We start from the raw sequence: 56,613 nt of genomic DNA on the forward strand, positions 1-56,613 counted from the left end.
AATCCGTGGCCGCAGAGATCCGAGCACTCCCTCCGGGCGGGGTCGTTCCCGAAGACTATGAATTCGACCACATGGACCGAAAGGGGACATCGGCAAAGGTGCGGCTCTCCGAGCTGTTTCGGCCCGGCACCGATGTCCTGATGCTCTACCATTATATGTTCCCTCGCCATCGCAGCGATAAGCGGCCGAAACCTAGCAGCGGGCCGATGGCAGAGCTGCCGATCGAAGACGGTCCGTGCCCGTCATGTACTGCCCTACTCGACAACTGGGAGGGAGCGGTGCCGCACGTAGAGGGTATGGGCGTAAACATCGCGGCTGTTGCAAAGGCGCCTATCGAGCAGGTTGCAGCCTTTGCGGCTCATCGGGGCTGGCGCAGGCTGAAGCTCCTTTCTGCCGCGAACAATAGCTTCAAACGCGACTACCACGGCGAGGACGCGGAGGGCCAGCAATTGCCGATCCTTACCGTGTTTCACAAAGGCGCGGACGGGCTGATCAGGCTGAGCTGGGCCTCTGAACTGTTGTTCTTGCCGGCCGAGCCGGGGCAGGATCCACGGCATTTGGGCACTGTCGAGCCGATGTGGACCCTCTTGGACCTCACTCCCGGAGGGCGGCCGAATACCGACGAACAGTTCGAATACCAAGGCTGACAACCCGCTTTGCCGAGGTGCTAGTCTCGTGACCTCGCCAAGAGGGCTATCGATCGCAATTGCCGTGGCTCGCGCCTGCCGAATGATGCTTTCTGCGCGAGAAATCAGCGAACTCTCTGAAGAAGCGCACAGTTGAGTGCCGCGACGCAATTGGGCGGCGAAGGCGATCCGCGGCGGAAGGGCGAGGGAGATCACCCACGAAGAGTGGCCACCCCCTCTGCCCGGCTTCACGACACGCGCGGGCGCGCTACGTCGTTCACTCCCTCCGGGTCCGGCGCCTGGCCATAGCTCATACGCCGCATCTGGGCGATCACCCGCTCCATTTCGTCGTCCGGCAGTACGGGCGGCTCCCCGAGCGTCAGGGCCTGAACATAAATCCGCGATAGCGTCTCCACCTCGATTGCAAGCCACAATGCCTGTTCCAGCGTTTTGCCGAGCGATATCTGACCGTGCTGCCCGAGCAGGCAGGCCAAACGGTCCTTGAGGGCAATAAGCGCGTTGTCGGAGAGCGCCTGCGTTCCGAAGGTCGCATATTCGGCGCAGCGGATCGTGGTGCCTCCGGCAATCCCCGTCATGTAGTGAAAGCTCGGAATGGTCTTGTGATGGCAGGCGAGCGTCGTCGCGTAGATCGAGTGGCAATGCAGGACCACGTCGATATCGGTGCGCGCGCGCAGAATGTCGCGGTGAAAGCGCCACTCCGATGACGGGCGGTGGCCCACATAGGTGCCGTCGAAGCCCATTTCCACCAGGTCGTCCGGCTGCATCGTGTCATAAGGCATGGAGGACGGCGTGATGAGGAAGCCGTCATCGGTGCGGACGGAAAGATTGCCGGCCGTGCCCTGGTTGATGCCGCTCGAATTCATCCGCCGGCAGATGTCCACCATTTCCCGCCGGAGTGCCAGCTTGTCCGTCTCAGCCATGAAGATTTCCTTTCGTGTTCCGGAATTTATCTCTGTTGCCCGGCATTGCGCGGGCGATCGCGCGCCAATCGGCGGCATAGCGGGAAAGTTCGGGATTGAGCCGCGCAAGATCGACGGGCTCGCTGAGGGCAAGCGGCGCCGGCCCCTTACGCGTCTCGTGACCGGCAAGCAGCGCCGCACCGGCGGCAACACCATAGGCGTCGAGATTGAAGCGCACCTGGCGCTCGGGAAGCAATGCCGCAACCACACCCGCATAAAGAGGATCGCGCAGGAAGCTGCCGTCGAGCACGATGAGGCGATCCGTGGAAAGCGCCTCGATGCATTCCACCGTCAGCAGTGCACAATAGAGGAGCGCCAGGGCCTTGCGCTCCATTGCCGTCTCGGCCACAGGTCCAAGGATGCGCCCGCTTCCGGCGCTGCCGGGGAAAAGACCATCGTCGTCGCCGAAGGAGGGCACCGCGATGGTCCGCTGCGCAACCAGACGCCCGAGGACCTCAATGGGGGCGTCGTCCGTCGGCGGATTGGAACCGGCGATTTGGGAGAATTCCCGCCCGCCCATTGTCAGAATCCCGCCGAGGTGGTTTCCGAAAACGTCGCTGTTAAGCGTCATGCCCCGGTGCTCGTCGAGGCGCTCGACCGGTGTCGTTCGGGAAAAGCCGACGATCCAGGTACCCGTCGAGATCACCGTGAAATCTCGAAGTCCCGCGGCGTGATAGCGATAATGATTGAGGCTGCTGTCGTGGCCGCCCGTCAGCACGCGCATTTCTGCCGGGAGTCCGAACCTGCGGACGAGTTCGGGCCGGATCGGCCCGAGCGTCTGCCAGGCTTTGGCAAAGGGCGGCATCAGCCGCTCCCAGCCGCGGGCCTCGACGATCGGTGAGAAGCGCCTTTCGGCGACGTTCCAGAGATGCGACTGTGCCCCGAGAAAGCTCGCTTCAGACGCGGCGACGCCGGAAAGCCGCCAGGCCCAATATTGCGGCAGGCCGAGATACCAGCGCGCTTTCCCGAAAGCCTCCGGTTCGCACTCCTCCATCCAATAGAGCTGGCGGGCCTGATGGGTCGCGCCATGCATGGTCGCGCTGCCGCGGTCGAGAAACGTACCGGCAAGCGGGATATAGCCGTCGCGGATATCCGGCGGCAACGGCTGCTCGTAATCGACCATAGGAAGCGCCGCACCATCGCCGGCCCCGGGGTCGGGACCGGTCAGAACGCCGCCCGAGCCGTGCCCGGCCGCGACGACGGCGGCAAGTTCATGGCGCCGCGACAGAGCCGCCAGCGTCGCGAAAACCCATTCGCCCAGCTTCGTGAGGTCGTGGTGGCGCCAGGGAGGCCCGGGGAGGACGGGATTGGGGACGCTGATCGTCTCCGCCACTGTCCCGTCGGCCCCGACCGCGCTCAGCTTGACGTTGGTCTTGCCGATGTCGAGAACGGCGACCGGAGCCGCACCGCTGTCTCGATCGTTCATCGCATCCACCGTCTCTTCTCCCCGACCGTGCTCGCGCCAACCTCGTTCAGATCAAGCCGTATTGCGTGGCCTTGTTGCGCAGGAACGGCAGACCGTTGCCCATCACTTCCTCCTCGTCCTTTGCGACCGGACGCCAGACGGCAAGGCCATAAGCCACTTCCGGCGGCATATTGATGAAGCTTTCCATGGCAAGACCACCCTTGAAGCCGATCGCCGCAAGCGTCGAGAAAATCTCGTCCCAGCCGCAGGTGCCGTAGCCCGGCGTGCCGCGGTCGCTTTCGGAAAGATGGATGTATTTAAGGTACTCGCGGGCATCGAGGATGCCTTTGCCGACGCCCTTTTCCTCGATGTTCATGTGATAGGTATCGAGGTGCACGAAGACGTTGTCGGCTCCGACCCGCTCGATCATCTTGACCGCCTGCCAGCCGGTATTGATCAGGTGGTTCTCGTAGCGATTGACGGCCTCGACGCCAAGCTCGATGCCGCGCGACTTGGCGTGCTTGGCCGCGGCCTGCAGCACGCGGGCGATGTTGTCATACTCCTGGACGGTCGGCGGCACGCCGGTGCGCTCGCCGATGCCGCCATAGATGACGCCCGACAGCGCCTCGCCGCCGAGATCGGCAGTCTTGTCGATTGCGATCTTCAGATGGTCGATCGCCGCCTCGGGCCGCACCGAGGCCCACGCCGGCTCCGGCAGGCCGAGCGAGCAGACCGCGCGCAGCCGGTTCTTCTCGAGCAGGGCGCGGGTGTGCTCCGTGTCGACGGCAGGCGGATTGAGCATCGGGATCTCGATGAAATCGACCTTGTATTTGACCGCGGCGGCTACCGCCCGTTCGGCGCCGGGACGGTCCCAGTTCATTGTCCACATGCTCGTATGTACGCCAAAACCCTGCATCGTCATGATCCTCTTCTGATAATTGAAATCCTGATTTTCGAAACGACCCAACGCAGAATCATCACGCCGACGAGAAGGATGCCCCAGACGGCGGTCGCGAGATGCTGGTTGGCTCCGATGAGATTGAGCCCGGACGAAAGAAGCTGCAGCACCACCAGCGCGACAAAGACGGGGATCACCCGGCCGAAGCCCCCGAACGGATTGACGCCGCCGAGGAAGCACGCGAGCACCGTGATCAGCAGATAGGACTCGCCATGACCGATGCGCACCGAATTGAAGCGCGCCAACATGATGATGCCGGCGATCGCGCACATGACCCCGGAAAGCGTGTAGACAAGCACGATCGCCTTGCGCGTGTTGATGCCTGAATAGCGCGTCGCCTCGAGATTTGAGCCGATCATATAGGTGTTGAAGCCGAGCTTTGTGCGACCGAGAAGCAGATGCCAGGCGAGCACGCAGACGACGAAAACGATCAGCGGGACGGGAATGCCGGCGACGGAGCCGTGGCCGATCACGCCGACGAAGGGCGGGAATCCGGAGATGTCGCCCCCGCGCGTCAGGAACTCGCCAAGGCCGCGCAGGAAGATCATCATCGACAGGGAGACGAGGATCGGATGGGCGCGTGTGAACGCGATCACCAGGCCCATGATGACTCCGCTTGCCGCACCGACCATCACGGCAAGGAGGGAGCCGACGAGGAAGATGCCGAAGCCCGCGTCGGCCCCTCCGTTCGCCTTGAGGACCCAGGCAAGGGTCAGTCCGGCCAGATTGGCGGTGAAGGTAATTGCGAGATTGAGGCCGCCGGTCAGGATCGGCAGCAGCATGGCAAGCGTCAGCAGCCCGAGTTCCGGCAGCTGGAAGGCGACGGAGCCGAAGGTCGCGGCGCTCAGGAATTGCGGCGAGGCGATTCCGAAGACGAGGACGACCGCGACGAAGGCGAGCCCCGGACCGGCCATTTCCGGCCCTATGGCGGCCTTGATCCTTTCGAAGACTGTGGTCATCGGCCCGTTCCCTTCTGACCTACAAAAGGCAGCAGGCGCTCTATCCGCGTGTTGGAAAGCGTGATGGCGATCAGAATGATCGCGCCGATAATCATCTTGAAGGCGAAGGGCGATACGCCCATCAGGTTCAGTCCGTTCTGAGTGATCGAGATCAGAAGCACGCCGAGCACGCAGCCGAGCACGGTGCCCTTGCCGCCGCCGAGGCGCGCGCCGCCGAGCACGACCGCGGCGAGCACGTCGAGTTCGCGGCCATAAAGCGCGTTCGGCACGACTTCCTGAGCGTAATGCGCCTGGATGAGACCGCCTATGCCGGCCATGAGGCCAAGCCAGCCAAAGGCAATGAATTGCATGGCACCGATATTGATGCCGAAGCGGCGGGCACCTTCCGGATTGTCGCCGAAGGCGTAAAGCTGGCGGCCCGTCGTCGTCCGCGTGATCAGCGTCCATGTCGCAACGACGCAGACGACCATGACGAGAACCGGAAGCGTGATCTCGATCCAGGTACCGTCGGGCATTTCACGCTCGAAGAGGATCACGCGGTCCGTCAGCCAGTCAGGCAGGTCGTAGATCGACACGCCGCGGGTGAAGAACATCAGCAATCCGAAATAGATGTTGAAGGTAGAGATCGTGGCGACGATCGAAATGATCCGGAAGCGGTGGATCAGAAAGGCGTTGAAGCAGCCGAGCAGCACGCCCAGCGAACCGGCGATGAGAAGCCCGGAGATCCAGCCGCCACCACCGATCAAGCCGAGCGCGATCGCCGTGCCGTATTGGACGACGGAAGCGGCCACGGCGAAGGAAATGTCGATGCCGCCGGCGATCAGCACCACCAGAAGGCCGACGGCGAAGATGATGTTGACGGCGCTGATGTTCAGGAGATCGAAGGCGTTGCCGAGCGAGAAGAAATTCGCCGTTGCGAAGGAGAGCACGGCACTGATGACGATGATCACCGCCAGCAGCGAAAATTCCGTCGCGTGAGTGCGGATCAAGCTACGCATAGACGGCCGCCTCGATCTCTTCCAGCGGCGACTGGCGCGGATCATAGGTTCCGACGATGCGGCCCTGGGCCATGTGCAGGACACGGTCGGCGTTGAAGTAGACTTCCGGCACCTCGTCCGAGATCAGGATAATCGCAAGCCCGCTCTCGGCGAGCTTGGCGACGATGTCGAAGATCCCGGCCCGTGCCCCGACGTCGACGCCGACGGTGGGCGAATCGAGGATCAGCAGTTTGGGATCGGTGGCGAGCCATTTGGCGATCGCCACGCGCTGCTGGTTGCCGCCGGAAAGCGTCGATATCGCGTCGGCCTGATGGCCGATCTTGACGCCGAGATCGGCGATCCAGCGGGAGACGAGACTTCGTTTGCGATCTTCGGAAAGAAGCCCCCCGGAGAGAATCTTGTGCAGCGAGGCGATAACCAGATTGTCGGCGATCGCCTGCGGCTGGATGAGCCCGAGTGACAAACGGTCCTCCGACAGATAGGCGACGCCGGCCCTGATCGCCTCGCGGTTCGAGCCGAAGCGGACCTCCTGGCCATCGATACTGATCGTCCCGGATGCGGGCTTGAGCATGCCGAAGAGGGTGAGCGCCAGCTCGGTCCTCCCTGCCCCGAGCAGACCGGTTATGCCGACCGTTTCGCCGCGGCGAACGGTCAGCGAAATGTCTTCGAAGTCGCCCGGCCTGGTGAGGCCGCGAACCTCGAGAACGGCCGGCTGGTCCTCCTTCGGGCGCGCGCGAACGTGCTGATCGAAAGTCTTGCCGGTCATGAGTTCGGTGATTTTCGACTGCGTCATCCCGGCTGCGGGATAGACCCCGACCAGCGCGCCGTCGCGCAAGACCGTGATCCGGCTCGAAATCTCCAAAACCTCGGCAAGCCGGTGGCTGACGAAGACGACCGCGACGCCGGAGGCGGACAGGCTGCGGACGATTTCGAGCAGATGGTCCGTTTCCGATTGCGTCAGCGATGCCGTCGGCTCGTCCATGAAGACCAGTTTCGCCTCCCCGACCAGCGCCCGGGCAATCGCCACGATCTGACGCTGGGCGATCGCATATTCCTTGAGCGGCAGGTCCACGTCGAGGGTGATGCCCAGCCGGGCCAGCGCATCGACCGCGATCCTGCGCATGCGCGCGTAATCCACCAGCCGCGGCCGCCCGCCGAGCACCTCGTGGAAGGCGATGTTTTCCGCGACGCTCATTTCCGGGAAAAGCGCAAGGTCCTGCCAGATGACCTGAATGCCGCGATCCTGTGCGGTGACCGGCGACATATGCGAATAGGTTTCGCCTTCATATTCGATGACCGCCCCTTCGGCCGGGCGGTAGACGCCCGTGATCACCTTGATGAGTGTGCTCTTGCCGCAGCCGTTCTCTCCGGCGAGGCAATGGACCTCGCCCGGGCGCACGTCGAAGCTGACATTCTTCAGTGCCTTGACGCCGCCGAAAGTCATGTTGATGTTGCGAAGAGACAGAAGCGGCTTGTCCGTGCTCGCCGCGCTTGCCGACTGGTGCATGCTATCGAGGCCCATCGATGGTGTTTCCAGAGGATCTGCCAGGCCGACCGGAGCCGGCCCAGCAGCCGGGAGAACCCGTTGGCGGGGCGGGATGCGCTTGGCTCCCGCCCCGCTTCTATCCGTTCAGAGGCCCATTGCGGCGAGGTCGGCGACCGTCTCCTTGTTGATCGGTACGAGCTGGTCGACGATGATGTTGCGGTTTTCGAAGTCGGGATGGATCACGCCGAGACCTTCAATTTCCTCGCCGTCCTTGATTTCCTCGCCCTTCATGAGCTTGTCGGCGAGCGTCACGAAGACTTCGCCGGCCTGCTTGGGATTCCACATGAAGCCGCCGGAAATCGCATCGGACTTGATGAGCTTCTGTCCCTGGCCCGGCGAAAAGGGCCCGAGCACGAAGATCTCGCCGACCTTGCGGCGCTCCTCGATGGCGCGGCCGGCGCCGATCGGCCCCTGACTTCCGAAAGCGAGGAAGCCTTTGAGATTCGGATGAGCGGAGATCAGGTCGAGAGCCGTCGAGCGGCTCTTGTCCACATCCTCTGCGACGCCGTAGCGATCGCCGACGAGCGTCATCTCGGGATGGGTCTTCTTGATGTATTCAATTGCCGCGTCGGCCCAGGCATTGTGCAGCGGCACCGTCAGCGAGCCGACGAAGACGGCATATTCGCCCTTGCCGCCCATCTTCTCCGCAAGCAACTTCGCATGCGCCTCACCGAAGCCGGTGGCGGACGCGAGTTCGAAGTCCCAATCCGCGCCCTTCTGGCTGGGGGATTCATGCGTGATGACGATAATGCCCTTTTCCCTGGCCTTGGTGAGGACCGGCTCCAACACCTTGGCGTCGTTGGGTACGACGCCGATGACTTTGACGTTCTGGGCGATCAGATCTTCGATTGCGCGAACCTGCAGTGCCGGATCGGCACTGGTCGGCCCGACCATGAAGGCGTCGACGCCGAGCTCTTCGCCGCGTTCCTTGATACCGGCCTCCATGGCATTGAACCACGGTATGCCGCCGATTTTGACGACGACACCGACCTTGCCCGCATCCTGCGCAGCGGCGCTATAGGCACCCGCAAGCGAAAGCGACGCCGCCAGTGCGGCGGCAAGAATTTTCCTGATCATGTCTCTCCTCCACATGTTCCCCCAAGGGAACGCTCCCGGGCGCGTTATGCGCCGGCTTCCAGCTCGATTCTCTTGGACGGGAGGGAATGTCCCGCCGCCGACGGCCGCCTCCTCAGACGGCACCTACGATTTGCACAATCGATATTTCTTTTTTGCACAATCGATGGTGCAATGACTATCGTGCAGAGTTAATCTTACGTCAAGCCGAAATCGGCACTAGAGCAGTTCCAGAAAACGCGCGCATCGGTTTTCCGGAGTTTGGAGGAGGTCAGATGACGAACGGCGGCAGGAAGAAGGCGACCATCTATGATCTTTCGGTGCTGTCCGGGAGCTCGCCCTCCACCGTCAGCGCGGTGCTGAACGGCACGTGGCGCAAACGACGGATCAAGGAAAGCACCGCGGAGCTCATCCGGAACCTGGCTGAAACGCATCAGTACACTGCCAACAGGCAAGCACGGGGCCTGCGCAGCTCCCGCTCCGGCCTAGTCGGCCTGCTCCTGCCCGTGCACGACAACCGCTACTTTTCTTCGCTCGCCCAGACCTTCGAGGCGCATGTGCGCAGCAAAGGTCAATGTCCGATCGTCGTCAGTGCCAGCCGCGACCCGGAGGAGGAGCGCAGGACGGCTGAAACGCTGATCTCCTATTCCATCGACGAATTGTTCATCTGCGGCGCGACGGATCCCGATGGCGTGCACGAGGTCTGCGAAGCGGCCGGCCTGAAGCATATCAATATCGATCTTCCCGGTACGAAAGTGCCGTCGGTGATCAGCGACAATTTCGAAGGCGGCCGCCTCCTGACCGAGGCGATCATCCGCCACTTCCCCGCCGAGCGGCCGCTCGAGCCCGACGATCTCTACCTATTCGGCGGCCGCGACGATCACGCCACGCGCGAGCGCATCCGCGGCTTCCGCGCCGTGAAGGAGGAGTTGCTGGGGGCCGATCCGGACGAATGCATATGGCCGACCGGCTATGCCGCCGACAACGCGCGAAAGGCCTTCGAAGCTTTCTACGAACAGCATGGAAAACTGCCACGCGGCTTCTTCGTCAACTCATCGATAAATTTCGAGGGATTGCTGCGTTTCATGGCCGAGCATCCGCTCGAGAATTTCACGGATCTGGTCGTCGGATGCTACGACTACGACCCGTTCGCCTCCTTCCTCCCCTTCCCCGTCATCATGATCCGGCAGAATATCGAGGGAATGATCGCCAAGGCCTTCGAAGTGATCGAAGAACCGAGAGCATCCTTGCAAATACACATGATCCAGCCGCAGCTCGTGCCGCCGAGAACGGCCTTGACCGGGCCGCTCGACGCGCTGATGGACAGCGAGATACCGCAGGATTGACGGGCTGCTACACCGCCGTGCGGCTGCCGGGGAAAAGCAGCTCGATGAAGCTCGCCGCCGTCGGCTGCGGCTCGTGGTTTGCCAGGCCGGGGCGCTCGTTGGCCTCGATGAACACGTAGTCCGGTTCCGCCGGATCGCGAACCATCAGGTCGATGCCGACCACGGGGATGTTGATTGCCCGCGCCGCGCTGCAGGCGGCCTCGACAAGATCGGGATGCACGATCTCCGTCACGTCATGGATCGACCCGCCCGCATGGAGGTTGGCGGCCTTGCGAACCGTAATCTCCCGCCCCTCGTCCAGTATCGTTTCGAGATCGAGACCCTGCTCCGCAAGGCAGCGATCCGTCTCCGCGTCGAGCGGAATTCGGCTTTCGCCACCCGTAGCGGCCTCGCGGCGTCGCGACTGTTTCCCGATGAGGGACGCGATCTTGCTGCGGCCGTCGCCGATGACGCGCGGCGGCAAGCGAACCGCGGCGGCAACGAGCGTATAGTCGATGATCACGAGACGGAGGTCTTCTCCCTCGAAAAAGGCTTCCAGCAGTACCCGGTCGCAGACCTGACGGGCCGATGCGATTGCCTCCTCCAGCGCTTCCATCGTCGTGATGCCGACCGAGATGCCCCGGCCCTGCTCGCCGCGCGCCGGCTTGACCACCAGCTTGCCGTGTTTTTCGAGAAAGGCGCGAACTGCCTCGCGGTCCTCCCCCACTTCCATCTGGTCCGGCACGACAAGGCCGGCCGTGGAGACCATGCGGCGCGTAATTGCCTTGTCGTCACAGATCGACATCGCGACGCCCGAAGTCAGTTCCGAAAGGCTCTCGCGGCAATGAATCGAGCGGCCGCCATGGGAGAGGCGGAAAAACCCGCCTTCCGCGTCGGTGATCTCGACATGGATCCCGCGCCGCGTGGCCTCGTCGACGATGAGCCGCGCATAGGGATTGAGCGCATCGTAGGATTGATGCGGAATCGCGAAAAACTTCTCGTTGATCGCGTTCTTCCGCTTGATGGCGAAAAGCGGCATGCGGCGGAAATTCAGCTTCTCATAGAGCCCGATCGCCAACGTATTGTCGTGCATGACCGACAGGTCTACATAGGAAAGGCCGCGTGCCTGGAAATGCTCGGCAAGCTTGCGGACCAGATGTTCGCCGATGCCCGGCTGGCGCGCCTGCGGATGCACCGCGAGGCACCACAGCGAAGCGCCGCGGTCCGGATCGTCGAACAGTCTCTGGTGGTCGATCCCGGTGACCGTGCCGACGATTTCGCCCGTGGCGTCGTCCTGCGCCACGAAATAGGTCAGCGATCGGTCGTCCCGCTCGGAAGAGAAGAAATCGGATCGGATCTGGACCATGCCGCAGGCGGCATAGACCCGGTTGATGCCGTCTCCGTCAGCTTCCGACGCGAGCCTGCGGATCGTGATGCCTCGCGTGCGGCGGGTGTTTGCACGGTAGGTCCACAGGTCGAGCCGGTACGTGTGCGACGGGTCGAGGAAAATTTCCTGAGGCGCCCGTGACAGAAGCACGTGCGGGTCCCGTACGTAAAAGGCGATATCCCGGCTCGAGGGAGCCTCCTCGCGCAACTCGGACAAGAGCTTCTCGTCGTCGGAAAACGTCTGGGCGAACAGGAGCCTGCCCCAACCGCAGTCGAGCACGACATCCCGCTTCGCCCCTCCGGAGGCCCTCGACCCCTCGGCGTCGCGCCCCGGCTGGGTGTGCGTCCGCAGCCGGTTCAAACGGTGCGTGACTGCCTTGGTGCCCTTGCTGCGTTGACGCGGCAATGCGATCTCGCGCGTCTTCTTCATGCTACACCCCCTGCGCTTCAAGCCACATTTCAAGCAGTCCGACCTGCCACAGCTCGGAGCCGCGTAGCGGCGTGATGTGATCCGACGGCGCTTCGAACAGACGGTCGAGATAAGCTTCTTTGAAGATGCCCCGCTCACGCGCCTTCTGAGAGCGCAAGGTGTCGCGGATCAGGTCGAGATACGGACCGGCGATATATTTGAGCTGCGGCACGGGGAAATAGCCCTTCTTGCGGTCGATGACCTCGCTCGGAATGATCCGGCGCGCCACGTCCTTCAGAATGCCCTTGCCGCCGTCGCGCAGCTTTTCCTCGGGCGGCATGCGGGCGGCAAGTTCCACCAGCTCGTGGTCGAGGAAAGGCACGCGCGCTTCCAGGCCCCAGGCCATGGTCATGTTGTCGACGCGCTTCACGGGATCGTCGACGAGCATGACGTTGCTGTCGAGGCGGAGCGCCTGATCGACGGACGTATCGGCGCCCTCGCGCAGGAGATGCTCGTTCAGCAAGTCGCCGCTCACGTCGTGGTCGGCAATCCAGGAATCCGACAACTGGGTGGCCAGGACCGCGTGGGAACGGTCGCGGAAGGCCTTGCCGTAATCCGCAACGACGTCGTTGGAGTTCATCAGCGGCGGGTACCAGTGGTAACCGCCGAAGACCTCGTCCGCACCCTGTCCAGACTGTACAACCTTGACGTGCTTCGAAACTTCCTTCGAGAGCAGATAGAAGCCGACATTGTCATAGGAGACCATCGGCTCGGACATTGCGGCGATGGTCCCGGGCAAGGCCCCCATCAGATCGGCGGACGGGACGAATATCTTGCGATGATCCGTACCGAAGTGGCCGGCGATCAGGTCCGAATAGACGAATTCGTCGCCCTTCTCGCCGTTCGCCTCCTCGAAGCCGACGGAAAAGCTCATGAGGCCGCGCTGGCCCGCTTCCGCAAGCAGCCCGACGATCAGGCTGGAATCGACGCCGCCGGAAAGAAGCACGCCGACCGGCACGTCGGCGATCATGCGTCGCTTGACGGCAATGCGCAGCGCGTCCAAAAGCTGCTCCTGCCATTCCTCGCGCCTAATGGCTGCATCGCCTGCCTGGCGGCGATAGGGCGGATCCCAATAGCGCCGGTCCTTGAAGCTCCCGTCGCGCTGATAGACGCGAAGGGTCGCTGGCGGCAGCTTGCGCACGCCGTTCAGGATCGTGCGCGGCGGCGGCACGACCGCGTGGAAGGTCATGTAGTTGTGGAGCGCAGCCACGTCGATCGAGGTGTCGACGCCACCCGCCTTGACGAGCGCGGGCAAGGCGGAAGCGAAGCGCAAGGCGCCTTGGGCTTCGGCGATATAGAGCGGCTTGATGCCGAAACGGTCGCGCGCCATGACGACACGTCCGCTGTCACGCTCGTGAATGACGAAGGCGAACATGCCATGGAAGCGCGAGACGCATTCCTCGCCCCATGCATGCCACGCCTTCAGAATGACCTCGGTATCGCCGGACGAGAAGAATCTGTAACCCTTCTCTTCAAGCGCCGACCTCAGTTCGCGGAAATTGTAGATGCAGCCGTTGAAGACGAGCGAAAGGCCGAGATCAGGATCGACCATGGGCTGCTGCGACTTGTCGGAGAGGTCGAGGATACGCAATCGCCGATGTCCCAACCCGACATTCCCGCGCACCACCACGCCCGACGCATCCGGCCCGCGAGGGGCAAGGACGTCCGCCATGATCGAGACTGCCGTAACCGATGGCGAACCGCCATCGAACCTGACTTCTCCACAAATTCCACACATGAACCGGGTCGAAACCTCCATTGTTGGTACAAGACGCGACGTCAGGGCCGCGGATCGATCTGCGGCCCTGACGTCGCTATGAAAACCCAATGCCCCACCGGGCCGACAGTTCCGCCATGGGCGTCACTTGGTCGCGGCTGCACGTTCGACCATGTAGCTTTCGGCGAAAGCCATATGCTCGGCGGCGATCGCGCGCGCATCCTCCGACCGCCCGTCCTTAAGGGCGGCCATGAGCCGGTACTGGAAGGACAAGCCCGTTTCTCGCGAAAGCGACGTCGGGTCGGCATAGATCGCCCGTGCGGCCGGGAGTTCGCGCAGCAGATTGTGCATGAGGCCGCAGACGAAGCCGAGAAGCGGATTTGGGCAGAGTTGCGCCAGCATCGAATGAAAATCGAGTTCGGCGACGCGCTGACGATACTGCTCGTCCAGATCGGCGGGGGGATGATCGTAAATGCGGATCGTATTTTCGAGGGCGATGAGTTCCTCCCGCGTCACCCTGCCGGCAACGAGCGCCGCCACCTCCGGCTCCAGCATCTTGCGCATGGCGTATATGTCGGAAATGCTCGGCTGATCGAAAAAGAAATGTGTCGACAGAAGCTCCATGGCGTGGCGCGCCGACGGCTTGGCGACGAATGCCCCGCCTCCCGGACCGCTGCGCGTGAAGACGAGGCCCTGCGTCTCCAGCGCTTTCATCGCCTCGCGTACGGTCCCCTTGGCCGCCTTGAAGGTGTCGATCAGGTCGCGCTCCTGCGGAAGCCGGTCCCCCGGCCCCAATCCTTCCAGGCGGATGTAATCCTTGATCCGATCGGCAATCGCCTCAGGTCTGCGCTTCGTGCGCTCGGCCGGGACGAAGAGACGCTGGCCGTCTCCACCGGTTTCCTTTTTCTTTTCGATGACCACTGGCATGAACCGTCACTCTTTCCTGATGCGGGGCGCGCTGGCGACAAGCTGTCGTGTATAGGCGTGCTCAGGGTCGGTAAAAAGGCGGGCGGCCGGTGCGGTCTCGACCACCTCCCCGAAATACATCACCGCCACCCGATCGGAGATCGCCTCGACCACCGCCAGATCGTGGCTGATGAACAGATAGGAAAGGCCGAAGCGCTGTTTCAGATCGCGCAGCAGAAGCAGGACCTGCGCCTGGATGGACACGTCGAGCGCGCTCACCGGCTCGTCGAGCACGATGATCTCGGCCTCCGTCGCCAGCGCCCGGGCGATCGCGATCCGCTGTGCTTGTCCGCCGGAAAACTCGTGCGGGTAGCGCAAGAGCGTATCCTCCGGCATCTGCACCGCGTGAAGCAGTTCCTCCATCCGGGCGCGACGGCGGGGGGCTTCGTAGCCGCACAAAAGCTTCAGCGGCGTCTCCAGAATATCCTGAATCGTCTTGCGCGGGTTCAGCGAAGCGACCGGATCCTGGAAGACATATTGGATCGTCTTGCCGAAGGCCCTCGGGCCGGATCGCCGCAGCGCCGCCGCATCCCTGCCTGCGATAAGCATGCTGCCGGATGTCGGCTCCTCGAGGCCGACGAGCATGCGCGCAAGCGTGCTCTTGCCGGACCCGCTTTCGCCGACGACGGCGAGCGTCTCGCCCCGCGCGACATCCAGCGACACCGCCTTCACCGCCCTTGTCTCATGCTTCGCCTTCCCGAAAAGGCTGCGGCCTCCGCCGAAGGTCTTGGAAAGGTCCCGAACCTGAATGGCAGCACCCGTCATTGCGCCACCTCCTTGCTGCCGGCAAAAAGTTCGCCGACACGATCCAGGAAACGCTCGCCCGTTCCGAGCTCGGGCACGCAGGCGATCAGCCGCTTCGTATAGGCATGCTGCGGATTGTCGAGAACCTCCCGGGTCTTACCGGTTTCGACGATTTCGCCATCCTTCATCACGGCCACGCGGTCGCAGAATTCCGAAACGATGCCGAAGTCGTGGGTGATGAACAGCAGCGCCATGCCCCGCTCGCGCTGAAGATCGCGCAGGAGCTCCAGAATGCGGGCCTGAACGGTCACGTCCAGGGCGGTCGTCGGCTCGTCCGCAATGATGATCTCCGGATCGCTGGCGAGCGCCATGGCGATGCCGACTCGCTGACGCTGACCGCCGGAAAGCTGGTGAGGATAATGCACCGACCGCTCGCGAGCGTCCGGGATTCCTACTTTTTCCAGGAGCGCGACGGCTTTTTCCCGCCGCTCGGCCGCCCTGACCGGCTGATGCGCTGCGATCGCCTCCTCCACCTGCCGCCCGACAGGATACATCGGATGCAGCGTCGTGAGCGGGTCCTGGAACACGTAGGCGACCCGGCTGCCGCGATTCGCGATCAGCCTGGTTTCAGGCATGGAAAGCACATCGTCGTCTCCGAGATAGACCGCACCGTTGCGGATCACACCCGGCGGCGAGGCGACGAGCCCCATGACGGATAAGGCGGTGACGCTCTTGCCCGAGCCGCTCTCGCCGATAAGCCCGAGGCATTCGCCGGGCTTCACATGCAGCGAGACGTCTCGAACTGCGGGGATTATCTCCTTTCCCCGCCGAAAACCCGTTTCCAGCTTCCGGATCGCGAGGGAAGCACCTTCCGCCGTGTTTGCCGGCGCGGCTCGGTCGGGGGCAACTTCGGTCACCGGCCCCGGCCGCGCAAGAGCGCCGGAGCGAAGCCGTGGGTCCAATACGTCGCGGATCCCATCACCCAAAACGTTCAGGCTTATGACGGTCAGGAAAATCATCACGCCCGGCACGATCGAAACATGCGCAGCCGTGAAGAGCTGCGCTCGGCCCTCTCCCAGCATGGAGCCGAGATCGGCCTGGGGCGGCTGCGCACCGAGGCCGAGGAAGCTGAGCCCGGCCGTCTCGAGGATCATCCAGCCTGCCGTCGTCGACATGGTGATGACGATGACGGGCATAACGTTGGGCAGAACTTCGGTGAGAATGATCGACAGATGTCCCTTGCCGGAAAGCCGCGCCGCGTCGACGAATTCGCGATGGGCGTAGCCGAGCGTCACGCCGCGCACGTTCCGGGCGAAGAAGGGGATATTTACGAGAGCGATCGCATAAAGCGCGTTCATCAGTCCGGGCCCGAGGGCGGCGACGATCGCCAGCGCCAGCAGGATGTAGGGAAAAGCCATCAGCATGTCGATGCCGCGCATCATCGCATTGTCGGTGCGCCCGCCGGCGTAACCGGCGACGATACCGATGGCCGATCCAATCCCGGCGGCAATGAGGGTTGCGGCGAAACCGACCGCGATCGAGACCCGCGTGCCCCAAAGCAGGCGGCTCAGAATATCCCGGCCGAGCTGATCCGTGCCGAGAAGATGCCCGGCGGTCAGCACAGGCTTCAACCGGGCGGCGGGTGCCGTCGCATCCGGGTCCGGAAGCGGGAGGACCGGGACCAGAACGATCAGCAACAGGATCAGTCCGAGCAGCACGAGCCCCGCCGCTGCGAGCCGGTTGTTGAGCAACAGGTGCCAGGAGGTGATCCGTGCCGACCCGCTCGGCGGAGCCGGCGATGCTACCAGCGCGCTCATGTACGAATCCTCGGATCGAGCATGGACTGGACGACGTCGGCGAGAAGGTTGAACAGCACGTAGCTCGCCGCAACGACCAGCACGCCGCCCTGCACCAGCAGGATATCGCGCGTCGAAATCGCCTTCACGAGCATCGCGCCGATGCCGGGCCACTGGAACACCGTCTCTACATAGACGGCGCCGCCCAGCACGAAGCCCGCCTGGATGCCGATCGCGGGAACGACGCTGACCAGCGCCGCGCGGAAGGCATGGGCGTAGATCACACGCCGCTCGGGCAGGCCCTTGGCGCGGGCCGTGCGCACATAGTCCTGCCTCAGGACCTCCAGCATCGCTCCACGCGTCAGCCTCGCTATGACGCCTGCGGCAACGACGGCGAGCGTGGCCGCCGGCAAGATCAGATGGAGCAGCAGATCCTTGAGGTCACCCCCGCCGTATACGGCGTACATGCCGGAGGCCGGCAGGATGCGCCAATGAACGGCGAAGAGGTAGATGAGCAGCAGCCCGAGCCAGAAGGACGGCGTGGAGATGCCGGCCAGTACGAAGAAGGTGATGATGCGGTCGGCCCAGCCGAACTGGCGTACGGCTGAAATCACACCCGCGAAAAGCCCGATCACCGAGCACAGGACCAGCGATACGCCGGCCAGCACCAGCGTCGCCTGAAACCGTTCCAGCACCTCGTCGAGCACGGGGCGGTTCAGCGCGAAGGACCGGCCGAAGTCGCCCTGCAGCACGTTGCCGATCCAGATCGCGTATTGCTGCACCAGCGGTTTGTCGAGCCCGAGGTCACGATTGATGCGCTCGACGTTTTCCGGCGTCGCATAGGAGCCGAGAATGGCCGTCGCCGTGTCGCCAGGGATCAGAGCCATGACGAGAAAGACGATGATGGAAAGCCCGAACAGGACGGGCACCACGGCAACAAGCCGCTTCAGGACATAGGCTTGCATGGATAACCCTCCCGGGAGGTCCGTGTTGGTCGCCACCGGCAGAACGAACATGCCGGTGGCCGTTCCGGGTGCGCGATCTACTCTTTCGTCACGTTATGGAGATCGAGGAGGAATGAGGGCTGCAGCTTGAACCCCTTGACCGCGGCGGTCGTCACCGCGTTCTGCTTCCAGTTGGCGACGAAAAGCCACGGCGCGTCGTCATGCACGATCGACTGTACCTCGCCATAGAGCTTGCCGCGTTCGGCCTGGTCGGTGGACCTGCGCGCCTTTTCCAGAAGCTCGTCCAGCTGCGGATTGGAATAGTAACCGGAGTTGAAGCCTCCCTTGTCGGGCATGGCATCGGTGCGCAACGTCAGATAGGGGACGGTATCCGGATCGTTTGTCATCCAGGCCATCTCGGCCATATCCGCCTTGCCCTCAAGGCCGGGATTTACGCGGCCAAGGAAGGTGTTCCACTCGTAGGTCTCGATCTTGACCTTGAAGCCCACAGCCTGGAGATCCGCCTGGATCGCTGCACCCATGGTGATCGGATCGAGCATGCCCGAGCCGCCTTCGGTAACGTAGAACGTCACCTGCGGATTTTCGACGCCGGCTTCCGCCAGCAGTGCCTTGGCCTTTTCGGGATCATGGGCATAGGGCTCCACCGAGCTTTCCACCCAGTTGAAGGCCGGCGGTATCGGCCCGGCCGCGACCGTCGCCGTTCCCTGCAGCACGTCGTCGACCAGCGTTTGCTTGTTCACCGCATAATTGGCCGCCTGGCGCACGCGCTTATCCGCAAAAGGCCCCTCCTTTGTGTTCAGGATGGCGAACCAGACATGCGGCCCCGCCTGCTCGGCCACGGCGAAATTGGCATCCTGCTCAAAGGTAGCGAGATTGTCCGGCGGCACCTCCACCATCACGTCGATACCGCCGGCCATCATCTCGGCGACACGGGTGTTGGCGTCGGTGATGGGACGGAAGACGACGGCCTGAAGCTTCGCGGCGCCATCCCAGTAATCCGGATTGCGCTCTACGACGACGCGCTGGTTCGACAGCCACTCTACGAACTTGAACGGGCCGGTCCCCGACGGGCTGCGGCCGTATTCCTTGCCATGTTTTTCCACGGCGGCGGGGGAAACGATCAGACCCGTGGGATAGGCAAGATTGGAAAGGAACGGCGCAAAGGCTTCGCTGAGCCTGAACTCGACCGTATGCTCATCCAGCACGTTGACCGCTTCGACGGAGGCGAAGTTGAAGGAAAGCGGGAATGGCCCGGTGTCGTAGAATGGATGGTCCTTCTTCAGCATGCGGTCGAAGTTGAACTTCACCGCCTCGGCATCGAAATCGGAACCGTCGTGGAACTTCACGCCCTGTCTTAGCTTGAACGTATAAGTCTTGCCGTTATCCGAGATTTTCCAGCTTTCCGCAAGCGCCGGCTCGACCTCCAATGTACCGTCCTTGAAACGGACGAGGCCGTCATAGACGTTGACCAGGATGCGGAAGTCGTTGGTTGCGGTCACCGTATGCGGGTCCAGAGACTGCGGCTCGGCAATCTGGCCGACGACGAGAACGTCGGGCGGAGTCTGCGCTGCGGCCGGTGCGGCGGCAGCCCCTGCAAAAGCAAGAGCGGCCAAGGCGATGGCGCTCCGAAACAGCCTCTTCATGGGGAAGATCCTTTCGATTTGGCTTCAGTTCGCGAGGATGTATTTATAACGATAAATCTTCACGTTGCAATAATTTATCATGATTGAATTTGACCTTCACCGCGCGGGACATGGAGGGGATGGCCCCCGACGGGCCCCTCGGCCCGAGGCGTTCGGCCCGCCAAACGAGGTCGGTCGAAAGAGCGTGGTGATTTTTTGACGATGATGTCGGATCGGCGGCGGCTGGTGCGTCTTCTTTATCATCAGGTCGGGTTTTCGATCTGAAGCACAACGACCAGGAGGACGACGCGATGTCTAAGAACACCATTTGTCTATGGTACGACAAGGACGCCGAGGAAGCCGCCCGCTTCTATGCGGACACCTTCCCAGACAGCAAGATCGGAGCCATCATCCGCGCGCCCGGCAAATACCCCGACGGAGAAGAGGGAGACGTGTTGGTCGTCGAGTTCACGGTGGCAGGTGTCGCCTGCGTCGGATTGAACGGCGGCCCCACATTCAAGCATAGCGAAGCTTTCTCATTCCAGATCAGCACCGAGGATCAGGAAGAAACAGATCGCTATTGGAACGCCATCGTCGGCAATGGCGGTCAGGAAAGCGAATGCGGCTGGTGCAAAGATAAGTGGGGCGTATCCTGGCAGATCACACCTCGCACTCTAATGGACGCGCTTACGGCTGGTGGCGAACAGGCAAAACGCGCATTCGACGCGATGATGTCGATGAGGAAAATCGACGTAGCTGCGATCGATGCGGCACGAAAAGGGGCTGACACGGTATGACCACCGACAAGATCAAAGGACCGGCTTCCTATTTTCCATCGATCGAGAAGACATACGGCCGTCCGATCAGTGATTGGCAAGCGCTCGTGCGGATGCACTATCCAGCGAAGCACATGGAACTCGTCGCTATGCTGAAGAGCGAACACGGAATTGGCCACGGCCATGCGAATGCGATCGTCGCGCACACGCTCGTGGAAGACGAGACTCCTGTTTCACGGCGAATTGGAACTGTCGACTTGCGATAGGTTTGCCGGTCGCAGAGGCAAAATAATCGGGCAATCGGCAGCTGCTGTCGATTGCCGCGCTACCCGGCAGGCCTGGCAGCCAAGGTGGATCGAGCGTCTCGCTGACCGAAAACCTGATGATGGTTGCCGTGGCCGTGTGGATGGCGCTCAGGATACGTCCGGCTCGTCCGCCTTCAAATCCTGCTCGGCCTGTCGTACCTTCTGCCGGGTAAAGCCCCGGAGGCCGGAGACCTCCTCCGCGTCGCGCTCGATCTGGACCTCGCTTGCCGCGTGATACACCGCGAGCTTCGCGACGGACATCAGCGCATGGAGATGGATCCGCTCGTAGCCGTGCGACGCGTCGACACCGAAGGTGAGAAGCGCCGTGCGCACGTCGTGCCCCGCCTCGACCGCCGAAGCGGCATCGGAACGATAGTAGCGGAAGACGTCCTTCTGGACGCGGATGCCATACTCGCCGCAAAGCTCGTAAAGTTTTTTCGAAAGGTGATAGTCGAAGGGTCCCGTCTGGTCCGCCATCGCGAGCGTCACGCCGAACTCGTCCGAATTCTGGCCTGGCGCGGTCGTGCCGTTGTCTATCGCCACCAGCGAGGCGATTTCCGGGACGATTGCCGCTGACGCGCCCACACCCACTTCCTCGCCGATGGTGAAGAGCCAGTAGGTATCGACCGGCGTTTCCACCTTCTCGCGCTGCATGGCCTCGAGCGCCGCAAGCATGATGGCGACCCCCGCCTTGTCGTCGAGATGCCGCGAAACGATAAACCCGTTCTCGAGGAATTCGGGCTGCGGATCGATGGCGACGATGTCGCCGACGTCTATTCCGAGCTGCACCAGGTCGTTCCGGCCGCGTGCGAGCGCATCGACGCGCAGCTCGATATGGCGCCAGCCCGTCGGTTGCGTGTCGACCTCCTCGTTGAAAGTGTGACCGGAGGCTTTCAGCGGGAGAATTGAACCGCGATAGGTGCCCTTGCCGGAAAAGATCGAGGCGCGAGCCCCTTCCGCGAACCGTGCAGACCAGTGCCCGATCGATACCAGTTCGAGGCGGCCGTTTTCCTTCAGCGCCTTCACCTGCGCGCCGAGGGTGTCCAGGTGCGAGACGATCCCGCGGGCCGGGCGCTCGGCAGCCCCCGGCCGAAGAGCGCGGATCGCACCCCGGCGGGTCAGCTTGACTTCCAGGCCGAGCCGCTCGAGCTCACGCGCCGTGTGGCGCACCGCCTCATCGGTGAAACCGGTCGGGCTCGCAATGTCGAGCAGAGCTTTCAGGCGGCTGGTGAGATAGTCCGGGTCTATATTGATCGGTGTCTGCATGAATGCGTTGTCGCAATCATGGATGCCTGCGTCAACAATGTTGCCGAAGCGACGCGCGCTCCCGCAGATCGTCGCGCGCGTCTCGAAATCGCCAACGGGAACATCGCACCGCCCGCCACGTTGTAAGGTACTCAGCTATTCGGCAAGGCCAGGCCAGGCGTCACTCGGGAGGTTGCGTGGGCAAATCCGCGAACGAAAAACGAAACGGCGTCCCGCTCATTCATGGCGCCAGCAATCTGCCGTCGGTGACGGTCGACGATTATAATCTGGAGCTGCGTGACGGCGACGGCTTCCTTGGCGACAGGGCCAACAAATTTGCCTTCCAGGAGAAGCTCGACGCCTGGCGCAAACGCGTGCGCAAGGGCGGCGACGACCCGCTGGGCCAGGCCCTGACCCAGGATCTGTCCAAAAAGCAGGTCGATGCCCTTCTGCGCGGCGACGACAAGGAGGCGGCCGCGCTGATCATGGGTGCGGTCGACGAATTCGCCGGCGAGCTCGCCAGCGTTCTCGAACGATTCCTGCAACAAAAGAGCTGGAAAAATACGGAGCGCGTCGTCATCGGCGGAGGCTTCCGGGGAAGCGCAGCGGGCGAACTGGCCATTGCCCGCGCAATGGTGCTGCTGAAGGCTGAAGGCATCAAGATCGAACTTTCCCCCATCGTTCACCATCCCGATGATGCCGGGCTCATCGGCGCCGCGCATCTCATGCCCGCCTGGATGCTGAAGGGCCACAAGGCGATCCTCGCCATCGACATCGGCGGCACCAATATCCGCGTGGGCATAGTCGAGCTGCACCTGAAGGATGAAACCGACCTCTCCAAGGCAAAGGTCTGGAAATCGGACATCTGGCGACATGCGGATGACAAGCCCAACAGGAGCACCACCATCGAGGAGCTCATCGGCATGATCGAGAAGCTTATAGCCAAGGCGGACAAGGCGGACCTCGCGCCGGCGCCGGTCATCGGCGTGGCCTGCCCCGGCGTGATCAACGAAGATGGCTCGATCCTTCGCGGCGGCCAGAACCTGCCGGGCGGCAACTGGGAAAGCGAGCATTTCAACCTGCCTGCCGCGCTCAAGGGCGCCATTCCGCAGATCGGCGACCACGAGACCTTCGTGATCATGCACAACGACGCCGTCGTGCAAGGTCTGTCGCAGATACCTTTCGTACAAAATGCATCGAGCTGGGGAATCCTGACGATCGGGACCGGCCTCGGCAACGCGCATTTCAGCAACAAGGCCGAAAATTGAGGCGCGGCGCGGCAGCTTCCTGGCCGCCGTGAGTGCCCGAATGGTTAAGCGCCTGATGCGCAATCCGGGCGAATTGTCGGTTTTTCCTCGACCGTGAATTAAAGGCTTTCGGCTAACCTTCCTTCACAAGCAAAAAACGGGGAGTTCCGATTGTGAAGGTAAAGTCGAAAGCATTGGCCGGACTGTTCGAAGCCCGCAAAACTATCGCCCGCAGCACCCTTGCCGTCATGCTCGCCGTGGCCACCTGGGGCTGCTCCTCGACGGTCAGCCAGGAAACGACCGCTTCGATCGCGCGGGAAGTCGGCTACCCTTTGCCTGAAAGAAAGCCCGCGCCGGGCAAGCAAGCGGTCACGCAAAAAACGCCCAATCTCGTGCGCTCGGCCTATCTCGGGCGGGCTCCCTATGTCTGCACGCCCAGCGGCTTCGGCAGCACCTCGCGCTGTTTCCTTCGCTGAGCGATTCCGAAAAAGCTTGGGGCGGGGTTGCGGGCCTTTCGACGCCGGGCTCATCTGCGGAGCCGGTTTGAACTGCTGACACCGGCCAGCCGCGCAACCCCTTCCCGACCGGGGTTACTCGACCCGGCCGAGTCTCGCCTCGATGCGGCTCAGGCTCGCGCCCACGTAATTGCCGCGTCGAAGCTTGGCGAATTCGTCATCTGGCCTCACCCGTGCGTTCTTGAAGACGTACCAGGTGCCGTCCGGCTCTCGCCTTTGAAAGATCACGCCACCCCGCTTGGCGTGGCTGAAGCAGGTCGTCGCCGGCGCCGAGCCATCCCTGGCGTGCCATTCGGCGCGGAAGCAGAGTTTCCCCGGGCCGGTGATGAACCAGCGCCCGACCCCATAGGACGGTTTGCCGTTCTCCTTGGACCACGCGGTGAACCGGCGCGCCTGCACCGAGAAATAGCCCGCTCCCTCTTTCCATATCCAGGATTTCTGGCCGTAGAGTTGGAGCAGTTCCGCGTGCGTCAGCGGAGTTGCCTTCCTCTCCGGGCGCGCAGTGGCGGCCTCGGCGAACGAAGCACCGGCTATGCTGGCGGCCAGCGCGATTGCCAAAGGTATTCCTCGGTATATCGATTTCATCACATGCCTCCATCGGGCACTTGCCCGCTAATGGTTTCGCGGACCACCCGCCAATCGGGGCGGCCGTAGCCCTGCGGCCAGTCATAGATCTCGCGATCGTTGAAATAGACTACGGCTGTCAGCTGCGGGAATTCGGCGTGGCGCTCGGCGACCGTTGCCGCCCAGCTTGCTACGTATGAACCACCGCCCTCGTAGCCGAGTTCGGCGACCATGATCGGCTTGCCATAGTTCACCACCCGGCCGTATCCGGGCGCCAGTCGCTCCGCAAATGTCTGATCACGGCCGGTCGTGCCCTGGTCGTAAGGCTGGTAGCCAAACACCGAGAGCCCGACGATATCGACGACGTCGTCGCCTGGATAGAAGGCTTCCAGCCCCTCGTTGCCTTTGGGAGACCACATGAACTTTGCGTGCTTCAGGTGGCTGCGGCAGACAGTCACCACGCGGCGATAGGCTTTTTTGAAGTCCTCGCCCCGCCAATGGGACCAGGAGAACTGGTTGTCGGTTTCGTCCATTTCCTGGCCCCAGCGGATGATGACGGGACTCTTGAGGGCAGCAGCGGCGGAGCAGACCTGGGCCATGTTCTCGTCGCGTTCGCCGCTCAGGATCGAACGCAGGAGCTCCCCTTCGGTCACGCGCCACTCGGGCGACCATGACCAGGGTTCGATGGTGATCATGAGCGAACGGCCGCGGGCTTGGGCATAGTCGTCGGCAAGCGTCAGTGTCGACAGATCGACGTCTTCCCAGGGCAGGAAAAGATGCTCGATCTTTGAGCTGCCCGGCGCGCCGAAGTCGCCGTGGGGATCGTAAGCGCCGAAATCGATCGAGTTCTCCGTCAGTATGGGCCGCTTGTCCGATGGTGTCGCCATCGTCGGCGAATTCAGTTCGGGGATACCCCGCGGCATGTTGGCCGCGAGCACGGTACCCGACAGCAACAGTCCGAGAGATGCAAAGGTAATGGCCTTTGATTTCCTGTTCATTGAACACCTCCAACAGCGTTCATCCCGGCTTGCCGGCCAACGCTATTCTTTGTTTCTTTCACTTGGCCCTCGATACGCTCCTTGAAGGCTGCGAGCTTGGCGGCGACCAGATCCTCCCTGACCAGCCGGTTGAACTCGTCGTCTGTCTGCGTCTTGGCATGTCTGAAGACGTACCAGTCGCCGGACGGCTCCCTCTTCTGGTAGATGGCTCCGTCGAGCGTGCGGTGGCTGAAGCAGGTCTTGTCGCGGGCGGCGGCACCCTGGCTGTGCCACACGGCCGTCAGGCAGAGTTGGCCGCGGTCATTCACGCTCCAGCGGCCTTCGGCCCAGCTCTCCCCCGTGGCCGATTGCACCCAGGCCCGAAAGGCGCGGCCTTCACGGTCCATCCGGCCGGCGCCGCTCTCCCATTTCCAGGTCTTGTCCTGAAAGATCATGTAGAGCTCGACGCCCGTCATGGTGCGGGCCTTTTCGGGAACGGCAACTTCTGCGGACGCCGGTGATTGGCAGAGGGCAAGGACGGCCAACATGCCAAGGGCGAAGCGCCGGCCGGGCAGCGCATGTCGGGTGCCGCGGCCCTCTCTCCCGAAGAATGGGACTTTCACTTTCATGTTCTTATCCCCTCTTAGAGTTGCCGTCCCGCTGTTCCGCGGGGGCGGAAATCCAGCGTGGCCGGAAGACGATCTTGCGCAATGCCGTACCGCCCTGCCCGGCTCCGGCCACCGCATAACGCTCCTCGAAGAGGCGCAGGTGCCCACTGCCCCATGCAAGCGCCTCGAGTCCATCTTTCCCGTGTTCGGCAGTCGCAATGCCGGGCAGTGCTGCAACCGCCAGGAGCCCGGCCGCTATTGCGGGACGATAGAAACGGGAGGCGGTGCCAACGGCGTTTTCTCTCGAATGCCGCAGGACGATGACCAGCAGAAGCAGGCAGTAAATTGCCGCATTGAGGATCGCGAAGAGGTAGAACCCCTTGGCCTTCGCGGCGTCTTCGACGAGCAGGACCGGCAGGGCGGCCAAGACCGCCAGGAAAAAGTAGGGCGCGAGCACGCGCAGGGGCAGCGGATCGACCTCGGATGATCCCTTCGGCGTGACACGGAAGTCCACGAAGGACCCGGTGAGCCAGTCGCGCAGAGCGGCCAGCGTACCGGCAAGCGCCCAGGGCCAGCGCGCAAACAGGAAGAGCATGCACTCCCAGCTCAGGATGTTCGCGTCGTAAGGCCGGAAGGCGCCGGTTGCCCGCCAGCGATAGGCCAGCAGGACGAGGATGATCGAGAGCGGCGCGAAATAGGCCAGAAACTCCGGATAGGTCACGGCGACAAAGGTTTCGCCGCGCGCAAGGGCGACGATCGGCATAGCAAACATCAGCGCCATGAAGCACGCGAAGAGCGGATACCAGAGCTGCGAGAAGAGGAACTGGAACTTCAGTCGCAGCGGCAGCCGGCCGACGAGACGCGGCGAATACTGCAGCAGGAGCATCACGAGACTACGCGACCACTGGAACTCCTGGGTCACCAGGTCGGCAAAGGTGCGCGGTCCGTCGCCATGGGCAATCGCGTCGAGCGCGTGAATGCCGCGCCAGCCTGCCGCATTCATCATCAATGTCGTCGAATGGTCTTCGGCAAGCTCCGGGCCGAGACCGCCGATCTCCTTGAGGGCAGCCGTGCGCACCGCGTAGTGAGAGCCGATGCAGAGTGGCGCAAGCCCGCCATTGTATCCGGCCTGGAGAGCACCGTGCATGCTCGCCTCTGCATGGAGGCGGCCGCGTGCCGACCAGCTTTCTGAAGCATTGCGGTCGCAGATGCTCGGCGCCGAGACGTAACCCACTTCCGGGTCGGCAAATGGGCGCAGCATTTCGAAGAGGTACCCGGGTGCGGGGACGTGGTCGGCATCGAGCTGGGCCACAAAATCGTACCGGGCATAACCGTAGTGATCGTAGAAGAAGGCGAGATTGCCTTCCTTGCAGCGGGTGCGCCGTGGCCATGTGGCCCGGTGATAGTCTGCCCGGCCTTTGCGGGTGGAGACGAGGACGCCATGGCTGCGGCACCAGTCGAGCGTCGCTTCGGAAGGATCCTCGTCTGCAAGCCAGGTGTCGTGCGGCACGTCCTGCGCAAGCATCGCCTCCAATGTCTCGGCGACGACGGAAAAGGGTTCCGACGGTGCCTTGGTGACGACCATAGCAATGCGACTGCCGGCCGGGAGCCGCAACGGCCCGTTCGGTTTCAAGGCCCCATAGAAGACGGCAATGAAATAGGCCGGCAGCAGGGTGACCCAGGCAAGGACTGCGGTCACGATGGTGCTGCCCAAGGCGTCCACGTGATGGCGCGGCTCCAGCCACCAGGACCAGAAATGGACGAGCGCCGCGACCCAGAGCCCCGCCCCGAGCAGAAATTCCATCCGGCGTCCGCGCGTGAGCACAGGTACGAGCCCCGGCTCACCGTCTTCGGAAATGCGCGTCGGCTCATTGGCGGAAAGGACGGTCATGACCGCACCTCCAGCCCGAAGAACGGGGCGGCGGTTCGCACGATCGTCTCGAGATCGGAATATCGCGGCACGAAGCCGAGCGTCCGGCAGGCAAGCCCGGCATCCGCATAAAGCGCCGGCGGATCTCCGGCACGACGCCGGCGAAATACGACCGGGACGTTATGCCCGGTAATTTCGCCGATCGTTCGCAGGACTTCCTTTATCGAGAAGCCGCGGCCGGTACCGACGTTGAGCGCGAGGTTGCCGCCGCCATTGGCGAGATGCCGGTATGCCAGCACATGGGCGCTCGCAAGATCGGCCACGTGAATATAATCGCGCACGCAGGTTCCGTCCGGGGTGTCGTAGTCCTCGCCGAAAATCTCCAGATGCGGAATGCGGCCTGCCGCGGCCATCAGAGCCCGCGGAATGAGGTGCGTTTCCGGGTCGTGCCATTCGCCGAGGTCGCCCTCAGGATCAGCGCCACATGCGTTGAAATAGCGCAACGAGACGTAATTCAGCGCAAAGGCGGCCGCATAGTCGGCGAGCATGTGCTCGGCCATCAGTTTCGTCTTGCCATAGGGGTTGATCGGTACCTGCGGTGTCGCTTCGTCGATCGGCAGCAACGCCGGTACGCCATAGGTGGCGCAGCTCGATGAGAAGATCACCTTGTCGACACCCGTTTGGCGGCATGCATCGAGGAGCGACAGCGTGCCGCCGACATTGTTGTTGTAATATTTCGCAGGATCGGCGACGGATTCGCCGACATAGGCGGATGCGGCGAAGTGGATGACGGCGTCCGGGTGATAGGCCTCGATGACCTTGATCAGGTGCCGCCCGTCCAGGATATCTCCCTGAATGAATGGTCCCCAGCGCACGGCGGAACGGTTTCCGGTCGACAGATTGTCGTAGACGACGGGCTCGATGCCCTCGAGGCACAAAAGCTTCGCGGTGTGACTGCCGATATAGCCGGCGCCACCGGTGACGAGGATACGTGGCGCAACCATTAGACCAGCTCCGCGCTTTCCCGTATCGACCGGGAGAGAAGGTCGTCGAAATAGCGGATCGTGTGCGCAAGCCCCTCGGCCAGATCGACCTTCGGACGCCAACCGAGCTCTCCCGTCGCGAGCGAGATGTCCGGGCGGCGCTGGCGGGGATCGTCGACAGGCAGGGGCCGACGGACGATCTTCGAGCGCGAGCCGGTCAACCGGACCACCTCTTCGGCGAGTTCGCCGATCGTGAACTCCGCCGGATTGCCGAGATTGACCGGTCCGGTAAGGGACGGCGGCGATGCCATGAGGCGGACGAAGCCGTCGATCAGGTCGTCGACGAAACAGAAGGAGCGGGTCTGCGAGCCGTCGCCGTAGATCGTGATGTCCTCACCTTTCAGGGCCTGGACGATGAAGTTGGAAACGACACGGCCGTCATCCGGGCGCATCCGCGGGCCGTAGGTGTTGAAGATACGGACGATTTTGATTTCGACCCCATGGGACTTGTGGAAGTCGAAGAACAGGGTCTCTGCGCAACGCTTGCCCTCGTCATAGCAGGAGCGCGGGCCGAATGGATTGACGTTGCCCCAATAGCTCTCCACCTGCGGGTGGACGTGCGGGTCGCCGTAGATTTCCGATGTGGACGCCTGGAAGATGCGGGCGCCACGACGCGCGGCCAGATCGAGGAGGTTGAGCGAGCCGATCACGCAGGTTTTCGTCGTCTGGATTGGGTCTGCCTGGTAATGCGGCGGCGATGCCGGGCATGCGAGGTTGTAGATCTCGTCGACCTCGAGGTCGATCGGCTCCACGACGTCGTGGGCGATGACGCGGAAGGTATCGAAGCGCTTGAGCGGCGCAATATTGCGCCTCAGGCCCGTGGAGAAGTTGTCGAGGCAAATGACCTCGTGCCCGGCGCCGAGAAGCAGCTCACAAAGATGCGAGCCCAGAAAGCCGGCACCGCCGGTAACAAGTATTCTCTTTTGAAGGCTTCGGCGCCGCAGTGAATCTGTATCTGCATTCGCGCCGAAGAGCGTTCCCCTGAAGTCATTTCTGAAATAGTTCACGGAATAATCCTCACACTATCTGCCAACTTCCAAAATTCATCCACAGCAGGCACAATAAATTGGTGATCGAAACTTTACCGTTCGAAACTACCTTAATTACTTTCGGGCAATGCTTGGAACAACTGTAGGTATTTAATACAAGCAGCAGATGGGGATTGTCGTTATCACCCAATCCCGATTGTTATCCCGCCGTGCATTTCTACATATAACGGGGTATAAACTGGAAACTGGTAGGTGTACCTCGACGATTCGATTCCACCCTGAGGCGAGTTGCGTCAGAGTGGGACAGATTCGACGCTCGGGTAAATCGCTCGTTCGGGCTCACCCGGACGGGCAATCCATTTCGCTGGAGGGTTGCATGACGAAGGACGCCGGATCAGGAGATGACCCCGTCGAAGTTCCTGCTTGGCCCGCCCATATGGAGCGGCGCCGGTGGCCGCGCGATCCGGCAGCCCGAAAGGACCGTTCAGCCGAAAGGTCGCCGGCGCTCGTCCCTTCGCGATTCTCGACCCGTGATTTGCCGCCGCAAGAGCAATTTAGATCCTGGCGGGCGCATATGGCGCCCCTCGTGGACGTGCGCCTGCCCGATGGGATGTCCGAAGAGGACGGCTTTGCGGCCGAACTGACCGGTTGGCATCTGGGCGATTTGCTGATCGTTCAACAGGTGACGCCGGCACATAGTTACGAGCGCTCCCAGACTATGTTGCGCTCGAGCCCCATCGATCATTGGAACGTCGGTCTCTTTCGCAGCGGCCGGTCATGGACAGAAGCCGACCGCCGCGTCACCGAGACGGGGCCGGGGGAGTTCTTCTTCCGGTCGCTCGGCTATCCCTATCGCGGACGCATGACGGATGCCGCATCTATCCTTCTCTTCATGCCCTATGAACTGCTCGCGGACGATGCGGGCAAGCTCGAGGGTGCAAACAATTCGGTCTTGTCCGGCAGCCTCGCCGACCTGCTCGCGAACTATATCAACGGCATGGAAGAAAACCTCGGCAACATCACCGTGGAAGAAGTGCCGCGCATCGTTCGCACGATACGTGACATGGTCGTCGCCTGCGTGGCGGCTGTGAGACCGGATGCGGGAGGCTCCCAGGCGAAAATGGGAGTGATGGAGCGGGCGCATCGATATATCCACCTGAACCTGCACTCGGCCGACCTGACGCCCGAAGCCATATGCCGGGAGCTGGGCATTTCCAGAACCCGTCTCTATCAGCTATTCGAGCCGAGCGGCGGCGTGTTGAACTATATCCGCAGACGTCGGCTCCTGCAGGCATACGCGGAGCTCAGCGATCCGACGAACAACCGGCCCATCGCGGAGATCGCCGAAGCGGCCGGCTTCGACCTCGCCGCCAATTTCACACGTGCCTTCAGCCACGAATTCGGAGCGAGCCCGCGCGAAATCCGCAAGGCTGCGGCCGCCGAACGCCTCGCCACGCCCGTTGCCCCGCCGGAGCGGGACCGCGGGGCGACGATCGGCGACTGGCTCAAGTCGGTTCAAGGATGAGGGATGAGCGGCGCACACGTGGCACCTGTTCGGGCGTCATGGACTATCGACACGGTCATGATCGTCGTGGTTTCCGGCATCAAGCGTTGGCGCCGCCGTCTATGGTCAGCGAAGTACCGGTGACGAACTTGCCTTGCGGCCCCGCCAGCCAGGCGACGAGTCCGGCAATGTCCTGCGGCTCACCGTAGCTGCCGGTGGCGATACGTTCCCGTTGCGCTTCGGCATGGTCGCCATTGGCCGGGTTCATATCGGTGTTGGTCGAGCCTGGATGAACGATGTTGACGGTGATCCCGCGCGGTCCGAGGTCACGGGCCAGGCCTTTCGTCAGGCCGGCCAGAGCAGCCTTGCTGGCCGAATAGAGGCTGATCCCCGGCCAAGGAACCAGTTCGGCCAGGTTGCTGCCGATCGTGATTATCCTGCCGCCGTCACCGAGATGCCTTGACGCGGAACGAATGGCCACGAAGGGCGCACGGAAGTTGACCGCCATTACCTCGTCGAAATCGGCGACAGTCGTCTCCTCCAGAGGAGCCGAGTGCCAGATGCCCGCGCTGTTCACCAGAATGTCCAGCCCGCCCAAAGTTTCCACTGTCTGTCGAACCGCCTGCTCGATGGCTTCGGCGTCGCGGTTGTCGGCGCGGATTGCTACGGCGCGACCGCCCGCCTGCTCGATCTCGGACACGACCGCCTGCGCCTGGTCGGCCGCATTCACATAAGTCAGCGCCACCGCTGCCCCCTCCAGAGCAAGCCTTTTGGCGATAGCCGCGCCGATACCCCTGCTGCCGCCGGTAACGAAAGCGGTCTTTCCGCCCAAACTGATCGATGTCATCGGAAAACTCCATTTTTGTAATGATCGATACATAAATGTTGCCCGAGCTTGCCAATGCCTGTCAAGCGATATATTTATCGATCGTTACAGAAAAGAGTTGATCCTATGTCCGACAAAGGCAGGCCCCGCAGCTTCGATCGGGCCGATGCGCTGATGCGCGCCATGCAGGTGTTTTGGGAGAAAGGATACGAGGGCGCGTCGCTGACAGCGCTGACCGCCGCCATGGGCATCAATGCGCCCAGCCTTTATGCCGCATTCGGCTGCAAGGAAGCGCTCTATCTGGAGGCAATGGAGCTCTACGCGCAAACGGTCGGCACCGAAATCTGGGAGCCGCTGGAGACAGCGCCGACGGCAAGGGAAGCGGTCAAGAGATTCCTTTTCGCGACAGCCGAAGCCTATTCTCAGCCGGATACCCCGCACGGCTGCCTGATAGCGCTCGGAGGACTTCACCAGGCAGCGATTCCCGAAGCGGTCTGCGAAGCGTTGACCCGTCACCGCACGGAAAACATCGATAAGCTACGCCATCGACTGGAGGCTGCAATTGCCGAAGGCGAGTTGCCCGATGGGGTGGATGCCGGCGCCGTCGCGACCTTTTATGCGACGGTACAACATGGAATGTCGATTCTCGCGCGCGACGGCGGCAGCTATGAAGCGCTGAAAAACGTCGCCGACGGCGCAATGGCCGCCTGGGGCGTGTTGACGCAAAACGCGGCGTCATAGGAATGCCCGGCGGGCTTCGGATACTCGCCGGGCAAGCTTGAGGTTCACAGCAGGAGAGGAAAGGCTACGCGGCTTCTCCCGCTCGAACGCGTGTAATAGCCATAATTTACTGAACGACCTGCACCACCGTGCGGCTCTTCGGCTCGACGATGACGCGCTTCTCGTTGACAACCGCATAGGCATAGCGCGTGTCGTCCGGGATCGGCGTGACCACCACCGTCTCGGGCAGCGGCTTTCCGACTACGATCTCCTGTTGAACGACGACCGGCTCTGCCGGAAGCGGCTGAGCCTCTACATACTCGATTACCTTCGGCGGCGGCGGGTCGAGCGCCGCACCCGCGACTGCTCCTGCGACACCACCAACGGCAGCCCCGACAGGGCCTCCTATGACTGCACCTGCAGCAGCTCCGCCGGCTGCGCCGGTAACGGTGCTGTTCTTGGTCGTGCTCTGCGCCGCTGCTGGAGCAGCAAAGCAGCCGAGCCCGAGACCCAGAACAAGGGCACCTTTGACGATCAGATCTTTCATCAGGCATTCTCCCGTTATGCGAAATGCGTCCCTTCCGCCAAACAACCCGTTGGGCTCAGGAGTTGTTCCGTGGCTTGGCGGAATGCGTCACGCAGCGAGCAGGCGAAATCGCGCCTTCATGCCCTGCTGGAGGAAATCCATGCAGGCGATGGGGGTGGCGCCTGTTCCCTTCGGCCGGTGTCAAACTATAAGTGAAACCCTACAGCCGGAGGTATTTGCCCGCACGCACGCCAAGGCTCTCGGGAAATGGAGGAACAGCATTGGCCGACAATCCGCTCTACGAAATTCGCGACGAACGTTTCCGTTCGTTGATCGTTCGCAGCGCAGCGCTCGAAGAACTTTATCGCGGCTGCCGCTGGGCGGAAGGGCCGGTCTGGTTTTCCGACCTCGACTGCCTGATCTGGAGCGATATTCCGAACCAACGCATGATGCGGTGGACGCCTGACGGCGGCGCTTCCGTCTTCCGCTCCCCCTCGAACTACGTAAACGGCAACACGCGCGACCGCCAGGGCCGCCTGATCTCCTGCGAGCACGGCGGCCGGCGCGTGACCCGCACGGAACATGACGGCCGCATCACCGTGCTCGCCGACAGTTATGAAGGAAAGCGGCTCAATTCGCCGAACGATGCCGTGGTGCACTCCGACGGCTCGATCTGGTTTACCGATCCGACCTACGGCATCATGTCGGACTATGAGGGCCACAAAGCGGAACCGGAACAGCCGACACGCAACGTCTACCGCATCGACCCTCTATCCGGCACTATCAAGGCCGTCGTCAGCGATTTCATCCAGCCGAACGGGCTCGCCTTCTCACCGGACGAGGCGCGGCTCTTTATTGCCGACTCGGGATCTGCAAAGCACGAGGTTCCTCGCCATATTCGCGTATTCGACGTCGCCGCTGGCGGCGTCCTCGCAAACGGCCGCTATTTCTGTTCCATCGACAACGGCAATCCGGACGGCTTCCGTTTCGACGTGGCGGGAAATCTTTGGTGCAGTGCAGCCGACGGAGTGCATTGCTTCGACCCCGACGGCACCCTGCTCGGCAAGATCCTCGTGCCGCAGACGGTATCGAACCTCACCTTCGGCGGTCCCAAGAAGAACCGCCTCTTCATGACGGCCACCCGGTCGCTCTATTCCATCTACACGGCAACGAACGGCGTGCAGTATCCGTGATGCCCTCAGCACGCCTTCGAACTGGGGGAGCGCCCTTCAGCTTAGCCTCAGATCGACGCCGGGGTGGAGTTTCTTGAGGTTCGGCAGGGACTTCGTCTGCCAGGGGAACTCGGAGCTTCCGCGAACGGTAAACTGGATGTTCGGCCGCTTGCGCGCTTCGATGGTGAGCTTCGCGAGCAGGTTGATTCCGGAGGAATTGAGGAACTGCAGTCCCGTGAGATCCACGGTCATGCGCTCCGGCTCGGCTTCGAGCATATCCATTACGAGGGAGAAAATCGGGGCGTAGGCTTCGGTGCTCGGCAAGCGCATCGTCCCGTCGAAATAGATGTCCTTGTCTTCCGACCAAACGCGATATTCGTCTTCCTTGATTTCCATGTTTTCGTTGTCCGTCAATTCGAGAGGTCGGGGATGGCGATAGAAGCATAGGTTTCCAGCGGGATCTTGCCATCCGCTTCGCCGGATCCGAATATCCAGGCGAAGTGTGCACCATAATCGCTCATGAGCGTCAAAAGTCCAAGGCCGGAACCGGAGCCGGATCCTGTTGCGTTCGCCTCTATCCGCTCAATCAGAAGGTCGGACGGATCTCCTATCGTTATTTCAGAAAGCAGATGGCGGAACTTGTCGGCCGTGCCCTCGTCGACAAGATTGGAAATCTTGGTTCGGAACGTGTTGGAGGCGATCGCCGCCTCTACGACGATTTCGCCGCCTGCACGGAATTTCACGGCGTTCTCTATCAACTCGTTGGTCAGATAGCCGACATTGTGCCGGACTTCCTTGTAGAGGCCGCGGGACGTCTTGTAGCGCAGAGCCGCGAACTCGGCGACGAAGTCGGACGTCATCGCGCAATGCTTCCAGCCGAGATCGAGCGGGCCGTCGAAGAGACGTAGTTTCGTCGAATTCTCGCCCGTGCCGACGGCAAGGTCCTCCAGTCCATATAAGGTCGTCATCCGCTCACCTGTGCCTCATCACCACCAGAGTGATATCGTCATGAATTTTCTGGGTGCCGATATGTGCCATCAAATCCTCGATGATACCGGCCTTGACGTCCTCGGCGCTGCTGCCATAGCGGCATCGCGCGCTTTCGCAGAGCCTTTCGATACCGAAGAGTTCGCCGGTTCCGCTTTCCGCCTCCGTCACGCCATCGGTATGGAGGATGATCATGTCGCCGCGACCGAAGGAGATTTCGCGCGTTGCGACAAAGGCGGAAATATCCGGCTCCAAACCGATGGGCAGACCGAGATCCAGAGTGTCGATCCGCTCCACCCTTTCCAGATCTCTGATGACAATCAGCTCCTCGTGCTGCCCCGAGAGCGTCAGCCTCGCGCCGTCATAGTCGAGAAATGCCAGGGAGAGATGCTTGTTGGTCCTGGTCCTGACGAGATTCTTGTAGATCGCCCGGTTCACGCGATTGAGGAATTGCGCCGGCTCCATCTCGCCCATTTCCTGCAAGGCGCGGGCTACGGATTGGACCATCAGCATCAGCACGCCGCTCTCGAGACCATGCCCCGTCACGTCGCCGATGCCGATCTTCAGCCGCTTTCCGTCTTTCAGAACGTCGTAATAGTCGCCGCCGACCTCGTCGGCGGGCCGCATATAGGCGGCGATCTCCAGTTCGGCGATTTCCTCGAGCTCGCCGGCCTTCGGCAGGACCATCATCTGGATATGGCGGGCAACGGCGAGTTCAGCGCCGAGACGCAGGTTCTCGCTGCGCAACTGCTGGTTCAGCGCTGATATCTGGAGGTTCGCCTCCTCGATCTCTTTCGTCCGATCCTCGACCAGCTGTTCGAGGTTCTCGGTGTGGAAGCTGATCTCTTCCGCCATGCGATTGAAGGCGGCGCCGGCGTCACCGACCTCGTCACGCGTCGGAATGTCGACCCGCACCGAATAGTCCTTGGCCTCGATGCGCTTGGCGGCATTGGCAAGGGCGCTTATGCCGCCGGTGATCCGCTTGGATATGGCAAATACGGCGGCAATGACGAAAAGCAGGGATACGAGGAGCGCCAGGACCTGATAAATCAAGATCCTGTTTGTCGCCTCCGAGATCCCGGCTTGGGCGGCAAACAGCGAAGCGTAGATTTCCCGCTCGGGCACGGCGATGCCGAGCAGCATCGCTTCACGGCGGACCGGGCCGGATGCCCAAAGGTTGGTCGGCTGCAACTGTTTCAGCACGACCAGATAGGGTACCCTCTCGCCGTTCTCCTCAAGGAAAATATGCTTGAGCAGGCCATCCTCGCCCAAAGGCAATTGCGCAATTTCCGGCTGGGCGCTGCGACGGAGAGAGCGATCGAGACCCGTCACACCTCCGCTGGCAGCCGCGTTCGACGCCCGAAGGCCAATGATCTTTTCTCCAACCGGATTGATGGCAACGACGTTGCCGTCTGACATCGTCAGAAAGCCGAAGCCGGTCTCGGCAACCTTGACGTTCTCGACGATCTCGGCCAGCTGGTCGAGCGTGATATCCGTGCCGGCAGCGCCCAGCACACGGCTGCGGTCGCGCGACCACAGCGGCTGGAAGAAACTCACGATGAGCTTGCCGGTTATCGCATCGGTATAGGGCGCCGTCTGAGTGACGTCGCCATTCACGGGACGTGACTTCGGATCATGCACCCATTGTTCCCAAGATTCGTAGAGCCCGGGAAAGAAGAAAGACCAGAACTCCGCCGAATTGTGTCCCGGGTAGAGCTTATCGAAGGTCTGGGCCTGGTCAGTGTAGGGCGCAGTCCTGAATATCGGTCGCTCTTTCGGGCCGATATAGTACATCTGCAGTTTCGACTGACCGTTTGCGAGCAGGCTCGGCGCGACAAGGTCCAGAACCGCGCTGTTCTCGATGTCCGTCTGCACGTCGGGAAGCGGAACGTGATTCTGGTCAAGAAGATAGCCCCAGACGCTGACGACCGATGGAGGGCCCGGCAGGTTCTGAGCCCATCCCCCTTTCTGATCGTACGCGACCGTCACGGTTCCCGGCGCGCCGCGCGCCATTGCCTCCCCGATTTCCGACTTTCTCACCGGCCGATCGATCTGCTCCTGAAGAACCCCCGCCAGTGTGCCCACATCGGAGTGGACCTGGTTGAGCAGCAGGTTGACCCGAGCAGCCGTGGTTGCCGCATAGGAGCGGATATAGTCCTGGTTGGCCTCCTCAAGGCCGCGGCCGACTTCCGCCGCCGCGTCGCGGGAAAGTCTCTGCACGTTCCAGAGCGCAAGACCGCCGGTCACGAGCAGATCAAAAAGCACCGCGCTTCCGACGACCAGCACGAACTTGGCGCGGAAAGAGCGCAGGCCCAATCGGGAGGTGCTTTCCCCGGGCAGGCTCATAGCGGCTTGCGCCCTGAGGCGGCCCAGATCGGCCAGCCGGCATAACCCTTGGGATGGAGGGCCGCGAATATGTGGTCCCGGAAACCCTGCCGGAAACGTTCGATGAACTCGGGCGGGTCGCCGCGCTTTACGGCCATTTCACCGGCATAGACATTCTCCCAGGCGGCGATGATATCGGCGAAGTCCTGGGGGTCTCCGTCGAGATTGGTGACCATGAACGATTCGACGATGATATCGTCAAAGCCGGCATCGACAAGATAGCGCTTGCTCTTCGGTCCGAGCTCCACATCCATCTCGAAATGGCTGAACAACCTCGCGACCTCGTTGTAGGTCCATTGAATGCTCTGTGCGCGCGGCTCGCCGAGACAGTGCGAATTTTTCTCGTTGGTTATATAGACGCGCCCGCCCGGCTTGCAGATGCGGAAGAGTTCCTTCAGGAGCACGTCCGGCTGATTGAAGATCTGCAGCGAATGGCGGCAGGTGACGAAATCGAACTGGTTATCCTCCAGCAGCATCTCGGAGGCATCGCCATAGGTATATTCGATATCCGTGACGCCGAAACCGGACGCCACATCGCGTGCATAAGCGAGGCTCGCTTTTGAATGGTCGAGCGCGACGATGCGTGCCGGCTGGAACTCCTTTCGGGCCAGCATGGCGAAATCGCCGATGCCGCAACAAATGTCTGCCATCGTCATACCCGGGCGCAGGCCGTGACGCGGGAGGATCGTGCGCTCGTGGCGCCAGGTCATTTTCGTTTGCGTGCGCAGGATCGGGATGAAGCTCGTGTTTTCCACGAAGCTCTGCCCGGGATAGAACTTCGAGTCGTAGACCTCGACGGTCACTTGCGGCTCGATCCTGTTCAAATGGGCGAACATGCGCTCGGTCCAGCCCACGACGCTCGAGGTCACGACGACGAAGCGAATGTCCGACCGCGTGCGACAGGCATCGAGAAGGACGCGCGCGAAGGCGTGATAGGCCGTGTTGTTCATCTGTACCAGGCGCTTGACGTTGATGTAGAGAACGCCCCGCACCTCTTCGATTGCGCCTTTGAGCATCGATATGCATGCGGCAATCTCGTCGGCCGAGCGCGGCCGCATCACCCCGGAAAGAGCGAATTCCTGGCTATTCGGGTCGAATTCCACCTTGAAGGGAACTGCAAACGCTGTCGTACTCACCTCACCACTCCTTCAAGAGGCAGATCCACGACAAGCCTGATCGATGGCGGATCGCTTTCGTCGAGCCGGACGTCGGCATCGAAATTGATCGACAAGTCCAAAAGAACGGCCTCGCGACTCGGTGCGAGATCGGTGGAGATGGAATCAAGGTAGCGCGCATGGGCGTCGCCGTCGCGGGTCTTCGACACCGCCTCGCGATAAAACTGCCTCTGCCCGGGCGGGCACGGGAACGTAAGCTCCACCCGCTCCGTCGGCCCCCATCGATAAACCGCACAGCCGATCCGGCCGTCGGGCGAGCCGCTGCGAAACGAGACCTCGAGGAGTTCGTTCAGGGCGGACGAGAAGAAATTCGAGTGGCGAACGGGATCAGTGCGATTGTGACTTATCATTCGCGCCATGAAGGTCGACAGCTGATCGCAATGGTTCCAATCGGAAAGAAAGGCGCCCATCTCCATCTCGAACTGGAGCAAGGGCTCGAAAGCGGCTTCCGTGGGCTGGTTCTCGGCTCCGTGCATGCGGCTCCCTCCCTTACGCAAAAACGCCACGAGATTCAAAGGCTATACTAAATAATTCCGGCATTGACCCGCTCATCTTCGCTGAAGACCTGCCGCAGGGATGGCCGGCGTTTTGCGGAGAAAGTCGGCTATCGCTTCCGCGCGCATAGGCACCCCTAAAAAATATCCCTGCAGGCGATCGCAGCCTTCATTCCTGAGCCAGGCTGCTTGCTCCGCGGTCTCCACTCCTTCGGCGGTAACATCCATGCCGAGGCCGTGGGCGAGCGCGATGATGGAGCGCACGATCGTCTGGCTCTTCTCGTCCCTTTCCAGGTCCCTGATGAAATATTGGTCGATCTTGATCGTGTCGAAGGGGAAATTCTTCAGGTAGCTCAACGACGAATAGAAGGTGCCGAAATCATCAAGCGAAATCTGCACGCCTAATACATTCAAAGTATTGAGCGTATCGAGGTTGTTGGTCGTACGCTCCAGAAGCACCGACTCGGTGATTTCGAGCTCGAGACGGTCTGCGCGCATGCCGACCAGGTCGAGCGTCTGGGCCACGCGGTCCGTAAGCCCCTCGTGAAGGAATTCGGCGGGAGAGAGATTGACGGCGATCGTGAAGTGGGACGGCCAGTCCATGGCAGCCCGGCACGCCCGCTCCAGCAGCCATCGCCCTATGTCGCTCATCAAACCGTCGGCTTCCGCCATCGGAATGAAGACACTCGGAGGGATGATGCCGACCAGCGGGTGACGCCAGCGCAAAAGAGCTTCGAAGCCGACCACCGCCGAGGAGGGCTTCACCAAGGGCTGATATTCAAGGAAGAACTGCCCCTCCTGAAGGGCGGTGCGCAAGCTTCGGCGCAACATTTCCCTTTGTTCCAGCACCATGAGCATCGAGCGGCTGAACGTGCTTGACCGGCCCCGACCGTCCTTCTTCGCAGCATAAAGCGCGATATCGGCAGCTTTCATCAGTTGCTCGACCTCGTTGCCGTCCGCCGGCGCGACGGCAATTCCGACGCTTGCTCCGACGAAGACGTTGATGCCCTCGACCGTGAACGGTTCCTTGAACGCGTTGATCAGTGCGTCTGCCAGACGTTCTGCTTCGCTCGGCTGATCGGCCCTCCACTGAATGACCGCGAACTCGTCCCCGGCCAGACGGTAGGCGAATTCCCGATCCCTCAGGACGCTCCTGATCCGGTCCGCCGCCATCTTGAGAACGGCGTCGCCTGCCCCGTGTCCCAATGTGTCGTTGATCGGCTTGAAATCGTCGAGGTCGATCTGCATGAGCGCCAATCGGACGCCGTTCGGCACAGGCAATGCGCCCCGCAGCTGATCGCTGAACTGCCGCCGGTTAGGCAACCCAGTGAGAACGTCATGGGTCGCCTGATGCAGGAGAAGAGCACGGTCGCTCTCGCCCTGACTGAACGCTTCGCGGTAGGTGGAACTGCTTTCAACTTCGACGACCCCGATGCCGCGCGCACTGCGGAAAATGACGAGCGTGCGTCGGCTCCCGGTCGATGCATGGGCAATCTCGACGGTTCGCGGCAATCCGCTTGCGACGACGAATTCGACGGCGGACTTCGGTCCGGGCGCCAGCAGTTCCGGATAGATGTACCAAAGGGACGCCTCGACGAGAGAATCAACGGCATAGGTCTGTCTGTGCCGCGGCGTGCATTCGACGAGCTGAAAACTCGCGTCATAAAGCGAGACAAGTTCGTCGGAACCGGCGAAAAAGTCGGACTCGACGGAAGATGAAGCAGGCAGTGTCGTATCGCCGTCCGGCATCCTCGCCTTTCCTTCCGTTCCGTGTCGCCCGAGCAAGCCCCTGAGGCTACAGTTCGCTATCTTCGATGCAACCCTGCCATTCCCAGAAAAATTATCGCGGAACGTGTCGCGGTCAATGGCGCACGACTGCAGAGAGTTAATTTGCGTGATTCCGGCGGAAAGATGGCTAAGGGTTGAACTCGGCTGCGGGCACGCAGCCGCGGCCGATCCATCTTGTCGGACCGGTTTCCGGACGCTACGGCGCAAGGATCAACTTCTCGCGGCAGGCAGACCATACGTCGCGTGCGAGAGAGCCCTCTCTATGCCGCGCAATTCTGCGAGCCCTTTCAGTCGGCCGATCGCCGGATAGCCGGGCTGGGCCCCACGGGAGAGATCGTCGAGAATCTCCTGCCCGTGATCCGGCCGCATCGGAATCTGGTGGTCCGACCGTCCGGCGGCGCGCCGCCGCTGCTCTTCCTTGAGCAGTTCGGCAATGACGGCCACCATGTCCGTGTCGCCCTCCAGATGCTCGTCCTCGTAGAAGGAACAGGGTGTCCGTTCCTCCTCGCGATGGACGTTGCGCAGGTGGACGAAATGAATTCGGGACGCGAACTGGCGGGCCATGGCCGGCAGATCGTTGGCGGCAAGGGCGCCGAGAGAACCCGTGCAGAGGGTGACGCCATTGGCCGGGCTGTCGACCTCCCGCAGCATAAAGGCGTAATCTTCGGCGTTCGAGAGAATGCGCGGCAGGCCGAGCAGCGCCCAGGGCGGATCGTCGGGATGGGCACAGATGTTGATGCCCGCCCGTTCCGCCACCGGCGTCACTTCCGCGAGGAACTCTACCAGGTGACGCTGCAGTTTTTCGCGACTGACGCCGTCATAGGTGCGCAGATGCTCTCGAAGCTGCGGCAGACTGTAGCCGTCGGCGGAGCCGGGAAGCCCCGCGCCGATATTGCGGGAGAGCGCGAGCCGCCGCTCCTCGGTCATTTCACGAAACCGCCGCTCGGCCGCCTCCACCGTCGGCGCGTCGTAGTCCTCGTAAGCGCCCGGCCGCTCAAGGAGATGGAGGTCGAAGGCCGCAAAGTCGATGCGGTCGAAGCGCATCGCCTTGGCGCCGTGGCGCGCGGTCCAGCGCAGATCGGTGCGGGTCCAGTCGAGGACCGGCATGAAATTGTAGCAAACCGTGTGGATGCCGGCGGATGAAAGACGGCGCAGCGTTTCCTGCCAATTGGCGATGTGCTCGCGCCAAGGACCGGTCTGGGTCTTGATGGACTCGGAAACGGGCACGCTTTCCACAACCTCCCACTCCAACCCGCCTGCGCGGACCTCCTCCTGCCGCTTGCCGATCTCTTCAACGGGCCAGACGTCGCCGGTCGGAATATGGTGCAGCGCGCTGACGATCCCGTGCGCACCGGCTTGCGCTGCATCTTGAACGCTCACCCGGTCCACCGGCCCGAACCAACGCCATGTATGTCGCATGTGAACTCCTCAGGAAAGAAATGTCAGCTGCACCTTGCATGCAGCGGATCGATCGCCGGCCTGCTCGAAGGCCCGAACCGCCTCGTCGACCGGAAACTGATGGGACATGATCGGCCGCACGTCGATCCGGCGATTAGAGATGAGCGCGATGGCAATGGCGAATTCTCGGTCGAACCGCTGCGATCCGACGAGCCGCAATTCCTTGCCGACCAGCGAATGGAGCGGCAGGTTGATTTCGCCCGTCACGCCGACCTGTACGATCGTGCCGCGCGGCCGAACTGCCGCGACCGCGCTGCGCAGTGCAGGTTCGGCTGCCGAGCACTCGAAGGCCACGTGGAACTGGCCCTTATCGGCCTCGTATACGGCAAGTCCAGCCGGATCGCGACGGACATTGACGATGCGGGTCGCGCCCATGGCCTTCGCCCTGTCGAGTGCCGCATCGGCCAGATCCGTCACGACGATCTCATCGGCTCCCGCATGGCGCGCCGCCGCCACCACGAGCGCGCCGATAGGCCCCGCTCCGGTGACGAGTACCTTCTTTCCTCGGATCTCGCCGGCCTGGGCGACCGCGTGAAGACAGACGGCCAGCGGCTCGGCGCAGGCTGCCTCGCCGGGGCTGACCAGCGAGCCCGCGGGATGACATTGGACGGCCGGAACCACCAGCCAGTCGCGGAACATGCCCTGCGTGTGGGGGAGACGCATTGCACTGCCCAGGAAGCGCATGTCGAGGCAGTGGACCGGGAGGCCTTCGCCGCAAAAGCGGCAGGTCCCGCAAGGCTGGCTCGGATTGACCGCCACCAGATCATCGATAGCAAGGCCGGAGACGCCGGCCCCGAGCGCCGCGACGCGGCCCGAGGCCTCGTGGCCGGGTATGATCGGCTCACGAACCCGTACGGGCCCGAATCCCCCTTCCTGGTAATAGTGAAGATCCGAGCCGCAAATGCCGCCTGCGGCCATCTTCAACAGCACCTCGCCATCCCCCGGCGCAGGAACGTCGGCGACTTCCAGCCGAAGATCGCGTGGGCCGTAAAGCCGGGCAAGGCGTGTGCGCATGTGTGCTCCCGACATCAGCGGATCAGTCCCACGGACTGCGGCAGCCACAATACCACAGCCGGAACGAAGGTGATCAGAATGAGAGCGATGAACAGCGGCACAAGCCATGGCAGGATCGCCATGGTCGTCCGCTCGACCGAGAGCTTTGCCACCCGCGACAGTACGAAAAGCACCATGCCGAGCGGCGGGTGAAGCAGGCCGATCATCAGGTTGAGCGTCATGATCAGGCCGAAATGCACGGGATCGATTCCGAACTGGGCGGTCAATGGCAGAAGGATGGGCACCAATATGGTGATTGCCGCGATCGTATCGAGAAAACAGCCGACGAACAGCATCAGAAGGTTCACCAGGATGAGGAAAACCCATTTGTTGTCGGTGATCGTCAGGATCGCGCCGGAGAGCATCTGCGCGGCCTGACTGACCGTCAGGAGCCATGCGAAGATCGACGCCGCCGTGACGATGAAGAGCACCGATGCCGTCGTCTCGATCGTGTCGAAGGTCGCGCGGGCGAGCGTCGACATCGTCATCGTGCGGTAGCGTACCAGACCCAGGAACAGCGACCAGATCACGGCGGCGACGGCCGCTTCCGTCGGCGTGAACCACCCCATGGTCATGCCGCCGATCAGAATGATGGGCGTCATCAGCGCCATGACGGCGGAAAAGTCGAAATACCAGTCGAGGGCCAGCAGCACCACGAGTGCGATGCCGACCGCAAGGTTCATCGACAGTCCGGCCGCCATCAGAAGATAGATGAGAAGCGGAACGGCAAGCACGACCACGACCTCGAGCGAAGCCGCAAGCAGCCGCTTCATTTCGAAAGGCGTATCCGAGCCCCAGCCGCGTTTATAGGCGAAGATCGCCACCGTCAGCATCATCAGCACCGTCATCACCACGCCCGGCACGACACCGGCCATGAACAGCGCCCCGATGGAGACGTTCGCCATCATGCCGTAGATGACGAAGGGCAGAGACGGCGGGAAGATCGGACCAAGCGTCGCCGAAGCGGCGGTAACGCCGACCGCCGCTTCGACCGGATAGCCGTGATCCTTCATCGCCTTGATCTCGATCGTCCCGATGCCCGCGGCGTCCGCAAGCGCGGTGCCCGACATGCCCGAGAAGATCACCGAGCCGACGATGTTGACCTGTGCCAGCCCGCCCTTCATCCAGCCGACGAGGGCGACCGCGAAGGAATAGATGCGGCCGGTGACGCCGGCGGAGTTCATGAGGTTGCCGGCCAGGATGAAAAAGGGCACCGCAAGCAGCGGAAAGCTTTCGACGCCCGCAATCATCCGCTGCGCCGCGATGATGTCGGGCGCGACATTGTAGGAAACCAGATAGAGGACCGACGCTGCAGCCATGGAGATGGCGACGGGAACGCCGACCAGCATGAGGACGAGAAAGGAACCGACGAGCAGGAGCATGGGGATCAGTCCTCGACCTTGTGGAATTCTTCGGGCTTTTCGAGAACCGAATAGCCGCGGCGCTGATTGGCCACGAAGACCTGGACGGAGCGGATCAGCATCAGAACGAAACCGGCCATCACGCTATAGAAGACGATGTTGCGCGGCAGGTCGACGGTGACCATACGTTCGTGGGCGACGATCGCCACGTAGCGCCACATCAGCCAGCAGGCATAGGCGAAGAAGACGATACGCACCAGATCCACGAAGATCGCCAGGGTACGGGCGACGGTCGGCGGCAGATAATGGTAGAGCACGTCGACCTGGATGTGGCGCGACAGCCGCACGCACATGACGGAGCCCAGAAACACGACGCCGATCAGGCAGTTGGTGGCGATCTCCTCTGTCCAGGCATAGGAGTCGTTGAGCACGTAACGCGTGAAGAACTGCAGGAACACGCATCCGGCCATCAGCCAGAAGACGGCGAGCGTCACCCAATCCTCGAAGGCATAGTTGGAGAGATCCGCGGCTGGCGGAGCCTCTTCGAAGGCATGGGCGATTTCTTCGGGCGTCGTTTGCAAATGGACTTCCTGGGACATGGCATCATCCGGCGTCTGGAAAAACGAAACGCCGGCCCGCCATGGAGGGCGAGCCGGCGAGAGTGGTTCACTTGATGGCGCGGATGGCCTCCCAGTCTTCCTTGTTGTAGCCGAAGTCTTCGAGCTTCACCTTTTCATTGACGGTCCTCTCGAAGTCGGCCCTGTCGACCTCGGTCACTTCGATGCCACGCTCCTTGAAGGTGGCCACGAGCTCCTTTTCGCGCTCTTCGATGATCTTGGTGGCACGCACGGCGGCCTCCTGCATCACCTCGGTGAAGATCTGCTTGTCGGCATCGGAGAGCTGCGACCAGAGGTTCTTCGAAACGACCGTGTTCAGATGATCGACGATGTGGCCCGTCAGAACGATATGTTTCTGCACTTCGAAGAACTTCTTCGCCTCGATCGTCGTCAGCGGATTTTCCTGAGCCTCGACGGTACCGTTCTGGAGCGCGAGATAGACCTCGGCAAAGGCGATCGGGGTGGTGTTGGCACCGCAGGCCCGCGGCATGGCGAGATATGCCGGAACGTCCGGCACACGCATCTTCAGGCCCTGCATGTCGGCGCATTTGGCAATCGGCCTGTTCGATGTGGTGTGGCGCGTACCGTAATAGGTGACGGCGGTGATGTGGTTGCCCGAGGCCTCTTCATATCCCGCGGCCAGACGCTTGAATACGTCGCTTTTGGTATAGGCGATCATATGGGCGGGGTCGCGGAAGATATAGGGGAAATAGGTGACGCCGATCGGCGCATAATCGCGCGCGGCGAAGCTCGAGCCCGAAATGATGATATCGACGGTGCCGAGCTTCAGGCCCTGATTGATATCCGCTTCCTTGCCGAGCTGCGACGCCGGGAACACGTCGATCTTGTAACGCCCCTCGGTGCGTTTGGCGATCTCTTCCGCCGCCCAGACGGACTCGGTATGGAACGGCTCCGACGTTTCGTAGACATGGGCCCATTTGAGCGCCGTTTGGGCATGAGCCGATAGGGCCGATGCCAGGATCGTCGCGGTGGCACCGAGTAGCGTCAACAGTCTGATCGTCATCTTTTTCCTCCTCCCAAAGTGAAGTCGTCGCTGTGTGGATTACCGCCCGACGCGCCTCCACGCGGCGGGTATCGTGCTGTCTGACGGCTCCTCATCGAAGCTTGCGGACAGGCGAAGCTGAGACTGGTCGAGATGCGCCCGCATGGCTGCGCGCGCGGCGGCGGGATCCCCGAGCGCGATCGCGTCGCGGATGACGCGATGCTCCTCCATCGCAGCCCGCCAGGTCTCGGTGTTTTCGAAATAGCTCGCCAGCTTTTCGAAATAGGGCGTCATGCGCATGTCGTGGATACTGCCGACGAAGCGGTTCAGAGTCGCATTGGCGATGATGCTCGAAACGATGACGTGAAACTCGCGATCGATCGCAAGCGCGAGGCGGCGATCCTCGAGTGTGGCGGCCATCCGGGCAAGATTGTCGTCGAGAACGGAAATATGCTCCGGGCGTGCCAGCCGCGCCGCTTCCTCGGCGATGGCGCATTCGACCACGGCCCTGGCCCGCAGCAGTTCGAAAGGGCCTTCGAAATCCTCGGGCGGCGCATCGGCCGCCGGCGCCGGACGCGCCGTCACATAGATGCCCGACCCCATGCGGATGTCGATGAAGCCTTCCACTTCGAGCACTATCAGCGCTTCTCGGATGGTCGGTCGCGAAACGCCGAACATCTGCGCCAGCTCGCGCTCCGCCGGAAGCCGCGACCCGTGCGCCAGTTCGCCCCGTTCGATCAGGGCTCGCATCTGATCCGCCACCTGGCGATAGAGGCGACGCGATTCCACGGCAGAGAACATCATGATCCCCGTTGCGGCGACCTGCGGCCAGGTGGCCAAGTGGTCATACCAATCGCTCCACATTACTCGTGCTTGCGTTCGTGTCAACGGTGACCGCTGGCCACCTCACGACAAGTTCCGCCTTCCATAAAAAATGCCCGGCAGAATGCCGGGCAGTCGGCAGGGAATTGGCGTCCCTGCAGGGGAAGTGGATATCGCGACGCATGGATCCGCGAACCACGACGGCCCGGCGGAGCGACGATCCGAACGGCTATCGCACAAGCGCGCCGGCCGGGACACCTCGGTCGGCCTCGCGCTTGATCTGCCGGATCGAGACATTCATCCAGACCATGGAGACGGCTACGATGACGAAGAGCAGCATGAAGCAGCTGGACCAAAGGCCGGTCACATCCTTAAGGAAGCCGAAGGCGATCGGCAGGACGAAGCCGCCGAGCCCGCCCATCATGCCGACGATGCCGCCGACGGCGCCCACATGGGAGGGATAATAGACGGGTATGTGCTTGTAGACCGCCGCCTTGCCGAGGCTCATGACGAAGCCGAGCACGAAGGTTACGACGACAAAGACGACCGGGGTCACCAGGATCGGCATCGCACCGCCGGCCCCACCTGCGGGTATCGACAGAATGGCGGTCGCGACGGCAGACACGGCGAACATCGCATACATGATCTTGCGGGCCCCGAGCTTGTCCGACAAGGCGCCGCCATAGGCGCGGAAGATGCTGCCGGGAATGGAATAGGCGGCGGCGATCATGCCCGCGGTCTCGATGTCGAAACCGTAAACGCCGACGAGATAGCGCGGCAGCCAGAGCGCGAGCGCCACGAAACCACCGAAGGAAAAGAAGTAGTAGAGCGAGAAGCGCCAGACCTGAACGTTCTTGAGTGGCTCGAATTCGCTAAGGAAGCTCTTCCTGGGTGCACCAACATCGCGGCGGGCACGGAACTGAGGATCGTCTTCCGTCGAGAGCCAGAAGACAACCGCCGTGAGAAGGAGCGCGGCCGCCCAGACCTGCGCGACCGCCTGCCAGCCGAAGGCGACGAGAACGAATGGCGCCAGAAATTTCGTGACCGCGGCTCCGACGTTGCCGGCACCGAATATCCCGAGAGCCGTGCCCTGTTTTTCCGGCGGAAAGAAAGGCGAGACATAGGCGACCCCCACGGCGAAGGAGCCTCCCGCCAGTCCGACGCCGAGTCCTGCGAGGAGCATCTGCGGATAGGTCGTGGCATAAGCGAGCAGGAAGGTCGCGAGTGCGGCCGCCAGCATGGTGAGCGTGTAGACGAGGCGGCCGCCATAGCGGCTGGTCCAGATGCCCAGCACGATGCGGACGAGCGAACCGGTCAGGATCGGCATGCCGATCAGGAGGCCGAACTCGGCTTCGCTCAGGCCGAGTTCATCCTTTATGCGCACGCCGATGATCGAAAAAATGGTCCATATGGCGAAACAGACCGTAAATGCACCCGTTGAGACCCACAAGGCGCGTCCTGATGCGCCCTTGTAGGTCGACTGCGTCTGGTGAAGAGCGGACATGATATCTCCCTGCGCGATAGCTCGCGCGATACGCGTCGTTGATCATGGGAATAGCCGCGAACAGGCATCGCACTCACCCAAAGGGGCGCGTCGATCCTCTCCGGCAACCTTGCTCATGGCGCGCGACATTGGGCGCCACCGGTGGCTTGCTCGGGCTCAAAACATTGGATGCAAGCAGCGTGCCAAACCGAAATCCGCACAAGGCGGGAGAGAATTCAAAAGATTAGCCGGCCCGGGTTTCATGCACTTTGCCGTGATGGCCAAATATTGGGCCGCCCGCCACGTCATGCCCAATTATCGTGCAGGCCGCACTTGCGCTTCGCAGATAAGCAAAGACCCGCCGTCCGGAGCAAGTCCGGAGACGGGTCTCTTGCAAGAAGTCCTACGACTCCGGGCTGGACTAGATCTATACCTCGACACCCAGGACTGCGCAGCAGTCGCCCGACTTGATCAGCCCGGGGTTATGTCGGGCCACCAGAACGCCATCCATCTTGGCTCGAACCTCGATCGGTGCGACACCGGTGCGTCCGATCGGATAGATGCACGCGATCACTGCGCCGCGGTCGACCGCTTCGCCAAGGTCGATGAGGAACTCGACGAGACCGCCATCCTCCGCGAAAGCGAAGCAATCGTCGCTGGGCATGTCCAGCCATTTGGTGGGTTCCGCCTCGATCTCGCCCTTGAGTATCCCGGCATGCCTCAGCACGTTCGCTACGCCGCGTTTTGCGACTGAAGCAGTCCGGGCAGTCGCCGAACCGCCACCGCCGAGCTCCGTCGTGATAAAGATCTTGCCCATCTCCTCGGCCGCGGTGTCGTACATTCCGACCGCGTCGATCTCCAGCATCTTCATGGAATAGGGTGCCCCGAATGCCCGGACGAAGTCGAAAGCTTTCGCTTCCTGGGCCTTGTCGGGCAGGATGTGCGCCGCACAGAAAGGCAGGAAGTCGAGCGTCTTCCCGCCCGAATGGAAATCGAGCACGATGTCGGCGAGCGGCAGCAGGACACGCTGGAAGTAATCCGCGATTTTCTCGGTGACCGTTCCATCCGGCCTCCCCGGGAAGCTGCGGTTCATGTTGCCCTTGTCGATCGGCGACGTCCGCGTCTGCGCCTGGAAGGCCGGGTAATTCATCGCCGGAACGATGATCACCCTTCCCTCGACGTCGGCCGCATCCAGCTTGCGGGCGAGATCGAAGAGCGCGATCGGCCCCTCGTATTCATCGCCGTGATTGCCGCCCGTGAGGAGGGCAGTCGGGCCCTGCCCGTTCTTGACCACGGTAATCGGAATCATCACCGAACCCCAGGCGGAATCATCGCGACTATAGGGAAGGCGCAGGAAGCCGTGCTGGACGCCATTGGCCTCGAAATCGACCGTCGCGCTGATCGGCGACGGCCGCAAGTGGTGCTCCCTCATGCTCTCAGTCCTTGACCATCAGCTTGCGCGGCACGGAGGCGAGGCACTCGACACCGCTCTCGGTGATGAGAATGCTCTCGGTGGTTTCGAAGCCCATATCCTCGAGCCAAAGCCCCGTCATGAAGTGGAATGTCATCCCCGGCTTCAGTTCCGTCTTGTCGCCCGGACGCAGGCTCATCGTGCGCTCGCCCCAATCCGGCGGATAGGAAAGACCGATCGGGTAGCCCGTGCGGTTGTCCTTGACGATCCCGTATTTCTTCAGCACAGCGAAGAAGGCGTTCGCGATGTCCTCGCAGGTGTTGCCCGGTTTCGCGACGGCAAGCCCTGCCTCCATGCCCTCGATCGTCGCCTTCTCGGCGTCCAGAAAGGCCTGGGTCGGCTTACCCAGGAACACCGTGCGCGACAGCGGCACATGATAGCGGTTGTAGCAGCCGGCGATTTCGAAGAAGGTGCCCTCGCCCCGCTTCATCGGCCGGTCGTCCCAGGTGAGATGCGGCGCTGATGCCTCGACGCCGGAAGGAAGAAGCGGCACGATCGCCGGATAGTCGCCGCCGATGCCGTCGACGCCGCGCGTACCCGCATCGTAGATTTCCGCCACCAGGTCGCACTTGCGCATACCCACTTCGATCTTGTCGAAGATGCGCTGATGCATGGCTTCGACGATCCGCGCCGCGTTGCGCATGTATTTGATCTCGGTCTCGCTCTTGACCGCACGCTGCCAGTTCACCAGCGCCGTGGCGTCGCTGAAACGCGCATTGGGCAGGTGTTTCTGCAGCGAGGCGAAGGCGGCCGCCGAGAACCAGTAGTTGTCCATTTCGACACCGATGCTGAGCGAACCAAAGCCGCGATCGGCGAGAATGCCCGAGAGATAGTCCATCGGGTGGCGTTCGGTCGACTGCACGTAGTGGTCGGGATAGCCGACGATATTCTTGTGATCGAGATAGGCAGTCAGCTTCGCGCCATTCGCATCCTGGCCGCGGCCGAACCAGATCGGTTCGCCCGAAGACGGCACGATGACCGCCTGATGCACGTAGAAGGACCAGCCGTCATAGCCGGTGAGCCAGGCCATGTTGGAAGGATCGCTCACGATCAGGAGGTCGACGCCTTTCGCCTCCATCGCCTTTCGGGTCTTCGCAAGCCGCGCTTCATATTCTCCAAGGGAGAATTTGAGGTTGGGTTGGGTCATGTCTCTTCCCTCGTTCTTCCGGCCCCTTGCAGGGTGCCGGTCTCAACTTTCCAATGTGGTGCCTGCGTCCGCCGCGTTGGCCCGCGCGAAGGCGAGCGTGGCGATGGCCGTGTCCTGGATGCCGGTGCCGGTCAGGTCGGCAATGGTGATCTCGTCGGCGCGCGTGCGTCCGGGTTTCAGGCCGGCGATCACCTGGCCGAGTTCAGGGAACTCGGCCTCCGCCGACACGAGATGAGCGGCAATCGCGTGATGCAGCTCGCCGAGCCTGCGTGTCTGTTTGAGGCTGTCGGCGACGTAAGTCGCGCGGGCGATCGCATGCGGGTCCAGTTCGTTCTTGTGTTCGGCGTCCGAACCCATGGCCGTGACGTGCTGCCCCGGCTCGAGCCATTCGGCCTTGAGGACCGGCGTCTCGGACGGCGTCGTGGTGACGATGACGTCGGCACCTGCGATGGCCGCTCTCGGATCGGTTTCGGCTTTGATCGGAAAGCCGAGCTTCCCGGCAAAAGCAGTGGCCGCGGTTTCAGCCTTGGCCGCATCGCGGGCCCAGATGCGTGCTTCCCGGATCGGGCGCACGAGCGCGAGCGCTTCGAGCTGAAGCCTTGCCTGCATGCCGGCGCCGAAGACCGCGGCCACCGAGGAATCTTCCCGCGACAGATGTTTCGCCGCGACCGCCCCTGCCGCCGCCGTACGCACGTCGGTCAGATAGCCGTTGTCGAGCAGCAGCGCCTGCACCAGCCCGGTTTTGCTGGACAGAAGCACCATCAGGCCGTTGGTGCTCGGCAGGCCGATCTTCGGATTGTCGAAGAAGCCCGGGCTGATCTTGATCGCAAAACCGTCGAGCCCCGGCACATAGGCCGTCTTGACGTCCACCTCGCCGCGGTGCTCCGGAATATCGAGCCTCAGGATGGGCGGCATAGCCACCGCCTTGGTGGCGAGAGCGCGGAACGCATCCTCGACGCAGGCAACCGCTTCGCGATCGAGCGGCACGATGCGGCGCAGTTCCGCCTCGGTCAGTATCTTCATCCGTGTCATGCCGTCTCCTCGCGGAATGGATCCGTTTCGCCGTTCATCACGCGCAGGTGCAGGTCCATGTCGACGTTGCGCCCCGAGAGAATGACCGCGATGGGACCGTCGACGTCCTTGATCTTGCCGGCGAGAAGCGCCGCAATGCCGACGGCGCCCGCCCCTTCGACGATCTCGCGCTCCTCGGCATAGGCGTGGCGCATGCCGGCGGCGATTTCGGCTTCCGTCAGAAGGATGATGTCGTCGAGGAGGTCCCGGCACATGCGGAACGTGACGCGATTGTCGAGGCCGATGCCGCCGCCGAGCGAATCCGCAAGGCTCGGCTGTTCGTCGACGAGCACGGGTGTGCCGGCGGCGAAGCTCGCCTTCATCGCCGCGCCGCGCTCCATCGTCAGGCCTACGACACGCGTCGCCGGTCTTCGCGCCTTGACGGCTGCCGCCACCCCGGCCGCCAGCCCGCCACCCGAGACGGGTACAAGCACCATGGCAACATCGGGCATCTGCGCCACGACCTCGAGTCCGAGCGTCCCCTGCCCTGCGACGATCGCCGGATGGTCGAAGGGCGGCACCATTACGAGACCATTTTCCGCAACGAGCCGTTCGACTTCTTCCTGCGCCTCGTCCTGGGAATTGCCGACAATCCGCACATTGGCGCCGAGGCGTCTGATTTCGGAGACCTTGTTCACGGGCACCAGATGCGACATGCAGATCGTGGCGAGCGAGCCTTCCGCCTTTGCCGCGTGAGCAAGTGCCCGGCCATGATTGCCGGTCGAGGCCGCGATCACGCCGAGCGCACGGTCGCCGGCAGAAAGCGAAAGCACCGCATTGGTCGCGCCGCGCAGCTTGAAGCTTCCGGTCGTCTGGTGGTGCTCGAGCTTCAAGCCGACGGGCACGCCGCAGAGCTCGCTCAACGAGCCCGACATTGCCAGCGGCGTCGTAAGTACACGGCCGGAAATGCGTCGTGCCGCCACCTCGATGTCGTCGATCGTCACGGGGAGAGAAGCGCTCACGGCCTTTCCCCCTCGAGTGGCAGCTCCATCAGCCGTCCGAGTTGCGGGCGTGCTTCCCGGTCGCCGCAAAGGCGGAGGCAAGCCCAGGCGGTGGCGTAATTGCTGCTGACGACGGGCTTGCCGATCGCCTGCTCGATTTCGGCGATGACGCCTGCCGCGCGAACGGCAGTACAGGAAATGAAGAGCGCGTCCGATTCCGGCGCTGCCGCATCCTTTGCGAAGGCCACGATCTCCTTCGGGCTGATCCGCGCCATCTCACGGTCGTCGGTAAGACCCAGGCAGGTAAACCTGTCGATTGCGAAGCAGCGCTCGGCGAAATAGTCGGCCATGGGCCGGCTGGTCTCGATCGTGTAAGGGGTGAGCACCGAAATCCTGTTTGCGCCCAATGCACGCAAGCCTTGGACCGAGGCAGCCGTCGGCGTCACGACGGCCGCCTCCGGCTTTGCGGCCTTGATCGCCGCAGCCACCTCCCTGTCGCCGATGACCACGGAAGCCGAGGTGCAGGAATACATGACGACGTCCAGCGTCTCGTCCGGCAGGATCAAGGCTGCCGCTTCGGTGAGCGACGGCTGCATCGCCCGCAGATTCTCCGGCGTCACCGGATTGGCGTAGGGGATACGGGTGACATAGACCCCGATCCGGTCCGACGCGACGATGCGCTGGAAATCGACTTCCGTCGTATGGTCCGTGGCGAGGATGACGAGACCGATCCGCTTGTCGAGCGGCCGGTCGTCGAGACGCGGTCTGCGCCCCGCAAGCGAGAGGGCGACAGGGGTTCTCATCAGCGCTCCTCCACCCGGGAATAACGCTCTTCGAGCCAGCGCAGGAAGAAGACCGAGATCAGGCTCATGATCAGGAAGAACACGCCGACCAGCGTCATCGGCTCGATATAGCGATAATTGCTGTTGGCGATGCTCTTTGCCTGGTTCATCAGTTCGAGCACCGTGATTGCAGAAAGCAGGGGTGTCTCCTTGAACATGGCAATCAGGTAATTGGCGAGCGCCGGTATCATCGGCGGGATCGCCTGCGGCAGGATCACGTGTATCCAGGTCTGCCGGGTCGTGAGGTTCGCCGCCTTGGCCGCCTCCCATTGTCCGCGCGGCACGTTCTCGATGCCGGCACGATAGACCTCGGCGGCGTAGGTGCCGTAGTGGATGCCGAGACCGATGACGCCGGCGACCAGCGCAGGCAGGCGGATTCCGATGTCGGGAAGCACATAGAAGATGAAGTAGAGCTGCACGAGCAGCGGCGTTCCGCGGATGAACTCGACGGCAAAGCTCGTGACACGCGCTATCGGAGCCGGTGCGGTCATCCGCAGGATGGCGAAGACAAGGCCGATCACCGCTGCGACCACCGAGCCGAGCGCCGTCGCGAGGATCGTGATCTTCAGCCCCTCGATGAGGGTCGGCATGATCTGGCGGACGAATTCCCAGTCCCATTCCATGGTCAGACCCTCACACCGTCGAGGCCGCGCGAAACGCGCCTCTCGAGCCACCGCATGCCGAGCGAGATCAGCCAGGCCATGACGAAATAAAGCAGCAGGATGGTCGCGAACGGGATCAGCGTGCTGCCGGTCTGGGCGCGGACCACCTGGGCCTGAAACGTCATGTCGCTGAGCGAGATCAGCGAGACGACCGCCGTTCCCTTCAAGAGCTCGATGGCGTTGTTGCCGAAGGTGGGCAGCATCAGGGGCAGCGCCTGGGGCAGGACGATGTGGCGCATCGCCTGGAACCGCGTGAGGTTGAGCGCGATGCAGGCCTCGCGCTGCTCGCGGCCGATCGCCTTTACCGCACCCCGCACGACCTCCGCTCCATAGGCACCGACATTGAGGCCGAGCGCGAGGACGCCCGCCTGCAGCGGCGTCAGCGTTATGCCGGCGAACGGCAATACGAAATAGACCCAGAAGAGCTGCACGAAAATGGAAGTGCCGCGGAAGAATTCGATATAGGTCGTGGCAAGCGCGCGCACGGCCATGAACCGGCTTAGGCGCCCGAGGCCGGCAGCGAAGGCAACCACGACGGCGAGCGCCGAACCCATGAGGGTCAGTTGCGCGGTCACCCAGGCGCCCTGCAGGATCAATCCGATATAGCCGGACCAGTCGATCATCGTTTCGTTGTTCCAGTCAGAGTTTCGGCTTGGTCGTCGCCGCCCACACCGCCTTCCTCCGCGTGGTGCGAACGGAAGGCGGCGGGAAGCCCCAGCCCGGAGCTTATTTCGCGGCGCAGAGCTTTTCGCGGGTGGTCGACATCGCAGCCTTGGCCGAGAAGCCATAGGGTTCGATGATCTTCGCGAATTCGCCCGACTCCTTCAGCTTGGCGAGCTCGACATCGAAGGCGTCGCGGAGCGCCTCGTCGCCCTTTCTGAAGGCGGCGCCGTCGCAATAGACCGGCGCACCCTCGACGGGGGCCAGCACCTCGACGTTCGGGTCGTTCGCCTTGGAGACGAGATCGTTGATCGAAAGGACCGGCAGCGAGTAGACGTCGATGCGGCCGTCCTGCAGCATCTTCAATCCGCTCTGACCATCCGGCACCACGATGACGCGGTCGCGCGGCACACCGGCTTCGAGCGCAAGCTTCTCCTCGGTACCGCCCCCCGGTGCGCCGATCTTGGCGTCCGGATTGTCGGCGATGTCCTTGTAGCTCTTGAGCCCGAGCGGGTTGCCTTTCTTCAGCGCGAAGGCCTCGGCGTCGCAGAGGATCGGCTGCGAATAGGCGACGGCGGCGCAGCGTTCCGGCTTCATGAAGAGACCGGCGGTGATTGCGTCATGGCGCCCGGCCTGCAGGCCCGGGATCATCGCACCGTATTCGGAAATGGAGGCCACGACGTCGGCAACGCCGAGCCGTTTGAAGATCTCGCGGGCGACATCCGGTGCTGCACCGGAGACCTTGCCGTCGGCTCCGACGGCGGTAAAGG

The 56,613-nt window shown here is 62.5% G+C and carries 53 protein-coding genes (2 of these 53 cut by a window edge); 9 read left to right on the forward strand and 44 right to left on the reverse strand.

What is annotated here, in order from left to right:
• Positions 1-647, forward strand: the 3' portion of a protein-coding gene (locus tag AC6CIG_RS16855) for a DUF899 family protein (protein WP_498323073.1). Its footprint begins 91 nt before the window's first position; only the last 647 of its 738 coding nucleotides appear in the window; its start codon lies off the left edge, out of view; its stop codon occupies positions 645-647.
• A gap of 227 nt (positions 648-874) precedes the next feature.
• Here the strand turns inward: AC6CIG_RS16855 and AC6CIG_RS16860 are convergent, their stop codons facing one another.
• From AC6CIG_RS16860 to AC6CIG_RS16890, 7 genes are all read right to left on the reverse strand, one after another.
• Entirely contained in the window at positions 875-1,567 is a 693-nt protein-coding gene (locus tag AC6CIG_RS16860) for a class II aldolase/adducin family protein (RefSeq protein WP_029957415.1), read from the reverse strand.
• The gene (locus tag AC6CIG_RS16865; RefSeq protein ID WP_102762797.1) at positions 1,560-3,032 is read right to left on the reverse strand and encodes an FGGY-family carbohydrate kinase; all 1,473 of its coding nucleotides are present in this window, start codon (positions 3,030-3,032) and stop codon (positions 1,560-1,562) included. The genes AC6CIG_RS16860 and AC6CIG_RS16865 overlap by 8 nt, the downstream gene beginning before the upstream one ends.
• Positions 3,033-3,078: 46 nt before the next feature.
• On the reverse strand, positions 3,079-3,927 hold the full coding sequence (locus tag AC6CIG_RS16870; protein ID WP_026168976.1) for a sugar phosphate isomerase/epimerase family protein: 849 nt from the start codon (positions 3,925-3,927) through the stop codon (positions 3,079-3,081).
• Between the two features lie 2 nt (positions 3,928-3,929).
• Positions 3,930-4,928 carry an ABC transporter permease gene (locus AC6CIG_RS16875; protein WP_018098518.1) on the reverse strand — a complete coding sequence of 333 codons (999 nt, stop codon included), beginning with the start codon at positions 4,926-4,928 and terminating at the stop codon, positions 3,930-3,932.
• Entirely contained in the window at positions 4,925-5,926 is a 1,002-nt protein-coding gene (locus AC6CIG_RS16880) for an ABC transporter permease (RefSeq protein WP_498323074.1), read from the reverse strand. Before AC6CIG_RS16880 ends, AC6CIG_RS16875 begins: the two co-directional genes overlap by 4 nt.
• Positions 5,919-7,448, reverse strand: a complete 1,530-nt coding sequence (locus AC6CIG_RS16885) for a sugar ABC transporter ATP-binding protein (protein WP_498323076.1) — start codon at positions 7,446-7,448, stop codon at positions 5,919-5,921. The genes AC6CIG_RS16880 and AC6CIG_RS16885 overlap by 8 nt, the downstream gene beginning before the upstream one ends.
• A gap of 108 nt (positions 7,449-7,556) precedes the next feature.
• Positions 7,557-8,549, reverse strand: coding sequence for an autoinducer 2 ABC transporter substrate-binding protein (locus AC6CIG_RS16890; RefSeq protein ID WP_498323077.1), 993 nt, complete (start codon positions 8,547-8,549; stop codon positions 7,557-7,559).
• Positions 8,550-8,821: 272 nt separating this feature from the next.
• Here AC6CIG_RS16890 and AC6CIG_RS16895 point away from each other — a divergent pair, with 272 nt between their 5' ends.
• Positions 8,822-9,892 carry a LacI family DNA-binding transcriptional regulator gene (locus AC6CIG_RS16895; protein WP_411932944.1) on the forward strand — a complete coding sequence of 357 codons (1,071 nt, stop codon included), beginning with the start codon at positions 8,822-8,824 and terminating at the stop codon, positions 9,890-9,892.
• Positions 9,893-9,899: 7 nt separating this feature from the next.
• Here the strand turns inward: AC6CIG_RS16895 and ngg are convergent, their stop codons facing one another.
• The 7 genes from ngg to AC6CIG_RS16930 form a co-directional block, all read right to left on the reverse strand.
• A complete protein-coding gene (gene ngg / locus AC6CIG_RS16900) occupies positions 9,900-11,687 on the reverse strand; it encodes an N-acetylglutaminylglutamine synthetase (protein ID WP_411932945.1) in 1,788 nt (595 codons plus the stop codon).
• Between the two features lies 1 nt (position 11,688).
• On the reverse strand, positions 11,689-13,464 hold the full coding sequence (locus AC6CIG_RS16905; protein ID WP_498323080.1) for an N-acetylglutaminylglutamine amidotransferase: 1,776 nt from the start codon (positions 13,462-13,464) through the stop codon (positions 11,689-11,691).
• Positions 13,465-13,587: 123 nt separating this feature from the next.
• Positions 13,588-14,370, reverse strand: coding sequence for a FadR/GntR family transcriptional regulator (locus AC6CIG_RS16910; RefSeq protein WP_498323082.1), 783 nt, complete (start codon positions 14,368-14,370; stop codon positions 13,588-13,590).
• 6 nt (positions 14,371-14,376) lie between these two features.
• A complete protein-coding gene (locus tag AC6CIG_RS16915) occupies positions 14,377-15,174 on the reverse strand; it encodes an ATP-binding cassette domain-containing protein (protein WP_498323084.1) in 798 nt (265 codons plus the stop codon).
• Positions 15,171-16,970 carry a dipeptide/oligopeptide/nickel ABC transporter permease/ATP-binding protein gene (locus tag AC6CIG_RS16920; protein WP_498323086.1) on the reverse strand — a complete coding sequence of 600 codons (1,800 nt, stop codon included), beginning with the start codon at positions 16,968-16,970 and terminating at the stop codon, positions 15,171-15,173. Before AC6CIG_RS16920 ends, AC6CIG_RS16915 begins: the two co-directional genes overlap by 4 nt.
• Positions 16,967-17,914: an ABC transporter permease gene (locus AC6CIG_RS16925; RefSeq protein WP_127711388.1), complete on the reverse strand. Its 948-nt coding sequence runs from the start codon at positions 17,912-17,914 to the stop codon at positions 16,967-16,969. The genes AC6CIG_RS16920 and AC6CIG_RS16925 overlap by 4 nt, the downstream gene beginning before the upstream one ends.
• 77 nt (positions 17,915-17,991) lie before the next feature.
• The gene (locus AC6CIG_RS16930) at positions 17,992-19,557 is read right to left on the reverse strand and encodes an ABC transporter substrate-binding protein (RefSeq protein ID WP_498323088.1); all 1,566 of its coding nucleotides are present in this window, start codon (positions 19,555-19,557) and stop codon (positions 17,992-17,994) included.
• Between the two features lie 290 nt (positions 19,558-19,847).
• On the opposite strand from AC6CIG_RS16930, the gene AC6CIG_RS16935 reads away from it, so the two are divergent.
• Together AC6CIG_RS16935 and AC6CIG_RS16940 are read left to right on the forward strand one after the other, a co-directional pair.
• The gene (locus tag AC6CIG_RS16935; protein WP_018098506.1) at positions 19,848-20,333 is read left to right on the forward strand and encodes a VOC family protein; all 486 of its coding nucleotides are present in this window, start codon (positions 19,848-19,850) and stop codon (positions 20,331-20,333) included.
• Positions 20,330-20,578 carry a DUF4287 domain-containing protein gene (locus tag AC6CIG_RS16940; protein WP_498323090.1) on the forward strand — a complete coding sequence of 83 codons (249 nt, stop codon included), beginning with the start codon at positions 20,330-20,332 and terminating at the stop codon, positions 20,576-20,578. Before AC6CIG_RS16935 ends, AC6CIG_RS16940 begins: the two co-directional genes overlap by 4 nt.
• A gap of 147 nt (positions 20,579-20,725) precedes the next feature.
• Here AC6CIG_RS16940 and AC6CIG_RS16945 read toward each other — a convergent pair whose 3' ends face one another.
• Positions 20,726-21,883, reverse strand: coding sequence for an osmoprotectant NAGGN system M42 family peptidase (locus AC6CIG_RS16945; protein WP_498323092.1), 1,158 nt, complete (start codon positions 21,881-21,883; stop codon positions 20,726-20,728).
• 176 nt (positions 21,884-22,059) lie between these two features.
• Between AC6CIG_RS16945 and AC6CIG_RS16950 the strand changes: the two genes are divergently transcribed.
• On the forward strand, positions 22,060-23,130 hold the full coding sequence (locus AC6CIG_RS16950; protein WP_498323094.1) for an ROK family protein: 1,071 nt from the start codon (positions 22,060-22,062) through the stop codon (positions 23,128-23,130).
• 152 nt (positions 23,131-23,282) lie between these two features.
• A complete protein-coding gene (locus tag AC6CIG_RS16955; RefSeq protein ID WP_437408144.1) occupies positions 23,283-23,585 on the forward strand; it encodes a hypothetical protein in 303 nt (100 codons plus the stop codon).
• A 114-nt stretch (positions 23,586-23,699) separates the two neighbouring features.
• On the opposite strand, the gene AC6CIG_RS16960 is transcribed toward AC6CIG_RS16955, so the two are convergent.
• Genes AC6CIG_RS16960 through AC6CIG_RS16985 form a run of 6 tightly spaced genes read right to left on the reverse strand, consistent with a single transcriptional unit; the run spans position 23,700 to position 29,693 of the window.
• On the reverse strand, positions 23,700-24,209 hold the full coding sequence (locus AC6CIG_RS16960; protein ID WP_437408145.1) for a DUF995 domain-containing protein: 510 nt from the start codon (positions 24,207-24,209) through the stop codon (positions 23,700-23,702).
• Positions 24,209-25,186, reverse strand: coding sequence for a glycoside hydrolase family 26 protein (locus AC6CIG_RS16965; protein ID WP_498323096.1), 978 nt, complete (start codon positions 25,184-25,186; stop codon positions 24,209-24,211). Before AC6CIG_RS16965 ends, AC6CIG_RS16960 begins: the two co-directional genes overlap by 1 nt.
• Complete coding sequence (locus tag AC6CIG_RS16970) at positions 25,183-25,794, reverse strand: DUF995 domain-containing protein (protein WP_498323098.1); 612 nt, start codon at positions 25,792-25,794, stop codon at positions 25,183-25,185. The genes AC6CIG_RS16965 and AC6CIG_RS16970 overlap by 4 nt, the downstream gene beginning before the upstream one ends.
• 4 nt (positions 25,795-25,798) lie before the next feature.
• On the reverse strand, positions 25,799-27,664 hold the full coding sequence (locus AC6CIG_RS16975) for a glycosyltransferase family 2 protein (RefSeq protein WP_498323100.1): 1,866 nt from the start codon (positions 27,662-27,664) through the stop codon (positions 25,799-25,801).
• Entirely contained in the window at positions 27,661-28,647 is a 987-nt protein-coding gene (gene galE / locus AC6CIG_RS16980) for a UDP-glucose 4-epimerase GalE (RefSeq protein WP_498323102.1), read from the reverse strand. The genes AC6CIG_RS16975 and galE overlap by 4 nt, the downstream gene beginning before the upstream one ends.
• Positions 28,647-29,693 carry a UDP-glucuronic acid decarboxylase family protein gene (locus AC6CIG_RS16985; protein ID WP_498323103.1) on the reverse strand — a complete coding sequence of 349 codons (1,047 nt, stop codon included), beginning with the start codon at positions 29,691-29,693 and terminating at the stop codon, positions 28,647-28,649. Before AC6CIG_RS16985 ends, galE begins: the two co-directional genes overlap by 1 nt.
• Positions 29,694-30,051: 358 nt before the next feature.
• Between AC6CIG_RS16985 and AC6CIG_RS16990 the strand changes: the two genes are divergently transcribed.
• A complete protein-coding gene (locus AC6CIG_RS16990; protein WP_498323105.1) occupies positions 30,052-31,200 on the forward strand; it encodes an AraC family transcriptional regulator in 1,149 nt (382 codons plus the stop codon).
• 79 nt (positions 31,201-31,279) lie between these two features.
• Here the strand turns inward: AC6CIG_RS16990 and AC6CIG_RS16995 are convergent, their stop codons facing one another.
• Entirely contained in the window at positions 31,280-32,026 is a 747-nt protein-coding gene (locus AC6CIG_RS16995; protein ID WP_498323107.1) for an SDR family NAD(P)-dependent oxidoreductase, read from the reverse strand.
• Positions 32,027-32,131: 105 nt separating this feature from the next.
• Between AC6CIG_RS16995 and AC6CIG_RS17000 the strand changes: the two genes are divergently transcribed.
• Entirely contained in the window at positions 32,132-32,746 is a 615-nt protein-coding gene (locus AC6CIG_RS17000; RefSeq protein WP_498323109.1) for a TetR/AcrR family transcriptional regulator, read from the forward strand.
• A gap of 106 nt (positions 32,747-32,852) precedes the next feature.
• Here AC6CIG_RS17000 and AC6CIG_RS17005 read toward each other — a convergent pair whose 3' ends face one another.
• On the reverse strand, positions 32,853-33,272 hold the full coding sequence (locus tag AC6CIG_RS17005; RefSeq protein WP_018098491.1) for a DUF1236 domain-containing protein: 420 nt from the start codon (positions 33,270-33,272) through the stop codon (positions 32,853-32,855).
• 260 nt (positions 33,273-33,532) lie between these two features.
• Between AC6CIG_RS17005 and AC6CIG_RS17010 the strand changes: the two genes are divergently transcribed.
• Positions 33,533-34,444, forward strand: a complete 912-nt coding sequence (locus tag AC6CIG_RS17010) for an SMP-30/gluconolactonase/LRE family protein (protein WP_498323111.1) — start codon at positions 33,533-33,535, stop codon at positions 34,442-34,444.
• 36 nt (positions 34,445-34,480) lie between these two features.
• On the opposite strand, the gene AC6CIG_RS17015 is transcribed toward AC6CIG_RS17010, so the two are convergent.
• The 21 genes from AC6CIG_RS17015 to ehuB form a co-directional block, all read right to left on the reverse strand.
• Positions 34,481-34,819, reverse strand: coding sequence for a slr1659 superfamily regulator (locus tag AC6CIG_RS17015; protein WP_026168975.1), 339 nt, complete (start codon positions 34,817-34,819; stop codon positions 34,481-34,483).
• Between the two features lie 14 nt (positions 34,820-34,833).
• Positions 34,834-35,391: a slr1658 superfamily regulator gene (locus tag AC6CIG_RS17020; protein ID WP_102762651.1), complete on the reverse strand. Its 558-nt coding sequence runs from the start codon at positions 35,389-35,391 to the stop codon at positions 34,834-34,836.
• Positions 35,392-35,395: 4 nt separating this feature from the next.
• The gene (locus AC6CIG_RS17025; protein ID WP_018098487.1) at positions 35,396-37,756 is read right to left on the reverse strand and encodes a SpoIIE family protein phosphatase; all 2,361 of its coding nucleotides are present in this window, start codon (positions 37,754-37,756) and stop codon (positions 35,396-35,398) included.
• The gene (locus tag AC6CIG_RS17030; RefSeq protein WP_127711403.1) at positions 37,753-38,931 is read right to left on the reverse strand and encodes a class I SAM-dependent methyltransferase; all 1,179 of its coding nucleotides are present in this window, start codon (positions 38,929-38,931) and stop codon (positions 37,753-37,755) included. Before AC6CIG_RS17030 ends, AC6CIG_RS17025 begins: the two co-directional genes overlap by 4 nt.
• Complete coding sequence (locus AC6CIG_RS17035) at positions 38,928-39,446, reverse strand: hypothetical protein (protein WP_018098485.1); 519 nt, start codon at positions 39,444-39,446, stop codon at positions 38,928-38,930. The genes AC6CIG_RS17030 and AC6CIG_RS17035 overlap by 4 nt, the downstream gene beginning before the upstream one ends.
• Positions 39,447-39,518: 72 nt before the next feature.
• A complete protein-coding gene (locus AC6CIG_RS17040) occupies positions 39,519-41,213 on the reverse strand; it encodes a putative bifunctional diguanylate cyclase/phosphodiesterase (RefSeq protein WP_018098484.1) in 1,695 nt (564 codons plus the stop codon).
• A gap of 249 nt (positions 41,214-41,462) precedes the next feature.
• Entirely contained in the window at positions 41,463-42,671 is a 1,209-nt protein-coding gene (gene uxuA / locus AC6CIG_RS17045) for a mannonate dehydratase (RefSeq protein ID WP_018098483.1), read from the reverse strand.
• Between the two features lie 9 nt (positions 42,672-42,680).
• Entirely contained in the window at positions 42,681-43,724 is a 1,044-nt protein-coding gene (locus AC6CIG_RS17050) for an L-idonate 5-dehydrogenase (protein ID WP_026168974.1), read from the reverse strand.
• A 14-nt stretch (positions 43,725-43,738) separates the two neighbouring features.
• The gene (locus AC6CIG_RS17055) at positions 43,739-45,145 is read right to left on the reverse strand and encodes a TRAP transporter large permease (protein ID WP_018098481.1); all 1,407 of its coding nucleotides are present in this window, start codon (positions 45,143-45,145) and stop codon (positions 43,739-43,741) included.
• Between the two features lie 5 nt (positions 45,146-45,150).
• Complete coding sequence (locus AC6CIG_RS17060; RefSeq protein ID WP_018098480.1) at positions 45,151-45,723, reverse strand: TRAP transporter small permease; 573 nt, start codon at positions 45,721-45,723, stop codon at positions 45,151-45,153.
• A gap of 67 nt (positions 45,724-45,790) precedes the next feature.
• Positions 45,791-46,765: a sialic acid TRAP transporter substrate-binding protein SiaP gene (locus AC6CIG_RS17065; RefSeq protein WP_018098479.1), complete on the reverse strand. Its 975-nt coding sequence runs from the start codon at positions 46,763-46,765 to the stop codon at positions 45,791-45,793.
• 39 nt (positions 46,766-46,804) lie between these two features.
• The gene (locus AC6CIG_RS17070; RefSeq protein ID WP_050563214.1) at positions 46,805-47,545 is read right to left on the reverse strand and encodes a FadR/GntR family transcriptional regulator; all 741 of its coding nucleotides are present in this window, start codon (positions 47,543-47,545) and stop codon (positions 46,805-46,807) included.
• Positions 47,546-47,795: 250 nt separating this feature from the next.
• Positions 47,796-49,070, reverse strand: coding sequence for an MFS transporter (locus AC6CIG_RS17075; protein ID WP_018098477.1), 1,275 nt, complete (start codon positions 49,068-49,070; stop codon positions 47,796-47,798).
• Positions 49,071-49,476: 406 nt separating this feature from the next.
• Positions 49,477-50,481, reverse strand: coding sequence for a N(2)-acetyl-L-2,4-diaminobutanoate deacetylase DoeB (gene doeB / locus AC6CIG_RS17080; RefSeq protein WP_498323114.1), 1,005 nt, complete (start codon positions 50,479-50,481; stop codon positions 49,477-49,479).
• Positions 50,482-50,485: 4 nt separating this feature from the next.
• Positions 50,486-51,667 (reverse strand): ectoine hydrolase DoeA, encoded by a 1,182-nt coding sequence (doeA, locus tag AC6CIG_RS17085; protein ID WP_411926252.1) that lies wholly within the window; start codon positions 51,665-51,667, stop codon positions 50,486-50,488.
• 42 nt (positions 51,668-51,709) lie between these two features.
• A complete protein-coding gene (gene eutC / locus AC6CIG_RS17090; protein WP_018098474.1) occupies positions 51,710-52,699 on the reverse strand; it encodes an ectoine utilization protein EutC in 990 nt (329 codons plus the stop codon).
• Entirely contained in the window at positions 52,696-53,700 is a 1,005-nt protein-coding gene (gene eutB, locus AC6CIG_RS17095; RefSeq protein WP_018098473.1) for a hydroxyectoine utilization dehydratase EutB, read from the reverse strand. Before eutB ends, eutC begins: the two co-directional genes overlap by 4 nt.
• Complete coding sequence (eutA, locus tag AC6CIG_RS17100; protein WP_498323117.1) at positions 53,697-54,482, reverse strand: ectoine utilization protein EutA; 786 nt, start codon at positions 54,480-54,482, stop codon at positions 53,697-53,699. The genes eutB and eutA overlap by 4 nt, the downstream gene beginning before the upstream one ends.
• On the reverse strand, positions 54,482-55,144 hold the full coding sequence (gene ehuD / locus AC6CIG_RS17105) for an ectoine/hydroxyectoine ABC transporter permease subunit EhuD (protein ID WP_018098471.1): 663 nt from the start codon (positions 55,142-55,144) through the stop codon (positions 54,482-54,484). Before ehuD ends, eutA begins: the two co-directional genes overlap by 1 nt.
• A gap of 2 nt (positions 55,145-55,146) precedes the next feature.
• Positions 55,147-55,806 (reverse strand): ectoine/hydroxyectoine ABC transporter permease subunit EhuC, encoded by a 660-nt coding sequence (gene ehuC, locus AC6CIG_RS17110; RefSeq protein ID WP_411922344.1) that lies wholly within the window; start codon positions 55,804-55,806, stop codon positions 55,147-55,149.
• A gap of 103 nt (positions 55,807-55,909) precedes the next feature.
• Positions 55,910-56,613: the 3' portion of an ectoine/hydroxyectoine ABC transporter substrate-binding protein EhuB gene (gene ehuB, locus AC6CIG_RS17115; protein WP_498323119.1), read on the reverse strand. 148 nt of this gene lie beyond the right edge of the window; 704 of the gene's 852 nt are visible here — the last part of the coding sequence; the start codon falls outside the window, past its right edge — the gene reads right to left on this strand; its stop codon occupies positions 55,910-55,912.

Source organism: Sinorhizobium sp. GQ132, assembly GCF_059758575.1.

Excerpts from the sequence above, each read along its gene's own strand:
- AC6CIG_RS16860 (WP_029957415.1), bottom strand. The coding sequence starts at position 1,567 with ATGGCTGAGACGGACAAGCTGGCACTCCGGCGGGAAATGGTGGACATC.
- AC6CIG_RS16865 (WP_102762797.1), bottom strand. The coding sequence starts at position 3,032 with ATGAACGATCGAGACAGCGGTGCGGCTCCGGTCGCCGTTCTCGACATC.
- AC6CIG_RS16870 (WP_026168976.1), bottom strand. The coding sequence starts at position 3,927 with ATGCAGGGTTTTGGCGTACATACGAGCATGTGGACAATGAACTGGGAC.
- AC6CIG_RS16875 (WP_018098518.1), bottom strand. The coding sequence starts at position 4,928 with ATGACCACAGTCTTCGAAAGGATCAAGGCCGCCATAGGGCCGGAAATG.
- AC6CIG_RS16880 (WP_498323074.1), bottom strand. The coding sequence starts at position 5,926 with ATGCGTAGCTTGATCCGCACTCACGCGACGGAATTTTCGCTGCTGGCG.
- AC6CIG_RS16885 (WP_498323076.1), bottom strand. The coding sequence starts at position 7,448 with ATGGGCCTCGATAGCATGCACCAGTCGGCAAGCGCGGCGAGCACGGAC.
- AC6CIG_RS16890 (WP_498323077.1), bottom strand. The coding sequence starts at position 8,549 with ATGATCAGGAAAATTCTTGCCGCCGCACTGGCGGCGTCGCTTTCGCTT.
- AC6CIG_RS16895 (WP_411932944.1), top strand. The coding sequence starts at position 8,822 with ATGACGAACGGCGGCAGGAAGAAGGCGACCATCTATGATCTTTCGGTG.
- ngg (WP_411932945.1), bottom strand. The coding sequence starts at position 11,687 with ATGAAGAAGACGCGCGAGATCGCATTGCCGCGTCAACGCAGCAAGGGC.
- AC6CIG_RS16905 (WP_498323080.1), bottom strand. The coding sequence starts at position 13,464 with ATGTGTGGAATTTGTGGAGAAGTCAGGTTCGATGGCGGTTCGCCATCG.
- AC6CIG_RS16910 (WP_498323082.1), bottom strand. The coding sequence starts at position 14,370 with ATGCCAGTGGTCATCGAAAAGAAAAAGGAAACCGGTGGAGACGGCCAG.
- AC6CIG_RS16915 (WP_498323084.1), bottom strand. The coding sequence starts at position 15,174 with ATGACGGGTGCTGCCATTCAGGTTCGGGACCTTTCCAAGACCTTCGGC.
- AC6CIG_RS16920 (WP_498323086.1), bottom strand. The coding sequence starts at position 16,970 with ATGAGCGCGCTGGTAGCATCGCCGGCTCCGCCGAGCGGGTCGGCACGG.
- AC6CIG_RS16925 (WP_127711388.1), bottom strand. The coding sequence starts at position 17,914 with ATGCAAGCCTATGTCCTGAAGCGGCTTGTTGCCGTGGTGCCCGTCCTG.
- AC6CIG_RS16930 (WP_498323088.1), bottom strand. The coding sequence starts at position 19,557 with ATGAAGAGGCTGTTTCGGAGCGCCATCGCCTTGGCCGCTCTTGCTTTT.
- AC6CIG_RS16935 (WP_018098506.1), top strand. The coding sequence starts at position 19,848 with ATGTCTAAGAACACCATTTGTCTATGGTACGACAAGGACGCCGAGGAA.
- AC6CIG_RS16940 (WP_498323090.1), top strand. The coding sequence starts at position 20,330 with ATGACCACCGACAAGATCAAAGGACCGGCTTCCTATTTTCCATCGATC.
- AC6CIG_RS16945 (WP_498323092.1), bottom strand. The coding sequence starts at position 21,883 with ATGCAGACACCGATCAATATAGACCCGGACTATCTCACCAGCCGCCTG.
- AC6CIG_RS16960 (WP_437408145.1), bottom strand. The coding sequence starts at position 24,209 with ATGAAATCGATATACCGAGGAATACCTTTGGCAATCGCGCTGGCCGCC.
- AC6CIG_RS16965 (WP_498323096.1), bottom strand. The coding sequence starts at position 25,186 with ATGAACAGGAAATCAAAGGCCATTACCTTTGCATCTCTCGGACTGTTG.
- AC6CIG_RS16970 (WP_498323098.1), bottom strand. The coding sequence starts at position 25,794 with ATGAAAGTGAAAGTCCCATTCTTCGGGAGAGAGGGCCGCGGCACCCGA.
- AC6CIG_RS16975 (WP_498323100.1), bottom strand. The coding sequence starts at position 27,664 with ATGACCGTCCTTTCCGCCAATGAGCCGACGCGCATTTCCGAAGACGGT.
- galE (WP_498323102.1), bottom strand. The coding sequence starts at position 28,647 with ATGGTTGCGCCACGTATCCTCGTCACCGGTGGCGCCGGCTATATCGGC.
- AC6CIG_RS16990 (WP_498323105.1), top strand. The coding sequence starts at position 30,052 with ATGACGAAGGACGCCGGATCAGGAGATGACCCCGTCGAAGTTCCTGCT.
- AC6CIG_RS16995 (WP_498323107.1), bottom strand. The coding sequence starts at position 32,026 with ATGACATCGATCAGTTTGGGCGGAAAGACCGCTTTCGTTACCGGCGGC.
- AC6CIG_RS17000 (WP_498323109.1), top strand. The coding sequence starts at position 32,132 with ATGTCCGACAAAGGCAGGCCCCGCAGCTTCGATCGGGCCGATGCGCTG.
- AC6CIG_RS17005 (WP_018098491.1), bottom strand. The coding sequence starts at position 33,272 with ATGAAAGATCTGATCGTCAAAGGTGCCCTTGTTCTGGGTCTCGGGCTC.
- AC6CIG_RS17015 (WP_026168975.1), bottom strand. The coding sequence starts at position 34,819 with ATGGAAATCAAGGAAGACGAATATCGCGTTTGGTCGGAAGACAAGGAC.
- AC6CIG_RS17020 (WP_102762651.1), bottom strand. The coding sequence starts at position 35,391 with ATGACGACCTTATATGGACTGGAGGACCTTGCCGTCGGCACGGGCGAG.
- AC6CIG_RS17025 (WP_018098487.1), bottom strand. The coding sequence starts at position 37,756 with ATGAGCCTGCCCGGGGAAAGCACCTCCCGATTGGGCCTGCGCTCTTTC.
- AC6CIG_RS17035 (WP_018098485.1), bottom strand. The coding sequence starts at position 39,446 with ATGCACGGAGCCGAGAACCAGCCCACGGAAGCCGCTTTCGAGCCCTTG.
- AC6CIG_RS17040 (WP_018098484.1), bottom strand. The coding sequence starts at position 41,213 with ATGCCGGACGGCGATACGACACTGCCTGCTTCATCTTCCGTCGAGTCC.
- uxuA (WP_018098483.1), bottom strand. The coding sequence starts at position 42,671 with ATGCGACATACATGGCGTTGGTTCGGGCCGGTGGACCGGGTGAGCGTT.
- AC6CIG_RS17050 (WP_026168974.1), bottom strand. The coding sequence starts at position 43,724 with ATGCGCACACGCCTTGCCCGGCTTTACGGCCCACGCGATCTTCGGCTG.
- AC6CIG_RS17055 (WP_018098481.1), bottom strand. The coding sequence starts at position 45,145 with ATGCTCCTGCTCGTCGGTTCCTTTCTCGTCCTCATGCTGGTCGGCGTT.
- AC6CIG_RS17060 (WP_018098480.1), bottom strand. The coding sequence starts at position 45,723 with ATGTCCCAGGAAGTCCATTTGCAAACGACGCCCGAAGAAATCGCCCAT.
- AC6CIG_RS17065 (WP_018098479.1), bottom strand. The coding sequence starts at position 46,765 with ATGACGATCAGACTGTTGACGCTACTCGGTGCCACCGCGACGATCCTG.
- AC6CIG_RS17070 (WP_050563214.1), bottom strand. The coding sequence starts at position 47,545 with ATGTTCTCTGCCGTGGAATCGCGTCGCCTCTATCGCCAGGTGGCGGAT.
- AC6CIG_RS17075 (WP_018098477.1), bottom strand. The coding sequence starts at position 49,070 with ATGTCCGCTCTTCACCAGACGCAGTCGACCTACAAGGGCGCATCAGGA.
- doeB (WP_498323114.1), bottom strand. The coding sequence starts at position 50,481 with ATGAGGGAGCACCACTTGCGGCCGTCGCCGATCAGCGCGACGGTCGAT.
- doeA (WP_411926252.1), bottom strand. The coding sequence starts at position 51,667 with ATGACCCAACCCAACCTCAAATTCTCCCTTGGAGAATATGAAGCGCGG.
- eutC (WP_018098474.1), bottom strand. The coding sequence starts at position 52,699 with ATGACACGGATGAAGATACTGACCGAGGCGGAACTGCGCCGCATCGTG.
- eutA (WP_498323117.1), bottom strand. The coding sequence starts at position 54,482 with ATGAGAACCCCTGTCGCCCTCTCGCTTGCGGGGCGCAGACCGCGTCTC.
- ehuD (WP_018098471.1), bottom strand. The coding sequence starts at position 55,144 with ATGGAATGGGACTGGGAATTCGTCCGCCAGATCATGCCGACCCTCATC.
- ehuC (WP_411922344.1), bottom strand. The coding sequence starts at position 55,806 with ATGATCGACTGGTCCGGCTATATCGGATTGATCCTGCAGGGCGCCTGG.